Origin of the sequence: Streptomyces sp. NPDC052114, from assembly GCF_040680155.1 — a bacterium.
GTDB lineage: Bacteria > Actinomycetota > Actinomycetes > Streptomycetales > Streptomycetaceae > Streptomyces.
Genome location: NZ_JBFAWC010000005.1, coordinates 1 through 57,671, shown reverse-complemented (window position 1 = coordinate 57,671; position 57,671 = coordinate 1). Strand labels below are relative to the sequence as shown.

The following is a 57,671-nucleotide window of genomic DNA, read 5'->3' as shown; positions in this document are numbered from 1 at the left end:
CGGGCGGCCCCGACGGGCCGGGTGACCTCTGGGAACCCGCCGTCGGCCCGTTCCTCGGGCTCGCCCTCGCCGTCGCGCCCGCCGTCTGGTGCGCCCGCCTCTTCGCCGTACGGGCGAGGGGACGGCTCGGCGCCAGCCGTGGCCTCGATGAATTCGCCTCCTCCGTAAGGCCGTTGCTGTTCGGTGTGTTCGCGCTGTTCCTCGGTGCGCTCGCGGCGCTGCTCGTCGTGTCGGACGCCCTGATCGGCCGCGTGGGCGGCGGTCCTGCCGCCCACGGCGGCCCGTCGGCGCTCGTCGGGGCGGGCGCGCTCGGCGCCCTGCTGCTGCTCGCGCGCCTGCTCGGCGCCTACGGCTTCACCCGGTCCCCGGCCCTGCTCCTCGGAGCCGCCGGAGCGGCCGAACTGGCCGCGCTCGCCCTGGTGTTCGCGGGCCGCCTGCCGGGGTGCGACGCACTGGTCGCACCCGTCACGGCCGCCGTCGACGCCTGGGGCCCCGGCGCCGTGCCCGCCGTCGCGTGCGGTGCCGCCGCGCTCGCCCTCCTGGTCCACGCGGCCAGGACGCTGACCCTGGCCTCGGCCCACGCGGTCCCCGGCGAGGCGCCGTGAGCCGCCCGTCCGCGGACCGACGAGACCACTCTCCCGCGGGGCCGACACCGCGGGCCTTACCCCGTGCCCCACGCAACACCCTGAAGGAGAACGACAGATGACCACCCGCCCCCGCCGTCGAGAGGCCACCCCGGGAGGCGCCCGATGAGGGTGCTGCTGATCGGAGCCAACGGATATCTCGGCCGGTTCGTCGCCGACCGGCTGCTCGCCGACCCGGCCGTCCAGCTCACCGCGCTCGGCCGCGGCGACGACTCGGACGTGCGGTTCGACCTCGCCAACGGCAGTCCCGGCGCGCTCACCCGCTTCCTGGACGCCGTGCACCCGGGCGTCGTCATCAACTGCGCGGGCGCCACGCGGGGCGGTGCCCGCGAGCTGACCCGGCACAACACCGTCGCCGTCGCCACCGTCTGCGAGGCCCTGCGCCGCAGCGGCTGCGGCGCCCGGCTCGTACAACTGGGCTGCGGCGCCGAGTACGGACCGAGCCAGCCCGGCTCGTCCACCGCCGAGGACGCCGTGCCGCGGCCCGGCGGGCCCTACGGCGTCAGCAAGCTGGCCGCCACGGAACTGGTGCTCGGCTCCGGGCTCGACGCCGTCGTGCTGCGCGTCTTCTCGCCCGCGGGGCCCGGTACGCCCGCCGGATCGCCGCTCGGCCGGCTCGCGGAGGCCATGCGGCGCGCGATGCAGGCGGGCGACGGTGAGCTGAAGCTCGGCGGGCTCGGCGTGCAGCGCGACTTCGTCGACGTGCGCGACGTGGCGCGCGCCGTGCACGCCGCCTCGCTCTCCGCGGCCCAGGGCATCGTGAACATCGGCTCGGGCCGTGCCGTGCGCCTGCGGGACGCGGCCGCCGTCCTGGCCCGCGTCGCCGGGTTCGGCGGCGCCCTGCACGAACTGGACCAGGTGCCCGTACGGCCATCCATCGGGCACCCCCGCGGCGAATCAGAGCACGGGGCCCCGGCCGCGTACCCGTACCCGGACGGCTGTGGCAGCTGGCAGCAGGCGGACGTGCGCACCGCGCGCGACCGGCTCGGCTGGCGGCCCCGGATCAACCTCGAAGAGTCACTAGCCGACATCTGGATGGAGGCCGCATGCCGCATCTGACCAGGACCACGAGGGGTGCCGCCGGCACCGACGTACGCATGGGATTCGGCATCCCGGGCTTCGCGCACCCGCTCGTCGCCCCCGCCGAGTGGGCCGAACTCACCCGCCCCGGTGCCCCTTTGAACTGGGTTGTCCTCAATGTCGCGAACGGGCCCGGTGAACGGCCCGATCCGCACTGCCTGGAAGCCGCGGGCCGCCTGCGGAACGCGGGCATCCGGGTGCTCGGGCACCTCGACACGATGTACGGCGCCCGCCCCTTCGGCGAGCTGATCTCCGAGGCGCACCGCTACCTCGACTGGTACCAGGTCGACGGCTTCTCCCTGGACCGCTGTCCCACGGAGCGGGCCGCGCTCCCCGAGGTGCGCAGGACCGTCACGACCCTGCGCGCCATGATCGACGACGCGCACGTCGTGCTCGGCCACGGCACCCACCCGTACCCCGGATACGCCGAGACCGGCGACCAGTTGGTGACCTTCACGGGGCCGTGGAGCGACTACCGCTGGTCGCAGGTGGCCGAGTGGACCGCCGACTACCCGCCCGACCGCTTCTGCCACTTCGTGCACGGCATGCCGCTCGGGCACCTGGAGGAGGCGCTGCGCATCGCGCGCTGGCAGGGGGCTTCGACGATCTTCTTCACCGACCGCGTCGAGCGGGGCGGCCACGGGGACCCCTGGGAGGCCATGCCCGGGTACTGGGACGAAATCGTCTCGCGTATCGGAACAGGTGTCTCGGAATGAAGAAGGGCGTGGCAGTGTTACGGAAAGAACAACCGTACGTAGGAACCGACCAACGGAGTCCCCGTGTCGCTGCCACCCCTGGTCGAGCCCGCATCTGAGCTCACCGTCGACGAGGTCCGCAGGTACTCCCGCCACCTGATCATCCCGGATGTCGGGATGGACGGGCAGAAGCGGCTGAAGAACGCCAAGGTGCTCTGTGTGGGCGCCGGCGGTCTCGGGTCGCCGGCGCTGATGTACCTGGCCGCCGCCGGTGTCGGCACCCTCGGCATCGTCGAGTTCGACGAGGTCGACGAGTCCAATCTGCAGCGCCAGATCATCCACAGCCAGTCGGACATCGGCCGCTCCAAGGCGGAGTCCGCGAAGGACTCGGTCCTCGGCATCAACCCGTACGTGAACGTGGTCCTGCACGAAGAGCGGCTCGAGGCCGACAACGTGATGGACATCTTCGCCCAGTACGACCTGATCGTGGACGGCACGGACAACTTCGCGACCCGTTACCTGGTCAACGACGCGTGCGTGCTCCTGAACAAGCCCTACGTCTGGGGCTCGATCTACCGCTTCGACGGCCAGGCGTCCGTCTTCTGGAGCGAGCACGGCCCGTGCTACCGCTGCCTCTACCCGGAGCCCCCGCCGCCGGGCATGGTCCCCTCCTGCGCCGAGGGCGGCGTCCTCGGCGTGCTGTGCGCGTCGATCGGCTCCATCCAGGTCAACGAGGCCATCAAGCTCCTCGCGGGCATCGGCGAGCCGCTGGTCGGCCGCCTGATGATCTACGACGCCCTGGAGATGCAGTACCGCCAGGTCAAGGTCCGCAAGGACCCGGACTGCGCGGTCTGCGGCGAGAACCCCACCGTCACCGAGCTCATCGACTACGAGGCCTTCTGCGGCGTCGTGTCCGAGGAGGCCCAGGAGGCGGCGGCCGGTTCGACGATCACTCCCAAGCAGCTCAAGGAGTGGATCGACGACGGCGAGAACATCGAGATCATCGACGTCCGCGAGGTCAACGAGTACGAGATCGTCTCGATCCCCGGCGCCAAGCTGATCCCGAAGAACGAGTTCCTCATGGGCAACGCCCTCCAGGACCTCCCGCAGGACAAGAAGATCGTCCTGCACTGCAAGACGGGTGTCCGCAGTGCGGAAGTCCTCGCGGTGCTGAAGTCCGCGGGCTTCGCGGACGCGGTCCACGTGGGCGGCGGCGTGATCGGCTGGGTCCACCAGATCGAGCCCGACAAGCCGGTCTACTAGGCACAGCGCCCGAACGGATGTGGGGCCCGCACCCTCCGCGGAGGGTGCGGGCCCCGTCGTCGTTCCGTACCGGAGGGCGGGCCGCCTCAGGACGCGCAGACCTTGCCGTCCTTTGGGACCTTCCCGTCCAGCAGGTAGTCGTTGATCGTGCCGTCGACGCAGGAGCTGCCGTTGCCGTACGCGCCGTGGCCCTCGCCCTTCCACGTCAGGTGGACGCCGACGTCCTTGCCGAGCTCGTCCGCCATCTTGCGGGCGCCCTCGTAGGGGGTCGCGGGGTCGCCGGTGTTGCCGACGACCAGGATCGGGGCGGCGCCCGGCGCGCTCACCTCGGGGGAGTCGTGCAGCCCGGCCACCGGCCAGTCGTGGCACCAGCCCGCCGTGTCCCAGCCCAGGAACTCGCCGAAGACCGGCGATATCTTCCGGAAGCGGTCCATGTTCTTCTTCGCCGTCTCCGGAGTGGGCCGCCCCTTGGCGTCCAGGCAGGAGATCGCCCGCTGCGCGTGGCTCTGCGTGCTGTAGTGCCCCGAGGGGTCGCGTTCGTTGTAGGCGTCGGCGAGCTGGAGCAGCGAGGAGCCGTCGCCCCGCTCGGCCTCGTCCAGGGCGCGGGCGAGCGTGGGCCAGGACTGCTTGCTGTAGAGCGTGACCAGGATGCCGGTGCTCGCCAGGGACTCGGTCAGCTTCCGGTCGCCCGAGGTCCGCATCGGCTCGGCGTCCAGCTTCTTCAGCAGCTTCGCGACCTTCGCGGTGCCCTCATCGGGGGCCACGCCGCGGGAGGTGAAGTAGTTGTCGAGGGCGCGCTGGAAGCCCCGCGCCTGGTTCTCCGCGTGGCCGACCGAGTCGGCGGTCGGGTCGACGACCGCGTCGAACGTGAGGCGGCCGACGCGCTCGGGGAACAAGTGGGCGTACGTCCCGCCCAGTTCGGTGCCGTACGAGACGCCGAAGTAGTGCAGCTTCTCGTCGCCGAGGACCTGGCGCAGGAGGTCCATGTCACGGGCGGCCTCGGCCGTCGAGATGTGCCCGATGAGCTTCTTCGCGCCCTTCGCGCAGCCCGCGCCGAAGTCCGCGGCGTCCTCGAAGTACGCCTTCTCCTCGGCCGGGGTGTCCGGGGTGAGGTCGACGCGCTGCTCGGCGGCCTGCGTCGCCTTGTCGTCGCGGCAGCGCACGCCCTGGCTGCCCGCGACCCCGCGCGGGTCGAAGCTCACCAGGTCGTACCGCTCGCGCAGCTTGGCGTACGAGTCGCCGAAGGCGGGGAGTCCGGAGACGCCCGAGCCGCCGGGCCCGCCGAAGTTGAAGACGAGGGAGCCGATGCGGTCGCCCTTGCCGGTGCTCTTGGCGCGTATCAGGGAGATCCCGATCGTCTCGCCGTCCGGCTTCGCGTGGTCCAGCGGCACCCTGAGCGTCGAGCACTGCCACTGGCCGCCCGGCGCGGTGCCGCCCTCGGGGGCCTTGCAGCGGGCCCAGTCCAGCTTCTGGGCGGCGAGGCCCTTGCCGCCCTTGCCGGCGCCCCGCCCGTCCCCGCCGCCGGAGCCGCCCTTGTCGTCGCCCCCGTCGTCGGACGAGCCGCCGCAGCCGACGGCCAGGCCCGCCACCAGGACTCCTGCGGCGGCCAGGGCCGCGGACCGTACGAAACGCTGCATGAAGACGCTTCCCCCCTCGGAAGACAGTCAGGCCATAGTAGGCGGGGGCACCGACAGCGGAGTGATCAGCCGCAGACCGTCCCGGCCTTCGGGACCGTGCCCTTGAGCAGGTAGTCGTCCACGTTCTGCCGCACGCACCGGTTCTTGCTGTCGTACGCCCCGTGCCCCTGGCCCTTGTACGTCAGCTCGACGCCGACGCCCTTGCCGAGCGCCTGTGCCATCTTGCGGGCGCCCTCGTAGGGGGTCGCCGGGTCGCCGGTGTTGCCGATGACGACGATGGGCGGGGCGCCCTCGGCGGCGACGTCGGGGTGGTCCGCCTGGCCCTCGACCGCCCAGTCGGTGCAGCCGACCATGCCCCACGCCAGATAGTCGCCGAACAGCGGCGAGGCCTCGCGGAAACCGGGGAGCTTCTCCTCGACATAGTCGGTGGTGTAACGCGCCTTGTCGTCGGCGCAGTTGATGGAGATGTTGGCGGCCTGCATGTTGCTGTACTCGCCGTTCTCGCCGCGCCCGTTCATCGAGTCGGAGAGCAGCATCAGGATCTTGCCGTCGCCCTCGTACGCCTCTTCGAGCCCCTGGGTGAGGTAGGGCCAGAAGTCCTGGGAGTACAGGGACTGCGCGATGCCGTTGGTGGCGGCGGTCTGGGTGAGCTTCCGGGGCGGCAGGCCGGTGATCGGCTTGGCGTCCAGGTCCTCCAGGAACTTCGCGATCCGGTCCTTGACGTCCTGCTCCGTGTCGCCGACGGGGCACTCCTCCGTCTTGGACGCGCAGTCCTTGGCGAAGTTGTCGAGCGCGAGCTGGAAGCCCTTGGCCTGGCCGAGGGAGCCCTCCTCGGCGGTCTGGGTGGGGTCGACGACCGCGTCGAAGACGGCTCGGCCCACCTTCTTGGGGAACAAGTGTGCGTATACGCCACCGAGTTCCGTGCCGTACGAGATGCCGAAGTAGTGCAGCTTGTCGTCGCCGAGCACCTGGCGCATCAGGTCCATGTCGCGGGCCGCGTCGGTGGTCCGCACGTGCGGCAGGGTCGTGCCGGAGTTCTTCTCGCAGGCACCGTTGAACGCCTTCACGTTCTCGACGAGCTTCTCCTTCTCGGCGTCGTCGTCGGGCGTGGAGTCCTGCTGGAAGTACGTGTCCAGCTCTTCGTCGTCCTCGCACTCGATGCCCGCGCTGCGGCCGACGCCCCGCGGGTCGAAGCTCACCAGGTCGTAGCGGGTGCGCAGCTTCGCGTAGTCCTCCCCGAAGGCGGGCAGCGTGGTGACGCCCGAGCCGCCGGGGCCGCCGAAGTTGAAGATCAGCGAGCCGATGCGGTCGTCCTCGTCGCCGCTCGCCGCGGCCTTGATCAGCGCGACGTCGATCGTGTCGCCCTTCGGCTTCGTCCAGTCGAGGGGCGCCTTCATCGTGGCGCACTGCCACTCGGCGCCGCCGGGCAGCGGGGAGGGGGCGCCGCCGCCTCCCTCGGCGGCCGACGGCGCCGGGCACTCCTCCCAGGAGAGCTTCTGGGCCGTCAGGTCCGCGTCCTTGCCGGACTTGGTGTCGTTGTCGCCGCACGCTGCGAGGGCGGCGGCGAGCAGGACGGCGGTGGCGGCCGCGACAGTGGTGCGCGACGGGGACTTTTTGGGCATGTCCCCATCCTGCGCGGGGTCCTGACGGAGCGCTCGGGGCGCGGTCCGTGCGGGTGAGAGCACGGCCGCGCGGGCCGGTGCCCCGGCCCGGGTCAGCCCTCGCCGACCTGCCGGGCTGCGGCCGTCCCCGTCGCCACGCACGCGGCGACGCCCACGCCCTCGTACGCCGCCCCGCACAGCGCGAGCCCCGGCAGCTTGCCGACGGCCTCGCGGACGCGGGCCACCCGGTCGACGTGCCCCACGCCGTACTGCGGAAGGCCCCGCTCCCAGCGGGTGACCCGCGCGGCGACGGGCTCGCCGATCGAGCCCACGGCCCGGTGCAGCTCGTCGACCGAGGACCGGATCAGATGGCGGTCGGGGACGGCGAGCAGCTGCTCCTCGGCGACCCGGCCGATCGAGGTGCGCAGCAGGAAGAGGCCGGGTGCGGACTCGCTCTGCCAGTGCCACTTGTTGGTGAGGAAGGTGGCGGCCTTGATGGTGCGCCCTTCGACGGCCGGCACCAGGAAGCCGTTGCCCTCGGGGAGTGCCCGCACGCGTGCGTGCCCGTGCGGTGCCGCCTGGGCGGGTGCCTTCGTCCGCGGGAACGCCATCGTCACCACGGCGGTGCTCGCGTGCTGGATCGCCCCGAGGTCGGCGTCGGCGAGCGGCGCGTGCGGGCGCAGCAGCTCCGCCGCCTCGTACGCGGGCACGGCGAGGATCACCGCGTCGGCCTCCAGGAGCAGCGGGCCGTCGCCGGTCACCGCGAGCACCCGCCACCGTCCGGAGACGGTGCGCTGCAGCTCCCGCGCGCGTGTGCCGGTGAGCACGCGCGCGCCGGCGGCCTCGGCGACGGCGAGCGGGAGCCGCCCGGCGCCGCCGCGCAGGCCCTGGACGGGGACGACGCGCGGGGCACCCGCGCGCGGGGCGGCGCCCGGGGACGTACGCATCCGGCGCAGCGCTTCGAGCAGCGGCTCGCCGCGTTCGGCGACGGCCGCCACGCGCGGCAGCGCGGCCCGCAGCGAGAGCCGGTCGGGGCGGCCCGCGTAGACCCCGCCGAGCAGTGGTTCCACGAGCCGGTCCACGGCCTCCTGGCCGAGCCGCCCGGCGAGGTACTCGGCCACGGACACGTCGTCGGCCTGCGCCTCGACGGGCAGCGCCTCCTCGTGGCGCAGCCGGGCCACGCCCTCCTCGGAGAGCAGTCCGGTGCCGGTCAGCGCGTCGGGGTCGGTCGGGATGCCCATGACGTGGCCCGGCGGCAGCGGGCGCAGCGCGCCGTTCGACCACAGGGTGGTCGGCGCCGGGGCCGGGTCGCACAGGTCGTCCCCGAGCCCCACCTCCTCGGCCAGGCGCACGGCCTCGGGGCGCAGCGCCATCAGCGACTCGGCGCCCTCGTCGACGGGGACGCCCGCCAGGGTGCCGGTGCGCAGCTTGCCGCCGATCCGCGGGGCGCCTTCGAGGACGGTCACCTCCGCGTCGCCGCGCAGCCGCCAGGCGGCCGTCAGACCGCTGATGCCGCCGCCGACGACGATCACTGAACGCGTCATGCCGTGCTTCCTTCTGTGCGGGTCGTTTCTGTGGGGACCGCTTCCGGGTGGGGGGCCGTGCGGGGCGTCGTCTCCGCGAGCAGTTCCCGCAACTCGTCCTGGTACGGGAAGCTCCCGGGCTCGTACGCGCACCAGGGGTCGGCGGCGAGCACCCGCCCCGTCGCCCCGTACGCGCGCGAACGGGAGCCGCCGCACACGGTGTTGAACTCGCAGCGCCCGCACGCGCCGCCGAGCAGTGCGGGCTCGCGCAGCGTGGTGAACAGCGCGGAGCCGCGGTAGATGTCGACGAGCGGATGGTGCTTCACGTTGCCCGCCGACAGCGGCAGGAAGCCGCTGGGGTGGACCTCGCCGGTGTGCGACACGAAGACGAAGCCGCGCCCGGAGCCGACGTCCATGGGTGGCCTGCGCACCGCGCGCCGCTCCCCGTCGTGGAGACCGAGCGCACGCGCGCGTGCCGTCAGACGCCCGTACAGGGGGCCGAGGTCGGGCCGCTCGCCGTGCCGCTCCAGGAGGGTCCGCTGGAGCGCGACACGGCGGAAGTGGTGGCCCTCCGTGGTCTTGGTGGCGAGCACCGCGCCGGTGTCGTACAGGAAGTGCAGGACGTCCTCGACCTCGTCGGCGGTGAGCGCGGAGAGCTGTTCGCCGCGGCCCGTCGGCACCAGCACGAAGCCGCTCCACAGCATCGCGCCCTCGCGTCGCACCAGCGCCGCGATGTCCGCGAGGTCCTCCAGGCTGTCGCGGGTGACGGTGGTGTTGACCTGCACCTTCAGGCCGAGCTCACGGGCCGTGCGCCAGCCGTCGAGGGTCCACTCGAAGACCCCGGGCACGCCCCGGAACGCGTCGTGCCGCTCGGCCGTGGAGCCGTCGAGGCTCAGCGAGAGGGCGACGGCGCCCGCGTCGCGCACCGCCGTCAGGTTCGCCCGGTCCAGCGTCGGCGTGCCGGAGGGGGAGACCGCGACCCGCAGCCCGAGCCCGGTTCCGTAGGCGATGAGGTCGGTGAGGTCGGGGCGCTGGAAGGGGTCGCCGCCCGTGATGACGAAGAGCGGGCTCGGCCTCCCGAAGGCCGCGATCTGGTCCATCAGCCGGCGGGCGTCCGCGCCGTCCAGCTCGTGGGGGTCCCGCACGGGCTGCGCCTCGGCCCGGCAGTGCAGACAGGCCAGCGGGCACGCGCGCGTGGTCTCCCAGATGACGATGAAGGGGCGCTCGGCGACGTCGTGCCGGGGGCGCCGCACGACCCGGCTCACGACACCCGCTCCCAGCCGCGCTTCGGGTCCCTGTTCGCGAGCTGCTTCGGGTCCCGGCGCCGGTAGACCACGTACGGCCTGAAGAGGTACGCGAAGGGGGCGCTGAAGATGTGCGCGAGCCGCGAGAAGGGGATCAGCGCGAACAGCGCGAAACCGAAGACGACGTGCAGCTTGAAGGCGAGCGGTGCCGCGCCCATCAGGTGGTAGTCGGGCCGGAGGGTGAACAGGCTCCGGAACCAGACGGAGATGCCCTCGCGGTAGTTGTAGTCGACCGCTCCGGAGGAGTTGAGCACGGTCGCGACCAGGCCGAGCAGCATCGCGCCGAGCAGCACCGTGTACATCAGGTGGTCGCTGCGGAGGGTGGCCTTGCGGACGGCGGGGACGGTGAGGCGCCGGTAGACGAGGATGCCGATGCCGACGGCCGCGGCTACTCCCGCGACGGCGCCCGTGGAGACGGCCATCAGGTGGTACGTGTGGTCGCTGACGCCCACCGCGTCGGTCCAGCTGTCCGGGATCAGGAGTCCCACGACATGGCCGAGCACCACGAACGCCATGCCGAAGTGGAAGAGCGGCGAGCCGATGCGCAGCAGACGCGACTCCCGCAGCTGCGAGGAGTGCGTGGTCCAGCCGAACCGGTCGTAGCGGGCCCGCCAGCACAGGCCGGCGATCAGGAGGGTGACGGCGACGTAGGGCATGACGCCCCACAGGAGGAGGTCCATTACGCCGGGGTCCTTTCCGGGGCGGCGGGGACGGTGGGCCAGGGGAGGTCCACTCCGGGGCCGAAGGGTTCGAGTCCGACGCTCTCGCGGGGCGGCCCGTTGCGGGCGAGCGCCTTCGCCTCGGCGCGCGTCTTCGGAGAGGGACCCGGGAGCGTCCCGCAGACCGCTTCGAGCACGCGCGCGTAGGGGCTGCCCAGATCGGTGACGGCGAGCCGCAGCAGTTCGAGTCCGGCCCGGTGCTCCTCCAGGAGGGCGGTGCCCGCGGCCTCCTCACGGGCGGCGAACTCCAGGAGCACCGGCAGGAAGTCGGGCAGTTCCTCGGAGTCGAACTCCAGGCCGTGCTCGCGGTACACCTGCTTGACGCGCACCAGGGAGAGGCCGCGGTTGCGGGTGTCGCCGTCCGACCACCAGGTGAGGTAGAGGCAGCGGCGGTTGCGGGTGTCGAAGACGTCCGTGTAGTGCGCGGCGAGATCCAGGGGGCGGTGCACGCGCGCGTGGGCGACGAATTCGCGCAGCCGCGGATGGCCGGCCGCCTCGTCGAGGCGGTCGAGGTCCGCGTACAGCCGCTCGTCGGGGTACTGCAGGAGCCGCCCGGCGACCAGGCGTACGACAGCTTCGGGGGTCATGCGCTCTTCCTCCGGCCGATGTTGAGGAGCGGCTTGGAGTCGTACGTCTCGTATCCGACGGGACAGCCGGACTGCCGGGGGTCGTCCAGCGGGTGACTCCCGGAGAGGGCGTCCGCGTCCGCGCGCGCGGCCGTGGGGATCACGTACCGGTCCTCGTACTTGGCGACGGCGAGGAGGCGGAACATGTCCTGGAGCTCCTGCCCGGTCAGCCCGACCGCCCGCGCGATCGACTCGTCGGGCTCCTGGCCGAGGTTGATGCCCCGCATGTAGGAGCGCATCGCGGCCATCCGGCGCAGCACCGCGTCGACCGCGAACACGTCCCCCGCGGTGAGCAGTTCGGCGAGGTACTCGACGGGGATGCGCAGCGCGTCGATGGCTCCGAAGAGGTTGCCCGCGTCCTCCCCGTCACGGCCCGCCGCGGCGACCGCCTCGACCACCGGGGACAGCGGCGGCACGTACCAGACCATCGGCATCGTGCGGTACTCCGGATGGAGCGGCAGGGCCACCTGGTAGGTGCGGATCAGGTCGAAGACGGGGGAGCGGCGGGCCGCGTCGAGCCACTCCTCGGTGATGCCGCAGGCGCGCGCGGCGGCCGCGACGGCCGGGTCGCGCGGATCGAGGAAGGCCTCCAACTGCGCAGGGTAGAGATCGTGTTCGTCCTCCACGGAGGCCGCATCGGTGACCTTGTCGGCGTCGTAGAGCATCACGCCGAGATAGCGCATGCGTCCCACGCAGGTCTCCGAGCAGATCGTCGGCATCCCCGCCTCCACGCGCGGGAAGCAGAAGGTGCACTTCTCCGCCTTGCCGGTGCCGTGGTTGAAGTAGACCTTCTTGTAGGGGCAGCCGGTCACGCACATCCGCCAGCCGCGGCACTGGTCCTGGTCGACGAGGACGATGCCGTCCTCCTCGCGCTTGTACATCGCTCCGGAGGGACACGACGAGACGCACGCGGGGTTGAGGCAGTGCTCGCAGATCCGCGGCAGATAGAACATGAAGCTCTGCTCGAACTCGAAGCGGATCTTCTCGCCGACCTCGTCGCGGACCTTCTCCACCAGGGGGTCCCTGGGGCCGTGCTCCGGGGCGCCGCCGAGGTTGTCGTCCCAGTTCGGGCCCCACTCGATCGTGCCGATGGGCTCGCCCGTGATCTGCGAGACGGGCTTGGCGACCGGCATGTCGTCCCCGGCCGGGGCGTCGGTGAGGTTGCGGTACTCGTACGTCCAGGGCTGGTAGTAGTCCGAGAGCTCCGGCAGCTCGGGGTTGGCGAAGATCTGCCCGAGCCGCTTGAGGCGCCCTCCGGCCCGCAGCCGGAGCCGGCCGGACCTGGTGCGCTCCCAGCCGCCCTTCCACCGCTCCTGGTCCTCCCAGCGGCGCGGATAGCCCTGTCCGGGAAGCGTCTCGACGTTGTTGAACCAGACGTACTCGGTGCCCTTGCGGTTCGTCCACGCCTGCTTGCAGGTGACCGAACAGGTGTGGCAGCCGATGCACTTGTCGAGGTTCATGACCATGGCTACTTGGGCCATCACGCGCATGGGATCAGTACTCCACGGTCTGCGAGCGGCGACGGATGACCGTCACCTCGTCGCGCTGGTTGCCGGTCGGGCCGAGATAGTTGAACGCCCACGTCAACTGGGCGTAGCCGCCCACGAGATGGGTGGGCTTGAGCATGATCCGGGTCAGGGAGTTGTGGATGCCGCCGCGCCGCCCCGTCTTCTCGGTCTTCGGGACGCCGACGGTCCGCTCCTGGGCGTGGTTCATGTAGACCGTCCCCGGGGGCATCTTGTGGGACACGATCGCGCGGGCCGTGATCACGCCGTTGCGGTTGACGGCCTCGATCCACTCGTTGTCCGCGACCCCGATGGCCTCGGCGTCCTGCGGGGACATCCACACGGTCTGTCCGCCGCGGCCGAGCGTCATCATGTAGAGGTTGTCCTGGTACTGGGAGTGGATCGCCCACTTGTTGTGCGGGGTCAGGAACCGCACGGCCACTTCCTTGGCACCCGTCGTGCCGCCCTCGGTCCGGGAACCCAACTCGGGCTCTCCGTAGAGGCGGTGCATGTTCAGCGGCGGCTTGTAGACGGGCAGTGCCTCGCCGACCTCGTGGATCCAGTCGTGGTCGATGAAGAAGTGCTGGCGCCCGGTGAGCGTGTGCCAGGGCTTGAGGTGCTCGGTGTTGACGGTGAACGCGGTGTAGCGGCGCCCGCCGGACTCGCTGCCCGACCACTCCGGAGACGTGATGACCGGCACCGGACGGGCCTGGGTGTCCGCGAACGTGATCCGCTTGCCCTCGGCCTCCGCCGCCAGATGCGCCAGCTCCGTGCCGACGCGCTTCTCCAGCATCTCGAAGCCCTGCGTGGCCAGACGGCCGTTGGAGGTCCCGGAGAGCGACAGGATCGCCTCACAGGCCCGCTGGGCGGTGTCCAGGCGGGGCCTGCCGTCGGCGACGCCGCCGCGCACCCTGCCGTTCTTCTCCTTCAGGTACGCGACCTCCTCGGCGACGTCGAAGGTGACCGCCTTCGTGGTGACGCCGAGCGTGTCGACCAGCGGGCCGAGCGCCGCGAACTTCTCGCCGACCGCTCCGTAGTCGCGCTCCACGACCGCGAGGTTGTACATGGTGCGTCCCGGGACGGGCTCGCACTCGCCCTTCGACCAGTCGAGCGCGACACCGCCGGGCTGCGCCATCTCGCCGCCGGGGGTGTCGTGCTGCAGCGCGGTGGCGACGAGATCGCGGCGCACCCCCAGGTGCTCGCCCGCCAGCTCGCTGAAGCGCCGGGCCACGGCGAGGAACGCGTCGTAGTCGGTGCGCGCCTGCCACGGCGGGTCCACGGCGGGCGTGAAGGCGTGCAGGAAGGGATGCATGTCGGTGGACGACAGGTCGTGCTTCTCGTACCAGGTCGCGGCCGGCAGGACGACGTCGGAGAGCAGCGTCGTGGACGTCATCCGGAAGTCCAGGCACAGCAGCAGGTCGAGCTTGCCCTCGACGTCCTCGGGGTGCCACTTCACGTCGCGCGGCGCACAACGCGGCCCGTCATCGGGCAGGTTGGAGTGCGTGCCGAGCAGATGCTTGAGGAAGTACTCGTTGCCCTTGGAGGACGAGCCGAGCAGGTTCGCGCGCCATACGTTGAGCACGCGCGGCCAGTTGCCGGGCGCGTCCGGGTCCTCGCCCGCGAAGCCCAGTGTGCCGTCCTTGAGCTCCGCGACGGCGCGCGCGACGGGGTCCTCGCCCTCGCCGAGCTCCAGGGGGTTGCGGTCGAACGTCGGGTAGGACGGCATCCAGCCCATGCGCGCGGACGCGGCCAGGCAGTCGGCGCCCGTCATCCCCTCGAACCGCCCGTCGCCCAGGGGCGAGGCGAGCGACTCGGCGGGCAGCGTGTCGTAACGCCACTGGTCGGTGTGCAGATAGAACCAGCCCGCGCCGATCATGTGCCGGGGCGGGCGCCCCCAGTCGGACGCGCTCGCGAGCGTCGCCCAGCCGGTCACCGGACGGCACTTCTCCTGCCCTACGTAGTGCCCCCATCCGCCTCCGTTGCGCCCCTGGCAGCCCGTGAGGGTGAGCAGCGCGAGGAACGCGCGGTAGATGGTCTCCGAGTGGAACCAGTGGTTGGTGCCGGCGCCCATGAGGATCATGCAGCGGCCCTGTGAGGCCTCCGCCGTCTCGGCGAACTCCCGTGCCACGCGCGTGGCCTGCGCCGCCGGCACGGAGGTGAGCGTCTCCTGCCAGGCGGGGGTGCCGGGCTGGGAGGCGTCTTCGTAGGAGGTGGGCCACTCGCCGGGCAGCCCCGCGCGCGGGACGCCGTACTGGGCGAGCATCAGATCGTGGACGGTGGTGACGAGCCGGTCGCCGATGCGGCGGACCGGGACGCCACGGCGTACGACACCGTTGTCGCCGTCGGCGTTCGAGGCGTCCTCGAAGCGGGGCAGGACGATCTCCGCGGTGTCCTCTCCGTAGAGGGTCAGCCGGGGCACGGTGTCGCCGAGGTCGAGGTTCCAGTCGGGCTGTTCCGAAGAGCCCCAGCGGTGGCCGAGCGTGCCGTTCGGGACCGTCGGCTCGCCCGTCGTGTCGTCGATCAGAACGGTCTTCCACTGGGCGTTCTCGGTCCCCGCGTACGCGTCCCCGAGATCGGCCGCGGTGAGGAACTTGTGCGGTACCAGGCCCTTTTCGGTCTCATGGAGCGTGACCAGGAACGGCAGATCCGTATAACGGCGCACGTAATCCCGGAAGAACGGCGTCTGCCGTTCGACGAAGAACTCCTTGAGGATCACATGGCCCATCGCGAGGGCGAGTGCGCCGTCCGTTCCGGGGTGCGGATGCATCCACTCGTCGGCGAACTTCGTGTTGTCCGCGAAGTCCGGCGAAACGGTGACGACTTTCTGCCCCCGATAACGCGCCTCCGTCATCCAGTGCGCGTCCGGAGTCCGCGTCACCGGAACATTGGAACCCCACATCATCAAATAGGCGGCGTCCCACCAGTCGCCCGATTCCGGTACGTCGGTCTGGTCGCCGAACACCTGCGGAGAGGCGACCGGAAGATCCGCGTACCAGTCGTAGAAGGACAGCATCGGGGCGCCGATGAGGGAATGGAAACGGGCGCCCGCGGCGTGCGACGCCATCGACATCGCGGGAATGGGGGAGAAGCCGGCGACCCGGTCCGGGCCGTGCTCCTTGATCGTGTGGACGTGCGCGGCCGCCACGATCTCCACGGCCTCGTCCCAACTCGCCCGCACCAGGCCGCCCTTGCCGCGCGCCCGCTGGTAGCGCCGACGGCGCTCGGGGTCGCCCTGGATGTCGGCCCAGGCGAGCACCGGGTCCTTCAGCCGGGCCTTCGCCTCCCGGTACATCTCCAGAAGGGCGCCGCGCACATGCGGATGGCGGACGCGGGTGGGCGAATACGTGTACCAGGAGAAAGAGGCGCCGCGCGGGCAGCCGCGGGGTTCGTACTCGGGGCGGTCGGGGCCCACCGACGGATAGTCCGTGGCCTGCGTCTCCCACGTGATGATGCCGTCCTTGACGTACACCTTCCAGCGGCACGAGCCGGTGCAATTCACGCCGTGCGTGGAATGCACGACCTTGTCGTGGCTCCAGCGGTCGCGGTAGAACGCCTCGCCGTCCCGGCCCCCGATGTGCTGCACGCGGTGCAGATCCTCGGATGTCTCGGCGGCACGGAAGAAACTCCCGGCCTTCACGAGCGTCTCAGCGATGTCTTTCCTCTGCTGCAACGTCACATCTCCCGGCCGTCACGAAGAAATGGAGCACGGCACGTGCTGCCTGCAACGACCCTAAGCCTGGCGGTGGTTGGGACCCCGGGGACTTAGGTCCCGTGAGGGGGTGACCTCTTTCCGGAATATTCCGGGCCCTGTGCTGAGATGCTGAACGCATGGGCAGGAAGAAGAAGGGCGCGCCGCGCTCGTGGCTGCCGAACCAGCACGGCGCGTGGGCGATGCTCGCGGTGCCCTTCACGGCGGGCGTGTTCCTCGCCGACGGGCCGGGCGCGGGTCCCCGCTGGGCCCATCTGCCGCTGCTCGTCGCATGGCTGGCCGGGTACGTCGCCGCCTTCCACGGCCAGCAGTGGCTCCGCCTGCGCCGCCTCTCGCGCAACCCCAGGGCCCCGCGCCGCCATGTGCGGCCCGCCCTGGTGTCGGCGGCGGTGTGCGCGGTCTGCGGGGTGCCGCTGCTGTTCGCGTACCCCTGGCTGCTGCTCGCGGCCTGCTGCGCCGCGCCCTTCGTCGCCGTGAACACGTACTACGCCCGGCGGAACAGGGAGCGGGCCCTCGTGAACGGCCTGGCCGCGGTGGTCCCCGCCTGCGGCATGCTCCTGGTCACGCTCTCCGTAGGGGGCGGCGCCCTCGCCGACGGCGTGCGGCCCGCCCTCGCCTGCCTGCTGTTCTTCGCGGGCACGGTGCCGTACGTGAAGACGATGATCCGCGAGCGCGACTCATGGTCCCACTACTGGGCGTCGGTGGCGTACCACGCGCTCGCCGTCCCGGTGGCGTACGCGCTCAGCCCCTGGCTCGCGGTCCTCTTCGCGGCCTATCTGGCCCGCGCGGCGCTGCTGCCGGGCAAGGGCGTCAAGGTGCCGGTGGTCGGCGCCGTGGAGGTCGTCGGAGCGGTGCTGCTTCTGGTGGCGCTCCTGGCGCTGTTCTGAGCGCGCGGCCGACTCCGGGCCCGCCCCGGGGCCTGCGGCCCCCTCCCCGCGACCGAAGGCGTCCTCTCCGGAACCGAAGGCATCCTCTCCGGAGAGGACGCCCTCAGAGCCAGCCCTTCCTGGTGAGGTGGTTGAAGAACAGCCACCCCGGAAGCACCGGAAGCCACAGCGTCAGGAGCCGGTAGAGCAGCACCGCCGGCGCCGCCACGTCCTTGGGCACGCCCACCGCGATCAGGCCGAAGGTCAGCGTCGCCTCGACCGCGCCCACACCGCCCGGTGTCGGCGCCGCCGACCCCAGCGCGTTGCCCGCGAGGAAGACCACCGCGACGCTCGCCAGGCTCAGCGACGACAGCTGGCCGTTGCCGAAGGCCCGTACCGACGCGTCCAGGCAGAGCACGAACATCAGGGTGAGCAGCAGCATGCCGCCGATGCCGGTGAGCAGCTTCTGCGGCCGTTGCAGCACGTCCAGCATGCGCGGCACGACACCCGCGAAGAGCGAGCGCACGCGCGTGACGACGAACTTCCGCAGGAACGGGATCGCGGTCACCACCAGGACGAGCACCGCGACCGACAGCAGCCCCGCGATGACCGTGCGGGACGGCGTGAAGGACGGCGTCTTCTCCGTGCCCGTCAGATAGCCGAAGACGAGCAGCAGCATGATGTGCGAGCCGAGGCCGAAGAGCTGCGAGGCGCCGACGCTCGCCACCGCGAGCCCCGAACGCACTCCCGAGCGCTGCAGGAACCGCGTGTTCAGCGCGACACCGCCGACCGCCGCGGGCGCCACGATCTTCACGAACGACCCGGCGACCTGCGCCGCCACCGCCCGCAGGAACGGCACCCGCTCCGGCACGAAGCCGAGCAGGCTCATCGCGGCGGCGAAGTAGCTCAGCGCGGAGAATCCCACCGCGGCGGCCACCCACCCCCACTGGGCCTCCTGGAAGAGCGTGCCGAACTCGACGTGCGTGAGCTGCGACAGCAGGAAGTACGCGCCGATCGCGCCGGCGATGAAGCTGATCAGCGTGCGCGGCCTGATCCGCTCCAGCTGCGCCGGCTCGACCGGCGCCGTCGGGCGGATGAGCAGTACCTGGTGGCGGATCTGGGTGAGCAGGTCCTCCTCGCGGGCCTGCTCCAGGGCGTCGTCTATGGCCTGCTTCTCGGCCTGCCGCTCCTGCTTGGCCGCCTGCTTCTCCTGCTTCTGGGCCTGCTTGCCCGCGCGCGCGTCCGTGGCGGTGTCGACGTGCGCCTGGACGCCCTCTCCCTCGACGGAGGCGGCGACGGCGTCCGCTGCCTCCGCTTCCTCTGCGCGGGCCTGCTTGGCCCTGCGGGAGGCCTCCAGGACCGCCTCGCGCTCGCGCTGCGAGCGCTCGCGGGCCAGCTTGCGCAGCGTGGCGCGGGTGGAGCGGGTGAGGGCGATCGGCTGGAGCAGCGGCAGACAGTCGGCCACCGCGTCCGGGCCGAGGATCTCGACGGCCGACGCGACCGCGCGCTCGGCGCCCACACGAAGGCCGAGCGCCGTGAGGAGCTGCGCGATGTCCATGCGCAGGACCAGGTCGCCCGCGGCGATCTCGCCGCCGCGCAGATCCGTGAGGATCACGGTGCCGGAACGATCCACCAGAATCGCGTCACCCGCGAGCCTGCGGTGCGCGATCCGGCGGGACTGCAGGGCCTTGACCTGCCGCCAGGTCTCGCACATCAGCTCGTCGGTGACGGCGTCGTCCGGGAGCGAGTCCAGGGAACGGCCGCCCATGTGCTCGTAGACGAGCATCACGGCGTCGGGGCCGAGCTCGGAGGTGGCGATCAGCTTGGGCGCGTTCGCCCCGGCCGCGATGGCCGCGTACGCGAGAAGGGCCTCCTGCTCCAGCGCCTGCCGCAGGGACTGGAGGCTGCGCCGCTGGGTGATGCCGCGCAGCGTGAGCCTGCGCCAGGCGCGGTAGAAGAAGCCCTGTGCCTGCTGCTCACGGTCGATGACCGTGACGTCCAGGGGCGGACCGTCCTCCAGCGTGACGAAGTACCTGCGTCCGCGGTCGCCGTGCTCGCTGTCGGGGGAGTCCTCGCGGGCGGCGCTCACGGGGTGGAAGCCGACGTGCCGCAGGCCCGCGAGCAGCGTCTGCCCGGTGGGCCGCACGTTCGGCGAGCCGACCGCGTAGAGCGTCCCGTACGCCACGGCCCAGCCGATCAGCACGGTCAGGATGATCGAGAACGGCGTCGTGTAGCCGGTGACGAGCATCGTGAACGCGTCGAGCAGCAGCACCACGAACAGCACCAGGCGCCAGCGTGGTCTGCGCGACATGCCGACGGCCGTCATGTACGCGATCACGGGCGCGAGATAGCCGTGCACCGGATCGGTGAACGCGTGGACGTCGGCGGGGGACGGCTTGGTGAGCGCGTCCTGGATGGAACCGGGGGCGGCCTTGGCGACCCAGAGGTCGGTGGCCAGCGTCACGCCGTGCGCGAGGACGGCGGCCAGGACGCCGTCGGCGATGCGCAGCCCGTCCCGTTTGATCAGCCGTTCGATGGCGAACGCGACGGGGACGAGCAGCACGCCGATGCTGGCGACCAGCCCTGCCACCTTGATCAGCAGGTCGGGCGCCTGGTCCGTGCCCTTGTCGATGTCCTGTTCGAGCCCGGACGTGGTGCCGTGCGCGAACGCGGCGATCGCCAGGAGCACGGCGATGGCGAGGATGCCGACGAGCAGGCGCATGAGGTCGGACGGGCGGTGCACGCGCGCGGAGAGGAGCGGTTCGTCGCGCTCCACGCGGTCCGTGTGCGCGTCGTCGCCCTCGGCGCAGCCGTCGTGCGCGGCGGTCCCCTCGTGCTCGGCGTCGTGCTCGGCGGTCCCGTCGTGTGCGGCAGGGCCGTCCGCCCGCTCGGCAGGGCCGTCCGCCCGCTCCGACTGCTCGGTCTTCTCGGTCTTCAGGGCGCGCTCACCGGTGTCCAGGTGCGACTCGGACGCAGAGGTGCCCGCCTTGTCATCGGGATGCACGCCCTGCCGCTCCGTCGTCTCTTCTTGATCTCGTATCACCAGTCACCGCCCGCACGATGGTGGCACGTCCCGCCCTCAGAGGGGGGCATCAGGGGGCAACGCAAGGCTGCGAAGTGGTCACGAAACGACACTTTGCGCCCCCTCGTCCGCCCTTCCGCCCGCCCCGGGGCACGCTCCGTGCCGGGCCGGACACGGTGTCGGTGGCGTGCGGCAGGATGGACCGGATGAGCGAGGCGAGCCGACAGGAGAGCCGGATGGGACAGGTGCCGCCCGACCCCGCGGAGCAGGCGCTGCCGGAGTACGCGGAACGGGTCCTCGACGTCGCGGAACTGATCCCGCCTGGGCGGGTCATGACGTACGGAGACGTCGCCGAATGGCTGGAGGAGGGCGGCCCCCGACAGGTCGGACGCGTGATGGCCCTCTACGGAGGAGGCGTTCCGTGGTGGCGTGTCGTGCGCTCGGACGGCGTGCTGCTGCCGGGCCACGAACTGCGTGCCCTGGAGCAGTACCGCGCGGAGGGCACCCCGCTGCGGGAGGCCTCGCGCGCCGCCCAGGGGCATCTGCCGAAGCTCGACATGCGGCGGGCGCGCTGGGACGGCGGCGCGCTGGGCGACGCCGCGGACGGGGCTCGACCGCAGGCTCCGGAGGCTCACAACTGACAGCTTCCGGCATCCGGCGGCCCGATGGGGGACCGGTGGCCCGTACGGGGGAAGCCACGCGTCCTCCACGCCCACTGGCGTAGCGTCGACAGCACGCATCTCCCTCACCCCGCGGCCACCGCGCAGCCGCTCTTCGACCAGCACAACCACCAGGACCGGCGACCCACGTGAGTTCCCCTTCTTCCGCCCGGCACCTCCGGAACCCGTCGAACCACCAGGTACGGCAGGCGACCTCGGGTGCCTACCGGCTGGTGCGTACGCCGCGGGACCCGTCGGATCCCCCTCGCTTGGACGCAGGTCAGCGCGCGGTGGTTGACCACAAGGGGGGACCGCTGCTGGTCCTCGCCGGGCCCGGCACGGGAAAGACCACCACCTTGGTGGAGGCCGTCGCCGCGCGGGTCGCGCAGGGCGGCGACCCCGCGCGGATCCTGGTGCTCACCTTCAGCCGCAAGGCCGCGGTGGAGCTGCGCGACCGCATGGCGCTGCGCATCGGGGCGGCGCGCGCCCCGCAGGCCACCACGTTCCACTCCTTCTGCTACGCCCTCGTCCGCGCCCACCAGGACGCCGACCTGTTCGTGGAGCCCCTGCGGCTCCTGTCGGGACCCGAGCAGGACGTGGCGGTGCGCGAGCTGCTCGCGGGCCATCTCGACCTCGCCCGGGAGGGCCGCGGCCACATCCGCTGGCCGGACGAGCTGCGGGCCTGCCTCACCACCCGCGGCTTCGCCGACGAGGTGCGCGCGGTGCTCGCCCGCAGCCGTGAGCTCGGCCTCGGCCCCGAAGCCCTGGACGCCTTCGCCCACCGCATCGGCCGGCCCGACTGGGGCGCCGCGGCGGCCTTCCTCGCCGAGTACCTGGACGTGCTCGACCTCCAGGGCGTGCTCGACTACGCGGAGCTGGTTCACCGCGCCGTGCTGCTCGCGCGCCGCCCCGAGGTGGCGCGGGCGCTCGGCGCGCAGTACGACGCGGTCTTCGTCGACGAGTACCAGGACACCGACCCGGCGCAGGTGCGGCTGCTGGACGCGCTCGCGGGCGGCGGCAGGACGCTGGTCGCCTTCGGCGACCCCGACCAGTCGATCTACACCTTCCGGGGTGCCGACGTGAACGGCATCCTGGAGTTCCCGTACGCCTTCCCGCGCGCGGACGGCACCCCGGCGCGGGTCGAGGTCCTGACGACGTCCCGCAGGTCGGGCGCGGGGCTCCTCGCCGCCACCCGGCTGCTCACCGGCCGCATGCCGCTGACCAGGCTGCCCGCGGAGAAGGTGCGGGCCCACCGGGACCTGACGCCGGTCAGGGACGGCGGCCGGGTCGAGGTGTACACGTACCCGACGGCCGGCACGGAGCTCGACAACATCGCGGACATCCTGCGCCGCGCGCACCTGGAGGACGGCGTTCCCTGGGGCGACATGGCGGTCCTGGTCCGTGCGGGCGCCCGCACGATCCCCGCGGTCCGCCGCAGCCTCAGCGCGGCGGGCGTCCCCCTGGAGATCGACGGCGACGACATCGCCCTGCGCCACGAGCCCGCGGTGACGCCGCTGCTGACGGCGCTGCGGGTGGTGGCGATGGCGGTGGACGCGGAGGCGGGTGCTTCGGAGACGGCTGCTTCGGAGACGGGGCCTTCTGAGGCGGGCGTTTCCGAGGGGGGTACCTCCGGGGGGAACGCCTCTGTAGGCGATGTCTCGGAAGCCGCTGCCTCCAAAGACGACGGTGTCGACATCGAGGGAGTCGACGTCGAGGGCGCCGCTCCGGAGGGAGCTGTTGCCTCTGGCAGGGACGTGCCCGTGGTCGACGGCCGTGAAGAAGCCACCTCCGAGAAGGGGGCCGTCCTCGAAGAGGAACCTGCGCCTGGGGGTGAGGCTGCGCCCGAGGGTGAGGTCGTGCCCGGGAGCGGGGCCGTGACCGGGAGCGGGGCCGTGCCCGAGGAAGAGGCCACTGCTGAGGAAGAGCCCACTTCCGAGTCGGAGGCCACCTCCGAGGCGGAGCCCACCTCCGAGGCGGAGCCCACCTCCGAGGCGGAGCCCACTTCCGAGTCGGAGGCCACCTCCGAAGGGGAACCCACCCCCGAGCCGGAGCCCACCCCCTCCACCACCACCGCCCCCTCCTGGCTCGACACCGAGACCGCGCTCACCCTCCTCACCTCACCCTTGGCCGGGATGGACGCCGCCGACCTGCGGCGGCTCGGGCGTGCCCTGCGCGAGGAGGAACGCGCGGCGGGCAACCACCTGCCGCCGCCCTCCGACGTACTGCTGGCCCGCGCCCTCGCCGAGCCGGAGCGGCTCGTCGCCCACGACCCCACGTACGCCCGTGGCGCCCAGCGGCTCGGCGCGCTGCTGCGCAAGGCCCGTGAGCGCCTCGCGGGCGGCGGCACCGCCGAAGAGGCGCTGTGGGACCTGTGGGACGGCACGCCCTGGCCCAAGCGCCTGGAGCGCACCGCGCGGCGCGGCGGCGCGGCCGGCCGCAACGCCGACCGCGACCTCGACGCGGTGTGCGCGCTGTTCGCCGCGGCGGCCCGCGCGGAGGAGCGCACGGGCGGTCGCGGCGCCCTGAACTTCCTGGAGGAGACCGAGGCGCAGGACATCGCCGCGGACACGCTCACGCGCAGAGCGGTGCGCCCCGACGCCGTCCGCCTGATGACGGCGCACCGTTCCAAGGGCCTGGAGTGGCGCCTCGTCGTGGTCGCGGGCGTCCAGGAAGGGCTCTGGCCCGACCTGCGCCGCCGCGGCTCCCTCCTGGAGGCCGACCGCATCGGCCGCGACGGGCTCGCCGAGCCGCTCACACCCGGAGCGCTCCTCTCCGAAGAGCGCCGGTTGTTCTACGTCGCCGCCACGCGCGCGCGCGAACGCCTCGTCGTCACCGCGGTGAAGGCGCCCGCGGACGACGGCGACCAGCCCTCCCGCTTCCTCACCGAACTCGGCGTCGAGCCCAAGGACATAACGGGCCGCCCGCGCCGCCCCCTGTCCGTCGCCGCGCTCGTCGCCGAGCTGCGCGCCACCACCGTCGACCCGCGCGCCTCCGCCACCCTGCGCGAGGCCGCGGCCTCGCGCCTGGCCCGCCTCGCCGCGCTCAGTGACTCCGACGGCCGCCCCCTCGTGCCGTCCGCGCACCCGTACCGCTGGTGGGGCATGTACGAACCGACGGCGAGCGAGATCCCCCTGCGGGACCGCGACAAGCCCGTCGTGCTCTCCGGGAGCGCCCTGGACCAGCTCGCCAACACCTGCGCCCTCCAGTGGTTCCTGGGCCGCGAGGTGAAGGCCGACGCCCCGGCGACGGCCGCCCAGGGCTTCGGCAACGTGGTGCACGTGCTGGCCGACGAGGTCGCCTCCGGACGCACCCCCGCCGACCTCGCCGTCCTCATGGAGCGCCTCGACTCGGTGTGGGACGCCCTCGCCTTCGACGCCCCCTGGAAGTCGGCCCAGGAGAAGGAGCACGCGCGCGTGGCGCTCGAACGCTTCCTCCAGTGGCACGTGATGGACCGCGCGAGCCGCACCCCTCTCGCCAGCGAGCACGGCTTCGACGTCACGCTGGAGGCGGGACCCTACGAAGTACGCGTCCGGGGCTCCATGGACCGCGTCGAACAGGATGCGGAAAACCGTGCCTACGTAGTCGACTTCAAGACCGGCAAGCAGGCGCCGACCGCGGCCGAGGTGGCCCGCCACCCGCAGCTCGCCGTCTATCAGCTGGCGGTCCGCGAGGGCGCGGCCGACGAGCTCTTCGGAGGCGTACGTCCCGAACCGGGCGGCGCCGAGCTGGTGCAGCTGCGCCAGGGTGCCGCCAAGAAGAACGGCGGCGACGCCTTCCCCAAGGTGCAGGCCCAGGAGCCCCTCTCCGGAGAGTGGGTCGGCGACCTGTTGGCGACGGCCGCGGGCAAGGTCCTCGACGAACGCTTCACGCCCACCGCGGGCCAGCACTGCACGCACTGCGCCTTCCGCGCCTCCTGCAGCGCACGCCCCGAGGGCCGCCACGTCGTGGAGTGACCCGGCACCCCCACCCGTGGGGATTGTCACGTCCTGTCGCTCGGGGGCATAGCACCCCCTGGAGCAATCTAAAGTCTCCGTAAAGACATGCTGTGCACCGGCTGGTGGTGCACCTTTTTGAGGAGATGCGCGTATATGGCAGCCAACCGGAAGCTCCTGGCAGTGGCCGTCGTCTGTGCCGCCGCCGTCATCGGCGTCACCGGCTGCAGCAGCGACGGGGACAAGGACCCCTTCGACGGCATGAGCGCCGACAAGATCGCCGACAAGGCCTCCAAGGCCTCCAAGGACGCCGGTTCCTTCGCGATGAAGGGCCAGATGAAGCAGAGCGGCGAGACGAGCAACATCGAGTTCGCCGTCGCCGAGTCCGGCGACTGCAAGGGCACGATGGGCTCGCAGAAGTCGGGCACCGCCCAGTTCCTCTCCATCGGCAAGTCCTCGTACGTCAAGGCCGACGACAAGTTCTGGGAGGGCCAGGGCGGCGGCTCCACCGCCGAGCTCCTCAAGGGCCGCTGGGTGAAGTCGTCCGAGAAGGAGAGCAGCGTCTGCAACCGGGACGACATGTTCAAGTCCGACAAGCTCAAGAACCTGAAGCGTGAGGACGACGCCGAGGTCGACGGCAAGAAGGCCGCCGTCCTCACCCAGAAGAAGGGCAAGGAGACCACCACCTTCTACGTCGCCATGGAGGGCAAGCCCTACTTCCTGAAGGTCGAGAACAAGAACAGCAACGAGCCGGGCTCGGTGACCTTCAGCGACTACGGCAAGCCCGTCGACGTGAAGGCGCCGCCGGCCAGCGAGGTCGTCGACCCTGAGAAGCTCGCCTCCGGTTCCTGATCCCGGACGCTCCACGAAGCGGCGGTGGCCGCCGCCGTCCGGGTCCGCCCCGGTTGTCGGTGGCCACCGCTAGCCTCTCTGACGTGCCACCTCGCATCACCGACCCCGAGCAGCTCAAGGAGCTCCTCGGCATCCCGTTCACCCCGGAGCAGACGGCCTGCATCATCGCGCCGCCCGCCCCGCAGGTGATCGTGGCCGGAGCGGGGTCGGGCAAGACGACGGTGATGGCGGCCCGTGTGGTGTGGCTCGTCGGCACCGGCCAGGTCGCCCCCGAGCAGGTCCTCGGCCTCACCTTCACGAACAAGGCGGCCGGCGAGCTCGCCGAGCGCGTGCGCCAGGCGCTGATCAAGGCCGGCGTCACCGACCCCGAGCCCCTCGCCCCGGCAGGCCCCTCGCCCGACCACCACCCCTCGACGACGACGCCGCGCGCGGACCCGGACTACTCTCCGGGCGAGCCGGTCATCTCCACGTACCACGCCTTCGCGGGCCGCCTCCTGACCGACCACGGCCTGCGCATCGGACTGGAGCCGACCTCCCGCCTCCTGGCGGACGCCACCCGCTTCCAGCTCGCCGCACGCGTGCTGCGCGAGGCGCCGGGACCCTACCCCGCGCTGACCCGCTCCTTCCCCGACCTCGTCAGCGACCTGCTCGCCCTCGACAGCGAGCTCGCCGAGCACCTGGTGCGGCCCGACAGGCTCCGGGCGTACGACACCGAACTGCTCGGTGCCCTGGAGGGTGCCAAGCTGAGCAACGCCGACCTGCGCAAGGTCCCCGAGACGGCGGCGGCCCGCCTCGAACTGGCCGACCTCGTGGCGCACTACCGCGCGGCCAAGCGCTCGCGCGACCTCCTCGACTTCGGCGACCAGATCGCCCTCTCCGCCACGCTCGCCCGCACCCGCGCGGAGGTCGGCGAGATCCTGCGCGAGGAGTTCCGCGTCGTGCTCCTGGACGAGTACCAGGACACCTCGGTGGCCCAGCGCATCCTCCTGTCCGGCCTCTTCGGCGGCGGCACGGGCCACCCGGTGACCGCGGTCGGCGACCCCTGCCAGGCGATCTACGGCTGGCGCGGCGCGTCCGTGGCCAACCTCGACGACTTCCCCGAGCACTTCGCGCACGCCGACGGCCGCCCCGCGGCCCGCCACGCGCTCAGCGAGAACCGCCGCAGCGGCGGCCGCCTCCTGGACCTCGCCAACGGCCTGGCGGAGCCCCTGCGGGCCATGCACGCGGGCGTGGAGGCCCTGCGGCCCGCCCCCGGCGCCGAGCGCGACGGCGTGGTGCGCTGCGCCCTGCTGCGCACGCACGCCGAGGAGATCGACTGGCTCGGCGACTCGATCGCCCACCTCGTGCGCACGGGCAAGGAACCCGGCGAGATCGCCGTCCTGTGCCGCACGGCCACGGACTTCGCCGAGATCCAGGCCGCGCTCGTCGCCCGCGACATCCCCGTGGAGGTCGTCGGCCTCTCCGGACTCCTCCACCTGCCGGAGGTCGCCGACCTCGTCGCCGTCTGCGAGGTCCTCCAGGACCCGGGCGCGAACGCCTCCCTGGTGCGCCTGCTGACCGGCCCGCGCTGGCGCGTCGGCGCCCGCGACCTGGCCCTTCTGGGCCGCCGCGCCCGCCTTCTCGTACGCCCCGGGCACACGGCGCCCGACGACCCGGACCGGCGTCTGGCCGAGGCCGTCGAGGGGGTCGACCCGGCCGAGGTGATATCGCTCGCGGACGCCCTGGACACGTTCCTGGAGTCGCCCCTCGACCCGGACGACGCCTCCGGAGGCGACGACGGGCTGCCCTTCTCCGCGGACGCCAGGGTCCGCTTCGCCCGGCTCGCCGCCGAACTGCGCGAGCTGCGCCGGTCGCTGTCCGACCCGCTGATGGACGTGCTGCACCGCGTGCTCGCGGTGACCGGCCTTGAGGTGGAGCTGTCCGCGTCCCCGGGCGCCCTCGCGGCCCGCCGCCGCGAGACCCTCTCCAACTTCCTGGACGTCGCCGCCTCCTTCGCCGCGAACGACAACGGCGCGACCCTGCTGGCCTTCCTCGGCTTCCTGCGCACCGCGGCCCAGTACGAGAAGGGCCTCGACAACGCCCTGCCCGGCGGCGAGAACACCGTCAAGGTGCTCACCGCCCACAAGTCCAAGGGCCTGGAGTGGGACGTCGTCGCCGTGCCCGGTCTGGTCAGCGGCACCTTCCCGAGCGCGCAGGGCCGCGAGAAGTGGACGGCCCAGGCCAAGGTCGTCCCGCACGAACTGCGCGGCGACGCGGCCACGCTGCCCGACGTCGACGCGTGGGACGCCAAGGGCATGAAGGCCTTCCACGAGGCCATGAAGGACCACCAGCGCACCGAGGAACTGCGCCTCGGGTACGTGACGTTCACCCGTCCCCGCTCGCTGCTCCTGGGGTCGGGCCACTGGTGGGGCCCCTCCCAGAAGAAGCCCCGCGGCCCCTCGGACTTCCTCCTGGCCCTGCACGACCACTGCGCGGCGGGCCACGGCGAGATCGAGGCCTGGGCGGACGAGCCGGCCGAGGACGAGGAGAACCCCGCGCTGCACGAGGCGCGGGCCGACCAGGCCTGGCCGCTCCCGCTGGACGACGACTCCCTGGCCCGCCGCCGCGCCGCCGCGGCGACGGTCCTCGCCCACCTGGACCGGCTCACGGGACAGGGCACACCGGAGACCGGCCGCACCCACGAGGAGGCCCACCCCTCGGCGCACGACGACGTGCCCCCGGCCGACGACCCGGAGTGGCCACCCCCGCCGGACGAAGAGGACGGCCTCTACGGAGACATCGACTTCCCCGGGACCGACCCGGCCGACTGGGACTCCCTGCCGACGGAGCGCCCGACGGAGCGCCCGACGGTCCCGCACCCCGCGGACGCCCCGGCCGCCGAATCCGCCCACCCCGGAGCACCCGCCGAGGGCGGCCACGCGCGCGTGCCGCTGCCCGCACCCGCCCCCGACGCCCGCCCGCACCCCGCCGAGCCCGCCCCGGACACCCACCCGGACGAGCCGCCCGCGCACTCCCCGGACGAGCCGCCCGCCCGTCTCACGCCGGAGGAGGCCCGCACCCTCGCCTCCTGGGACCGCGACCTGGATGCCCTCACCGGCGAGCTCCTGCGCGCCCGCGAAGCCGTCAGGGACGTCCCCGTGCCGCCGTCGCTCACCGCGTCCGAGCTGCTGCGCCTGGCCGCCGACCCGGACGGCTTCGCCCAGGACCTGGCCCGGCCCATGCCCCGCCCGCCGCAGCCCGCCGCGCGCCGCGGCACCCGCTTCCACGCCTGGGTCGAGTCCCGGTTCGAGGAGCTTCCGCTGCCGATGCTCGGCCCGGAGGACCTGCCGGGCGGCGGGCTCGACGAGGCCGAGATCGCCGACGAGCGCGACCTCGACGCCCTCAAGGAGGCCTTCGAGCGCACCGAGTACGCCCGCCGCACGCCCCACCGCGTGGAGGTCCCCTTCCAGTTCGTCCTCGCGGGCCGCGTCGTGCGCGGACGCATCGACGCCGTCTACAAGGAGGGCGACGGCGCCGACGCCACGTACGAGATCGTCGACTGGAAGACCAGCCGCACCCGCACCGCCGACCCCCTGCAGCTCGCGGTCTACCGCCTCGCCTGGGCCGAGCTGCAGGGCGTCCCCCTGGAATCGGTGCAGGCCGCCTTCCTCTACGTACGCAGCGGGGAGACCGCCCGCCCCAGGAACCTCCCGGGCCGGGCCGAGCTCGAACGCCTCCTGCTCGAAGAGCCGGCCGGTGCGCCGCCGGGCGGTCCGCCGGACGAGCCCGCCCCGGATGGCGGATAGGCTCGTGACCATGAGCGAGACACCGGACAGCGCCGTCCGCACGTACATCGAGAACCACCGCGCCGCCTTCCTCGACGACCTCGCCGAGTGGCTTCGCATCCCGTCCGTGTCGGCCCAGCCCGACCACGCCGGGGACGTGCGCCGCAGCGCGGAGTGGCTCGCCGCCCGGCTCAAGGAGACCGGCTTCCCGGTCACGGAGATCTGGGAGACCCCCGGGGCGCCCGCCGTCTTCGCCGAGTGGCCCTCCGACGACCCCCAGGCGCCCACGGTCCTCGTCTACGGCCACCACGACGTGCAGCCCGCCGCCCGCGAGGACGGCTGGGACACCGACCCCTTCGAGCCCGTCGTCCTGGGGAACCGCCTCCACGCGCGCGGGGCGGCCGACGACAAGGGCCAGGTGTTCTTCCACACCCTCGGCGTCCGTGCCCACCTCGCCGCCACCGGCCGCACCGCTCCCGGGGTGCACCTGAAGCTGCTCGTCGAGGGCGAGGAGGAGTCCGGTTCCCCGCACTTCCGCGCGCTCGTCGAGGCCCACAAGGACCGCCTCGCCGCCGACGCGGTGATCGTCTCGGACACCGGCATGTGGTCCGAGGACACCCCGACCGTCTGCACGGGCATGCGCGGCCTCGCGGAGTGCGAGATCGAACTGCACGGCCCCGACCAGGACATCCACTCCGGTTCCTTCGGCGGCGCCGTGCCGAACCCCGCCACCGAGGTCGCCCGCCTCGTCGCCGCCCTGCACGACGAGCACGCGCGCGTGGCGATCCCGGGCTTCTACGAAGGCATCACGGAACTCACCGACCGCGAGCGCGAACTCTTCGCCGAGCTGCCCTTCGACGAGGAGAGCTGGCAGCGTACGGCCAAGTCGCACGGCCTGCGCGGCGAGGCCGGGTACTCCACCCTGGAGCGCATCTGGGCCCGCCCCACCGCCGAGGTCAACGGCATCGGCGGCGGCTACCAGGGCGCGGGCAGCAAGACGATCATCCCGTCGTCCGCCCTGGTCAAGCTCTCCTTCCGGCTCGTCGCGGGCCAGGACCCGGACCGCGTCGAGGAGGCCGTGCGCGCCTGGGCCGCCGACCGCGTCCCGGCCGGCATCCGCCACACGGTCACCTTCGGCGCCGCCACGCGCCCGTGCCTGACCCCGCTCGACCACCCGGCGCTGCAGTCCGTCGTGCGCGCGATGGGCCGCGCCTTCGGGCAGAAGATCCGCTTCACGCGCGAGGGCGGCTCGGGACCGGCCGCCGACCTCCAGGACGTCCTCGCCGCGCCCGTGCTCTTCCTGGGCATCTCCGTGCCCTCGGACGGCTGGCACGCGCCGAACGAGAAGGTCGAGATCGACCTGCTGCTCAAGGGCGTCGAGACGGCCGCCCACCTGTGGGGCGACCTCGCGGAGAACTGGCGCGATGCACACTGAGAGCCCCCGGAGCACCGAGCACGTCCTGCCGCACGCCCTGCTGAACCACCCATTCCATCGGGGGAGTTGGAAGCACCTGTGACCACCTGGACCGACCGCACCGCAGACCGGCCCGTCTCGCTGACCGCGCCGAGCGGCATCGACCGCGCGGCCCACCACCGCATGGACGAGGCGTGGCTCGCCGCCGCCTGGAGCCACCCGACGACCCGGGTCTTCGTGGTATCCGGCGGTCAGGTGCTCATCGACGAGACGTCCGACGGCCGCACCGAACTGGTGATGACGCCGTCCTTCGAAGCGCCCCTCACCGATCAGCACCGCTACTTCCTCGGCACGGACGACGACGGCGTCAGCTACTTCGCGCTCCAGAAGGACGCCCTGCCGGGCCGCATGGACCAGTCGGCGCGCCCCGCGGGGCTGCGCGAGGCGGGACTGCTGCTCTCGCCCCGGGACGCGGGCCTGATGGTGCACGCCGTCGCCCTGGAGAACTGGCAGCGCCTGCACCGCTTCTGCTCGCGCTGCGGCGAGCGCACCGTCATCGCGGCGGCGGGCCACATCCGCCGCTGCCAGGCCTGCGGCGCCGAGCACTACCCGCGCACCGACCCGGCCGTGATCATGGCGGTCAGGGACAGCGAGGACCGCATCCTGCTCGGCCGCCAGGTGCACTGGCCCGAGGGCCGCTTCTCCACGCTCGCGGGCTTCGTGGAGCCCGGGGAGTCCATCGAGCAGTCGGTGCGGCGCGAGGTCTTCGAGGAGGCCGGGGTCACGGTCGGCGACGTCGAGTACGTCGCGAGCCAGCCCTGGCCCTTCCCCTCCAGCCTGATGCTGGGCTTCATGGCCGACGCCACCTCTTCGGAGATCAACGTCGACGGCGAGGAGATCCACGAGGCGCGCTGGTTCTCCCGCGAAGAGCTGCGGGCCGCATTCGAGTCCGGGGAGGTCATGCCTCCCTACGGCATCTCGATTGCGGCCCGGCTGATCGAGCTCTGGTACGGAAAGCCCCTGCCGAAGCCGGGGACCGTGGGCTGAGCCCCGCCCGGGACCGGTCATCTGCGGACCGGTCCCACGGCTTCGCTCAGGCGGCCAGCTTCTGCTTGACCTGCGCCAGCGAGGGGTTCGTGAGGGTCGAGCCGTCCGGGAAGAGGACGGTGGGAACGGTCTGGTTTCCGCCGTTCGCCGTCTCGACGAAGGTCGCCGACTCCGGGTCCTGCTCGATGTTGATCTCCTTGTACGCGATGCCCTCGCGGTCCATCTGGCCCTTGAGGCGGCGGCAGTAGCCGCACCACGTGGTGCTGTACATCGTCACAGTGCCCGGCATGTCTCGTGTGCTCCTTCGTTGCTCGGGGTGCGTCTTCGCAATCAATCGAACGTACGCGACCCGGCCACCATTCCCGCATTAGTACGACCGGCGCCCGCCGCCTGTGGACAACCGGCTCACCCGCCCCCGGCGACCTGGCAGCATGGCGGGGTGACATCAGCAACGCACTCCACCCTCTTCCCGCAGGTCCCGGACTCGGCCGACGCGGTGCTCGACGGGCTCGACCCGGAGCAGCGCGAGGTGGCCACCGCCCTGCACGGGCCGGTGTGTGTCCTCGCGGGAGCCGGCACGGGCAAGACACGGGCGATCACGCACCGGATCGCCTATGGGGTGCGCGCCGGGATCCTCCAGCCCGCCAGCGTCCTCGCCGTCACGTTCACCAACCGCGCCGCGGGCGAGATGCGCGGCCGACTGCGCCAGCTCGGCGCCTCCGGCGTCCAGGCCCGCACCTTCCACTCGGCGGCCCTGCGCCAGCTCCAGTTCTTCTGGCCGAAGGCGGTCGGCGGGCAGCTGCCCCGGATCGTCGACCGCAAGATCAAGCTCGTCGCGGACGCGGCCGCCGCCTGCCGCATCCGCCTGGACCGCAATGAGCTGCGCGACCTCACCGGCGAGATCGAGTGGTCGAAGGTCACCCAGACGGTCCCCGCGGACTATGCGGCCGCCGCCGCCAAGTCCGGCCGCGACGTCCCGCGCGACCCCGCCGAGATCGCCCAGCTCTACGCGGCCTACGAGGACCTCAAGCGCGACCGCGCCGTCATCGACTTCGAGGACGTCCTGCTGCTCGCCGTCGGCATCCTCCAGGACCGGCACGACATCGCCGACCAGGTCCGCGCCCAGTACCAGCACTTCGTGGTGGACGAGTACCAGGACGTGAGCCCCCTGCAGCAGCGCCTCCTGGAGCTGTGGCTGGGGGACCGCGACAGCCTCTGTGTCGTCGGCGACGCGAGCCAGACGATCTACTCGTTCACCGGCGCGACCCCCGACCACCTCCTGAACTTCCGCACCCGCCACCCGGGGGCCACGGTCGTCAAGCTGGTCCGCGACTACCGCTCCACCCCCCAGGTCGTCCACCTCGCCAACGGCCTGCTCTCCCAGGCCCGCGGCCGCGCCGCCGACCACCGCCTGGAGCTGATCTCCCAGCGCGAGCCCGGCACCGACCCGGTCTACACCGAGTACGCGGACGAGCCGGCCGAGGCGGAGGGCGCCGCCCGCCGCATCCGCACCCTCATGGCCGACGGCGTCCCCGCCAGCGAGATCGCGGTCCTCTTCCGGACGAACTCCCAGTCGGAGATCTACGAACAGGCCCTCGCCGACGCGGGCGTGCCCTACCAGCTCCGGGGTGCCGAGCGGTTCTTCGAGCGCACCGAGGTGCGGGAGGCGGGCGCGGCCCTGCGCGGCGCGGCGCGCTTCGGGGGGAACGACGCCCTCCTGGACGACGTGGTCGACCTGCCCTCCCAGGTCCGTGCCGTGCTCTCCACCAAGGGCTGGACGACCGAGCCGCCCGCAGGCTCCGGGGCGGTCCGCGAGCGCTGGGAGTCCCTGGCCGCGCTCGTGCGGCTCGCCGAGGACTTCGCGCGGGCCAAGCCGGACGCCACCCTGGCCGACCTCGTGGCCGAGCTCGACGAGCGGGCGAACGCCCAGCACGCGCCCACCGTCGAGGGCGTCACGCTCGCCTCGCTGCACGCGGCCAAGGGCCTGGAGTGGGACGCCGTGTTCCTCGTCGGCCTCGCCGAGGGCATGATGCCGATCACGTACGCCAAGACCGACGAGCAGATCGAGGAGGAGCGCCGGCTCCTCTACGTGGGAGTGACCCGCGCCCGCGTCCACCTCTCCCTGTCCTGGGCCCTGTCCCGCTCGCCGGGAGGCCGCCCGGGGCGCCGCCCCAGCCGCTTCCTGGACGGCCTGCGTCCGGGCTCCGGAGCAGGTGGCGCGGCCCGTGCCGCGGGCGGGGGTCCCGGCGGCGTCGAGCGCGGCAGCGGCGGTGCGGGCGAGGGGCTCGGCGCGGTGGCGGAGCGCCGTCGGCGCAAGGACCGCACCCCGGCCCGCTGCCGGGTCTGCGGCAGGACGCTGACCGAGGCGGGCGAGATGAAGCTCATGCGGTGCGAGGACTGCCCGTCCGACATGGACGAAGGTCTCTATGAGCGGTTGCGGGAGTGGCGCGCGGGTCAGGCGAAGCAGCTGGGACAGCCCGCGTACTGCGTCTTCACGGACAAAACCTTGATCGCCATCGCGGAGGCCGTGCCCGACGACGAGGGCGAGCTGGCGCGCATCCCGGGAGTCGGTGTCCGCAAGTTTCGCCGCTTCGGAGCCGAGGTTCTCGCGATTTGTGCAGGTCAGGAGCATGTAAGGGGCGCCGACGACGAATGATTCAAACTCGTCGAAAAAATAGTTTGCGCAGGCGCCAGCAATCCCCATAGGTTCTTAAGCACAGGAACGGCGGCTTCTCCGAAGCCCTGGTCCTGTGCTGTACTTGTCAGTCCGCAGGATCGGTTCCGGCCGCTCCCCTAGACGCCGAGAGGAGGCGAATTCCAGTGATCAGCATCAACGAGAGCTTCATCAGCACCGCGAAAATGACCGATCGCTCGGTCGTCGCCTCTTGCCTGCTCGGCTTCTCGAACCAGGGCACCGGTCTGTCCGGCGGTATTGCCGCCAGCCGTCCGCTGTCCGCCTCCCTGCCTCTCGCCGGTCTTCCCGTCAGCGAGGCCAATGGGGGCAATGAGCGACCGACCAAGGCACCGGAGGCAGCAGTAGCGGAGGCCCAGGCGCACGCCTATGCCTTCGCGGCAGCCGGTGCCGGATTCCGGAAGCAGACGACGCAGCACCACACGATGTGGGCCTTCCGTGGGCTCGAACCCTGGAGTGATCCAGTCTGATCCTCGATCAGACCGGCGCCTTCAGGGCCGCGGAACCCCACCCGGGATCCGCGGCCCTTCTGTTTTCCCCAGAACAGGGAGAACAGCGCGAAGGGGCCGACAGCAAGACCCGGTACCAGCCGCCAACCGGCCGAACCAGGCCGGCACGACCAGACGAGGAAAACACCACCGTGCAACTCGAAGCGCACGCCCCGTCCGTACCGCCTTCACAGACGCTCCCGCCGCCCGCACCCACGGAGGACCCGACCTTGACCCCCCTGACTGCGCTCACCGCGCTCGACGACGCCATCGAGAACCTCGGCGTACCCGTCCCCTGCCGTGCTTACGACCCCGAGGTCTTCTTCGCCGAGTCCCCGGCCGACGTCGAGTACGCCAAGTCCCTCTGCCGGACCTGCCCGCTGATGGAGGCCTGCCTCGCCGGCGCCAAGGAGCGGCGTGAGCCGTGGGGCGTCTGGGGCGGCGAGCTGTTCGTCCAGGGTGTCGTCGTTGCCCGCAAGCGGCCCCGTGGTCGCCCGCGCAAGAACCCGGTCGTCGCATGAGCACCGCCGGCACGATCGATCGCCCTCTGACGCACGACCCCCAGAAGCAGGCCCCGATGAAGGCAGCCACCAGCGAGCCCGCAGGCTCCGCTACCCCAGACTTCACCACCACCGGCGCGCACGTCTCGCGCCAGAACAGGAACCGTGAGATGCAACTCATCCCAGAAGCCATGGCTCGTGCGCATATGCACGAACGCCTGCGTGAGGCCGAGGCCCACCGCCCGGCCGAGCGCCTCGTGGCGGCCCGGCGCATGCAGCGCCGCGCGGAGCGCGCTTCGCTGCGTGCCCGGCGCGCGCTCGCCATCGCCGTCATGCAGTAATCAGGCGGCAGCAACGCCTGGCGAGAGCCATTGATCCCGGCGGGGGCCGGTCCGAACGGACCGGCCCCCGCGGTGCGTTGTGCCCACCGATCTTCCCGGTGCGGCGATATGGTCGCCGGGTGGACCAGCAGAATTCCCGGCCCGCGGAGCCCGAGAATCTCGTGTGCTCCCGCTGTGGCACGGTCGCCGAGGGCACGCCGCCGACCTGGACCTGCTCCGTGGAGAACGGCACCCGCCACTACTTCTGTGACGCCTGCGCGCGGGACAACATCAGGGCCATCGAAGGGCGCCTCGACTCCCCGTGGTGGTGAGCCACCGGCCGGCCCGGCCGACCGCCTCCACCGCGGCCTAGGCCTCTTCCGCCTCCACCGCCACGTCCGTGTCCTCTGCCTCCTCCGGCTCCTCTGCCTCCACGACGAAGCCGGGCAGCCAGGCCTCCAGCTCGTCCCGCATCCGCACCGTCGCACCCATCTGACAGAGCACCCCGATCGTGCTCAGCGTCACGCGGTGGATCAGTAGATACGACGGGGGCAGGTTCAGACGCTTGCCCAACTGGTAGGCGGGGGAGCGGGGATCGGCGACCCGGGCCGCCTGGCTGCGCATCCAGTCGCGCGTGAACGTGAACTCGTCCACCAGCATCGGCTCGATGATCGGCAGCAGATAGTCGAGCACCGCGTCCGGGTCCAGCTCGACGGACTCCTTGACGAAGCCCTCCTCGCACAACATGTCGTAGACCGCCTCGGCCTCGCCCTCCAGCGTCATCCGCAGGGACGTCCCGATGGTCGAGGGCAGCCCGCCGGGCAGCCGGTCGACCGTGCCGAAGTCCAGGACGCCGAGGCGGCATCCGCCCTTCTCGTCCGGGAGCAGGCGGAAGTTCCCGGGGTGCGGGTCGGCGTGCAGCAGGCCCGTGCGCGCCGGGCCCGAGAAGAGGAAGCGGGCCAGCAGCTGGCCCGCCCGGTCGCGCTGCTCCCGCGTGCCCTGCGCGATCACCTCCGACAGCGGGGTCCCGTCGATCCACTCGGTGACCAGGACCTGCTCGCCCTGGTGCACCACCTCGGGCACCACCACGTCGGGGTCGTCCGCGAACTCCTCCGCGTGCGCCTGCTGGGCCTGGGCCTCCAGGGCGTAGTCCAGCTCCTCCGAGACGCGGTCGCGCAGCTCCGAGATGAGCGGCTTGATGTCCATCCCCGGGATCAGCGGCCCCAGGAGACGCGCGAACCGGCTGAGTTGGTTGAGGTCGGACAGCAGCGCCTCGCCCGCTCCCGGGTACTGGACCTTGACCGCGACCTCACGGCCGTCCGCCCACACGGCCCGGTGCACCTGACCGATCGACGCGGCGGCCGCCGGCTTGTCGTCGAACTCCTGGAACAGGTCGCGCCAGTCCTCACCGAGGCGCTCCGCGAGGACCGCGTGCACCGTGCGGGTCGGCATCGGCGGCGCCGCTTCCTGCAGCTTCGTCAGCGCCGCGCGATAGGGCCCCGCGACCTCCTCCGGCAGCGCCGACTCGAAGACGGACAGGGCCTGCCCGAACTTCATGGCACCGCCCTTCAGCTCTCCGAGGACCTTGAACAGCTGCTCCGCCGTGCGCTGCTGCAGTTCCCGGCCGACGAGCTCCGCCGACTTGCCCCCGATCCGCTTGCCGAGCCCCCAGGTCGCGCGTCCCGCGAAGCCGAGCGGCAGCGCGGCCAGTTTGGCGGTACGGGTGACCGCCTTCCGGGGAAGATCAGACATGCGCCCCTCCAAGTCCCAGACAGCCGCGCCGTGTCAGGCGGTTACCCGGCCATTGTTGCGTGTGGCTCCGTGCCCGCGTTGGCCTGATCCCCCTTAACGCTCGCACCCGCTCCGCACGGGCACTCGGGATGCGGCCAAACCGGGCGCGAGCGCCAGTCGAACCCCGGCACGGAAGCCTCCCAGCGGACCCCCGCACACGCCGGGCTCGCCCCGTCCAGGAAGCCGAGCGCGTGCCCCGCGGCCAGCCCGGCGACCGAGGTCGACAGGGCCAGGTCACAGGCCGGCGCCTGCCGCGCGGGGCCGGAGCGCCACTGGGCCAGCATCCGCGGCCAGGTCGGATCGCGATCCGCGCGGTGCCGGAAGAGGCAGCCCGCGCAGGCGGTCGTCCCGGGCAGGACCAAGGGGCCCACCACACCCGTCCCCTCGATCACTCCCGCGTACAGATGAGGGGTGCCCGACGCGAGCAGTTCCTCGGCGGCGGCCGGGGCGGGAGCATAGGCATCCAGGCCGTCCCGCGGGGCGACGATCACCAGGGACAGCCCCGCGTCCGCCGGGGGCTCGGTGGACGCGCGGGGCGCGCGGCCGGGGGCCGACCGGCGCACGAGCCGACGCGCGGTCGTGTCCCTGCGCTCCCCGATGGACTCGGCGGGCGCCCCGCCCGGCGCGACGTCCCAGGGCTCCACATGCCCGCCGTCCATCACCTCGACCCGGCCCACCCCCGCGCCCGCGAGCACCGAGGCCAGCACGGCGCCCACCCGCCCGGCCCCCTGGACCCGCACCCGCACGGCGCGCCGCGCCACCGCCTTCGTGATCGCCCCGGCCGGTTCGGGGGAGAGGAGCGAGAGCGAGGCCAGATCGGCCCGCAGCCGGTCCATGACCCCGGCGCGCCCACGCAGGGAATCGGCCGCCGCGCCGCCTCCCGTCGCGTCGTCGAGCAGACCTGCCCGCGAGAGCTCGCCCATCAGCTTGTCCACATGGCCGTCGGGCAGGCCCATCCGCCGGGCCTCCTCGCGCAGCAGCGGCAGCCCGCGGGTGCCGTCCAGCAGGCCGAGGAAACTGCTCGTCGCCGTGTCCATCGGCCCCAGCACCAGGGCATGCGCGGGCGCCACCCCGAACTGCACGGTGCTCAGGTCCCGCCAGCCGCGCCGCAGCGCGGGCTTCACGATCGGATGCATGGTCGTCCCCCGTCGGCCGGTCGGCGCGGCCCCGTCCGCCACGCCGATCGAGTGCCAGAATGCCCGCCTCGCCAGCCTCCCGCTCCGCGCTGTCCACAGGCGGTGTGCATTCGTCGTACTAATCAAACGTGTGGGGGCGCGGAACACCGCCGAACCGCCCCGGAGGCGGGACTTCCCCCATGCCCAGCGGGTAACGTCGGGGCGTGCCCGCCGACCCGTCCCCTCGCGTCGCTGGGGAGACCTCGGCGCGTCGCGCCGGAACTCCGCAGCGCAGCACGACCAGTCCGCCGTCCTCCGGCGCGGGGCCCAGCGCGGTCGAGGTCAGACGGAGCGCCCGCCGGCGCAGGACGGTCTCGGCGTACCGGGAGGGCGACCGCACCGTCGTCCTCATCCCCGCCCGCATGTCCGAGGCGGAGGAGCAGCGCTGGGTCACGGTGATGCTCGACAAGCTCGCGGCACAGGAGAGCAAGCGCCTCCTCGGCGACGCGGAGCTCGCGGAGCGGGCCGGGCAGCTGTCCGAGCAGTACTTCCAGGGCCGGGCCAGGCCCGCCTCCGTTCGCTGGGTCACGAACCAGAACACCCGCTGGGGTTCCTGCACCCCGGCCGAGGGCAGCATCCGCCTCTCGCACCGTCTCCAGGGCATGCCCGAGTACGTCGTGGACTACGTCCTCGTGCACGAGCTCGCCCATCTGCTCGTCCCCGGCCACGGCCCCAACTTCTGGCGCCTCCTGGAGGCCTACCCCCGTACGGAGCGGGCCAGGGGATACCTCGAAGGGGTGGTCGCGGCGGATCGGCTGCCGCACCTTCCCGCCGCTCGCGAGGAGTGAACGTCCACCGGATCCGACGGTTGTGTAGCGGGTCTGTACCGGCTTGGTCCGCTGTCGGAGTTAGCGGTTAGCCTGGCGCGACGCATTCACATTCGGGATGGGGGACGGTCGTTACGTATGGCCAGGGATTTCCAACGCGGCCACAAGGCCAAGATCAGTGACCTCACCGCGGGGACCGATCTGTACGTAGGTGTACAGATTTCGGCCCCCGGGCTGACCTTCGACATCAGCTGCTTCGGCCTGGACGCGAGCGAGCGGCTCTCGGACGACCGTTACTTCGTCTTCTTCAACCAGCCCAAGTCGCCCGAGGAGTCGATCCAGCTCCTGGGCGCGCAGGCGGGCGACACCGAGTCCTTCCGCGTCACGCTCGACCGCATTCCGCAGCAGATCCAGCGGCTGTCGTTCACGGCGACGATCGACGGCGCCGGCCAGATGTCGCAGGTCGCGTCCGGGTACATCCGCATCGTCGCGGGCGGCGAGGAAGTGGCGCGCTACGCCTTCACCGGCGCGGAGTTCTCCACGGAGCGCGCGGTCATGCTGGGCGACTTCTACCTGAAGGACGTCTGGCGGTTCGCCGCGATCGGGCAGGGCTTCGACGGCGGGCTCGACGCCCTGCTGCGGAACTTCGGCGGCGAGGTCGCCGAGGAGGAGCCCGCCGCCCCGCAGCCGCAGGCCACGCCTGGTTTCGCGCCGCCCGCGCAGGCCTCCGCGCCACCCGCGTTCGGCGCCCCGGCGGCCGCCGCGCCCGCCCCGGTACCCGCCCCGGCCCCTGCTCCCGCACCGGCCCCCGCGCAGAACTTCGCCCCGCCCCAGGGCGCGACCCCGCCCCCGGCGCCCGCCCCCGCGGACCCCTCGGTGCACGCCGCGCAGACCGTCGTGGCCCCGCTGAACCAGCCGCCCGGCACCGTGCCGCCCCCGCCCGCCCCCGCGCCCTACGGCCAGCCCGGCCAGCAGCCCCCGCAGCAGCCGCAGTTCGGCCAGGTCCCCGGCCAGCAGCAGGCTCCGGGGCAGAGCGCACCCCTGCCGCCCGGCTACGGCCAGCAGCCCCAGGCCCCGATGCCTCCGGGCTACGGGCAGCAGCCCGCCGCGCCGATGCCTCCCGGGTACGGCCAGCAGCCCCCGGGCGGACAGTTCCCCGGCCAGCCCCCGGCCCCGCAGGGCGCACCACAGGGCGCCGCTCCCCAAGGCGCCGGTGTGGCCGCGGCCCTCCAGAAGTACCGCGAGGCCCCCACGGGACAGCGCTGGACGCAGCAGAACGAGAAGCTGGTCCGCGTCGACCTGGGCGTCGCCGACCAGCCGATCCTCGCCCGTCAGGGCAGCATGGTGCTCTACCAGGGCAAGGTCGAGTTCAGCTACAAGGGCGCGGGCTTCGCGGGCCGCATCGTGGGCAACGCCACCGGCCAGGAGATGCAGCTGATGCGCTGTTCCGGCCGCGGCCAGGTCTTCCTCGCCGAGGAGGGCACCCACCTGCACCCCATCGAGCTCCAGGGCGACGCGATCTGCATCTCCGCGGAGAACGTCCTCGCCTTCGACGAGACGCTCCAGCACGAGGTCCGCAGGATCGAGGGCCACGGCATCCCCGGTGGCGCGCTGTTCGTGATGCAGTTCCAGGGCACCGGCACGGTCATCGTGAAGACCCACGGCGTCCCCGTCGTGCTGCCGGTCACGCCGACGACGTTCGCCGACTGCCACGCCGTGGTCGCCTGGTCGGCCGCCGCCCAGGCGATCGTTTCCAGCCAGGTCCGGCTGCGCAGCAACGCGTACGCGGGCTCCACGGGGGAGAGCGTGAACCTCCAGTTCCGCGGCGCGCCCGGCAATTTCATCGTCGTCCAGCCGTACGAGGTCTGAGGGAGCCCGTCATGAATCAGCAGCTCGCGGGCTTTGCTCCCGCACCCGTCGCCGCCCGCATGGAGAACCACGGGCACCACATGGTCAAGGTGGCCATGCAGACCGGAAACGACCTCCTCGCGCGCGTGGGCTCGATGGTCGCCTACGAAGGGTTCGTGCAGTACGAGCCGAATCCGCCCGCCGTCCGTCAGGTCGCGCGCGAGTGGATGACCGGCGAGGGCGCGCCCCTGATGAAGTGCTCCGGAGACGGCCTGCTCTACCTGGCCGACTACGGAGCGGATGTCGTCGTCATCAACCTCGCCGGCGACTCCCTCTCGGTGAACGGCACCAACCTGCTCGCCTTCGACGCGTCCCTCCAGTGGGGCGTCGAGCGGGTCAAGGGCATGGCCAAGTTCGCCGGACAGGGCCTGTGGAACATCAAGATCTCCGGCCAGGGCTGGGTCGCGCTGACCTCCCGAGGCACCCCGATCGTCGTCGACTGCGGCCGCGGCGAGGACGAGACGTACGTCGACCCGGACGCCCTGATCGCCTGGTCCCCGAACCTCAAGGTGAAGGGCAAGCGCAGCTTCAAGGCCGGTTCCCTCATCGGGCGCGGCAGCGGCGAGGCCTACCAGATGGGCTTCTCCGGAGAGGGCATCGTCGTCGTACAGCCCAGCGAGGACAGCACCGACCGACTCCGAGCACGGGGCTGAGGGGGAGCGACACACCATGCAGAGCCCACTTTTCGCGCATGCCGAGCAGCAGACGCAGGAGCGCTACTCCGTCCAGAACCCGCAGCTGCTGCGGGTCGCCCTGGAGGGGCACGACGACGTCCTCGCCCGCAAGGGCGCCATGGTCGCCTACCAGGGGCTGATCGAGTTCGACGCCGAGTACCAGAGCCGGGGCAACCAGCGCGCCCGCGCGCACACCGGTGAGGGCCTGGACCTGATGCGCTGCCACGGCCAGGGCACGGTCTACTTCGCGAACCTCGCCCAGTACATCCACGTGGTGGACGTGGACCAGGACGGCCTGACCGTGGACAGCAGCTACGTCCTCGCCATGGACTCGTCGCTGACCCACCAGGTCATCGCCGTGGACAGCCAGTACGGCATCTCCGGCTCCGGCAAGTACCAGCTCAACATCACCGGGCGCGGCAAGGTCGCCCTGATGACGTCGGGCCAGCCGCTGATGCTGCAGGTCACCCCGGACCGGTACGTGAACGCGGACGCCGACGCGATCGTCGCGTGGTCCAACGGCCTGCGGGTCCAGATGCAGGCCCAGACCCACTCCTCGGGCGTCTGGCGGCGCCGCGGCAACACCGGCGAGGGCTGGGAGCTCAGCTTCATGGGCCAGGGCTACGCCCTCGTCCAGCCCAGCGAGATGCTGCCGCCGCAGAACGCGGTTGTCGGGCGGGGCGCCCAGGCGCAGTTCGGGATGGGCCAGCAGGGTGCCCGCGGACAGAACCAGGGCAACGTCTGGAGCTGAGCCCTCCACCCGGAGGACGGGAAACAGGTCGCGGGGAACTGCGGGCCGGCTGTGGCTGGTCGCGCAGTTCCCCGCGCCCCTTCCAGGGGCGCCCCCGCTACAGGCGTGCCCTTGTCGCCTCGACCAGGCGTACGACCGACTCGTCGGCGACATCCGCCACCTCGTCGTACGCGAACCAGCGCAGGTCCAGGGACTCGTCGCTGATCGTCTCCACCGCTTCGGCGGGGGCGAGCGCCGCGTACTGGACGTCGAGGTGCTGGGTGCACGGGCCCGGGATCGGGTGCCGGTCCAGGCGGACGGGGCCGCCCGCGAGCAGCGTCAGACCCGGTACGCCGGACTCCTCGGTGGCCTCGCGCAGCGCCGCCGCGGCCAGCGACGCGTCGCCCGGCTCGCAGTGGCCGCCCATCTGGAGCCACATCCGCAGCTTCTTGTGCAGGGTCAGCAGCACGCGCCCGCGCGAGGGGTCGACCACCAGGGCGCTCGCCGTCACATGGCCCGCGGTGCAGGGCTTCCACAGGCCGGCCTCACCGTGCTCGGACAGGTGGTCCAGATAGGCCTGGCGCAGCTCGGGCTGGTCCTCGTACCCCTTGAGCACGAGGACCGCGTCGTCGTGGAGACTCACTTGCCGTCTTCGCCCTTGTCCTCGTCGCCCTCGTCCTTGGTGAGGTCCGGCTTCGCGGCGGAGCCGCCGCCCGCCGCCTCGCCGAGCATCTTGTCCAGCTCGGAGAAGTCCAGCTGCTCGCGGTGGACGAAGCCGTCCGGGTCGTCCAGGTCGGACGCCGTCGGCAGCATGTCCGGGTGCTCCCACAGGCCGTCACGGCCGTCGACACCGCGCGCGTCCGTGAGCGAGGCCCACAGGCGCGAGGCGTCCCGCAGCCGGCGCGGGCGCAGTTCGAGGCCGATCAGCGTGGCGAACGTCTGCTCCGCGGGGCCGCCCGTCGCGCGGCGGCGGCGCAGCGTCTCCCGCAGGGCGTCGGCCGACGACAGCCGCGGCTTCGCGGCGGCGTGCACCACGGCGTCCACCCAGCCCTCGACGAGGGCCAGAGCGGTCTCCAGGCGGGCCAGGGCGGCCTTCTGGGCCGGGGTGTCCTGCGGCTGGAACATGCCCTGCTGGAGCGCCTCCTGCAGCTGCTCCGGGTTCTGCGGGTCGAGCTGGCCGACGACGTCCTCCAGCTTGGAGGTGTCGACCTTGATCCCGCGGGCGTATCCCTCGACGGCGCCGAACAGGTGCGAGCGCAGCCACGGGACGTGGGCGAAGAGGCGCTGGTGGGCGGCCTCGCGCAGCGCCAGGTACAGCCGCACCTCGTTCTTGTCGACGCCCAGGTCCTTGCCGAAGGTCTCGATGTTCACCGGGAGCAGCGCGGCCTTGCCGGCCGGGCCGAGCGGCAGGCCGACGTCGGTGGAACCGACGACCTCGCCCGCCAGCACGCCCACGGCCTGGCCGATCTGCTGGCCGAACATGGCGCCGCCCATGGAGCGCATCATGCCGATCAGCGGGCCCGCCATGGCCTGCATCTCCTCGGGCAGCACATCGCCCATGGCCAGGCCCACGCGCTCGGCGACCGGGTCGACGAGCTCCTTCCACACCGGCAGGGTCGCCTCGACCCACTCGGCGCGGCTCCAGGCCACGGCCGTGCCGGACCCGGAGGGCAGCGACGTCGCGTCGTCCAGCCACAGGTCGGCCAGGCGCACGGCCTCCTCGACGGCGGAGCGCTCGGCGGGGCCGACGCTGGCGTCCTTGACGCCGTCCGCCGTGCCCTGCGAGACGGTCTGGCGGGCGATGTCCTTGGCCATGTCCCAGTTCACCGGGCCGCCCTCGTACGAGAGCATCTGGCCGAGCTGCTGGAAGGCGGCACCCAGGTCGTTCGGGTTCATCGAACCGAACATCGCGGCGAACGGATTGTCGCCGCCGGGGGCGCCGGCTCCGGGGAACCCGAAACCGAACGGGTTCGCGGGGCCACCGGCCCCCTGTCCCCCGCCCTGGGCCCCTCCAGGGGATTCCTTCTTCTTGCCCTCGTCGCCGTCTTCCGGCTCCTCCGGCGGAAGGCCGAATCCGAATGGGGTGTCACTCACGGGATTCCTCGGCTCGTCAGGCCGCCGGTATCGTTCCGGCGGCGGCGCTACAACACCACCCAGCGTAGACACCGTGACGGGATCGGGCCTCGGTGCTTCGCCGACTCATGGCCTGCGGCAGGATGGATGCCACCTGGTACGTACGCGTCATGCGCTTACGTACTGAAGACAACCGCTGGAGACGCCCGGTGAGTTCCCCAGATCCACAGGTTCGCGCAGCGCGAAACCCCTCAACCCCGGCGCCCGTCCGTGGGCCCGTAGTCGCCGTCACCGGCGCCGCCACTGGCGTGGGCGCGCTGCTGACCGAGCGCCTCGCCGCGTCGGAGGCGATCAAGCAGGTCATCGCCATCGACGAGCGCCGAGGCGAGTGCTCGCAGGCCCAGTGGCACATCCTGGACGTGCGGGACCCCGCCATCGCCGAGAAGCTGCGCGGCGCGGACGTCGTGGTGCACCTGGCACTCGATCTCGACCTGGAGACCGACGGCGCCGCCCGCACCGCGTACAACGTGCGCGGCACCCAGACCGTCCTGACCGCTGCCGCCGCCGCGGGCGTCCACCGCGTCGTGCTCTGCACCTCGGCGATGGTCTACGGAGCGCTGTCCGACAACGAACTGCCCCTCTCCGAAGACGCCGAACTGCGCGCGACCGCCGAGGCGACCGGCGTCGGTGACCTCCTGGAGGTCGAGCGGCTCGCCCGCCGGGCGCCCCGCGCGCACCCCGGCCTCAACGTCACCGTCGTGCGGCCCGCGACCCTGGTGGGCGGCACGGACACGGCCCTGACCCGGTACTTCGAGTCGCCGCGCCTGCTGGTCGTGGCCGGGTCGCGGCCGGCCTGGCAGTTCTGCCACGTCGAGGACCTGTGCAGCGCCCTGGAGTACGCCGTCCTGGAGAAGGTCGACGGCGAGCTGGCCGTCGGCTGCGACGGCTGGCTGGAGCAGGAGGAGGTCGAGGAGCTCAGCGGGATCCGGCGCATGGAGCTGCCCTCGACGGTGGCCCTCGGCGCCGCCGCCCGGCTGCACCGCATCGGTCTCACTCCGTCCCCGGCCGGTGACCTCGCGTACACGATGTACCCCTGGGTGGTCAGCGTGAGCAGGCTGCACGACGCCGGGTGGCGGCCGCAGTGGACCAACGAGGAAGTGCTCGCGGAGCTGCTGGAGGAGGTGTCCGGGCGGCGGACCGTGGCCGGACGCCGGCTCGGCCGCAAGGACGCGACGGCCGCGGGCGCCGCGGGTGCGACGGTGGCGCTGCTGGGCGCGGCGGCCGTGGTGCGCAGGGCGCGCAAGGCGCGGCGGCGGATCTGAGGCGCGCGGGGCGGCGTCCCACGCGGCGGCCGGGATCCTGCGGGTCCTGCGGGGTTCCGCGGGGCCCGGTGGGCCTCCTGTAGGGAACTCCAAGGGGGCACGCGCGCGTGCCGGGCGAAAGGTCTATTCCGAGATGTCCGTGCCGTGCGGCACCATGGCCGCATGGCACGCACCACGATGGACCACCCCGGCGAGCAGGCCGCCCAGGACCCGATCCGCCTCCTCGCGATCCGTGACACCCCGCTCTCCCTGGACGAGGTCTTCCGGGCCGTCGGCGACGACGCGGCGGGCGGCACGGCCCTCTTCGTGGGGACCGTGCGCAACCACGACGGCGGCGCGGACGTCGACGAGCTCGGCTACTCGACGCACCCCACCGCCGAGGCCGAGATGCGCCGGGTGGCCGAGAAGGTCGTCGCCGAGTATCCGGTGCGCGCCCTGGCCGCCGTGCACCGCGTCGGGGACCTCGCCGTCGGCGATCTCGCGGTGGTCGTGGCGGTCTCCTGCCCGCACCGCGCCGAGGCCTTCGCCGCCTGCCGCAAGCTGATCGACGACCTCAAGCACGAGGTGCCGATCTGGAAGCACCAGCGCTTCTCCGACGGCAAGGAGGAGTGGGTGGGTGCCTGTTGAGCACCCCCGCCGTGCCGGACGGGACAAGATGAGGCCCCTGAGGGCCGATTGACCCGTGTGGCTCCGGTTGCGTAACCCGACCCCTGCGGTGAGCGTTGACCAAGCAGATGGTTAATCTGCTGATCAGTCAGTTGCGATGGCTCATGGGGTCGGGAGGTCGACATGGCATCACTTGCCTGGTTGCTGGTTCCGGTTCTCACAGCCGTCGGAGCCGGTCTGTGGGGCAGCTGGGCGGCGCGCAACCGCAAGTCCGGCAAGACCGGTGACGTCACGGAGCTGAACGGCTACGCCGCCTTCCGCGAGGCGATGGAGAAGTCGCACTCCGCGCCGGTCGAGCGGCCCCGCCCGGTGGCGATGGAGAAGTCCCCCTCCGGTACGTGAGTTCCCCGGACGGACCGGCCCCACAGGTGGGCCCACAGGTCTGTCCCGTACTGTCGTTCCATGCCACGCCGCACCGGGACGATGCTCGCCTCCACCTTGATGCTGATCGCGCTGCTCTGTGCCGGAGTGCTCATCAAAGTGCCCTACTCGGAGATGTCCCCCGGCCCCACGGTGAACACCCTCGGCGACCACGACGGTGAACCGGTGCTGCAGATCTCGGGGCACAAGACGTATCCCACGACCGGCAACCTCAACATGACGACGGTCAGGGTCACCAGCGCCGACTACAACATGAACCTCGCGGAGGCCGTCTACGGCTGGCTGGCCCACGACAACATCGTGGTGCCGCACGACACGCTCTACCCGGACGGCAAGACCGAGCAGCAGTCCTCCCAGGAGAACGCCGAGGAGTTCAGCCAGTCCCAGGAGAGCGCCAAGGTGGCCGCGCTCCGGCAGCTGGACCTCCCGGTGAAGACCCAGGTCATCGTCGCCACCGTCGGCAAGGGCGACCCGGCCGAGGGCAAGCTGCACGCGGGCGACGTCATCAAGGCCGTCGACGGCACGCCGGTCAAGGAGATGACGGACGTCGCCGGGCTCGTCACCAAGCACGAGCCCGGGGAGTCCGTCACCTTCACGGTCGTCCCGGTCAAGGAGGCCGCCGCCGCCGAGAAGGCGGGCAAGGAGCCGACCGTGACCGAGGACATCAAGATCACGACGAAGCTGGCGAAGGCGGAGAAGAAGGGGGAGAAGGACCGTGCGATCGTGGGGATCCAGGCGGGCACCGACCACACCTTCCCCTTCACGATCGACATCAAGCTGGCCGACGTGGGCGGGCCGAGCGCCGGCCTCATGTTCGCCCTCGGCATCGTCGACAAGCTGACGCCGCAGGACCTCACCGGCGGCAGGTTCGTGGCCGGCACCGGCACCATCACCGACGACGGCAAGGTCGGCCCGATCGGCGGCATCGAGATGAAGACCGTCGGCGCGCGCGCCAAGGGCGCGGAGTACTTCCTCACGCCGAAGGACAACTGCGCGTCCGCCGCGAGCGACGTCCCGAGCGGGCTCACCCTCGTCAAGGTGAACACCATCGGCGACGCCGTGAAGTCCCTGGAGAAGATCCGCAAGGGCGACACCGACGACCTGCCGCAGTGCACCACGGGCTGACGGCCGACCACGCGGACGGGCGTACGCGGGCGGGGCGGACCCCACCCGCGTACGGAATCGAAAGGCGGACCCCTGTGCCGCTAGGCGAACGTCGCCGCCAGCGCCTCGGCCAGGCCGGGCACCAGGTCGGAGCCCGTGAGGACCTCGGTCGGCGAGTCCTTCTCGCGCAGCCGCAGCGCCGACTCGCGGGCGCCGTCACGGAGCACCGCGACCGTCATGCGGACCTCCTGGCGGTCCGGGTGCTTGGCCACCCACTTCGCGAGCTGCGCGTCGTCGAGGCCCTCGGGCACGGACGTCTCGGCGGACGGCGGCAGCATCAGACGCTCGACCGTGAGGGCGCAGCCGGCCACCGCGTCCGGCCAGGCGATGGTGCCGAGGAACTCGTCCAGCGGCTTGCCTGCGGGGATCTCCTCCTGCTCGATGGGGGTGAAGCCGGTGTGTTCCACACCGTCGTCGAGGCCGAGCTGGGAGGCGAGGCCGGGTTCCTGGGTACGCAGTCGCGCCGTGTCGACGAGCGCGAAGAGGCGGGCGGGCCGGTCCCAGCCGAGGCCGGAGACGTACTCGTCGATCTCGAGCACGGCCCGGGTGAGGGGGCTCGCTGCCATGGGAGTGTTGGACATGGTCACAATCCTGCCTCGTTCGTCCCGAGAAACGGGAACCGAGTAAAGCGTAGGTAAGTTGCATAGGTGTGGGTCCGCGATCTCGGGGGCCTGACGGACCAACAGAGAATCAACAGCGAACTTCGAGGTGCGCACCTTGGCTTTCCAGATGCCGGACCGCGGCGGAGGCCCGACGGGGCCACGGATCAGAGTGGGCCGACCCTCCCGGCGTGTCCGGACCCTGCTCATGACACTGGGGGTGCTGGCCGTCCTGGCCATGGCCTTCGTCATGTTCTCCGGGTTCTGGACGGACTGGCTGTGGTACCGCTCGGTCAATTACTCCTCCGTCTTCACGACGACCCTGTGGACCAAGATCGGTCTGTTCTTCGTCTTCGGCCTCCTGATGGCGGCCGCGGTCGGGGTGAACATCTGGCTGGCGCACCGGCTGCGCCCGCCGCTGAGTGCCATGTCGATGGAGCAGCAGAGCCTCGACCGGTACCGCATGGGCATCGCCCCGTACAAGAAGTGGCTGCTGATCGGGATCACCGCCCTGGTGGGCCTGATCGCGGGCGCGTCCGCCGCGGGGCAGTGGCGCACCTGGCTGATGTGGATCAACGGCGTGTCCTTCGGCCAGAAGGACCCCCAGTTCCACATGGACGTGTCCTTCTTCGCGTTCGACCTGCCGTGGTACCGCTTCCTGCTCGGCTTCGGCTTCGCGGCCACGGTGCTCTCCCTGGTCGCCGCCGCGCTGACGCACTACCTGTACGGCGGGCTGCGGATCACCAGCCCCGGCGCGCGCGCGACGGCGGCGGCCACCGGCCACCTCTCGGTGCTGCTCGGTGTCTTCGTCTCGCTCAAGGCCATCGCGTACTGGCTGGACCGGTACGGCCTCGCGGTGAAGTCCAGTGACTTCAAGGCGACGGACAACTGGACCGGCCTGAAGTACGTCGACGCGAACGCGTACCTGCCGGCGAAGACGATCCTGTTCTGCATCGCCGTCATCTGCGCCGTGCTCTTCTTCGCGACGCTGTGGCGGCGCACCTGGCAGCTGCCGGTCATCGGCTTCGGTCTCATGGTGCTCTCGGCGATCCTCATCGGCGGGCTCTACCCCGCGATCGTCCAGAAGTTCCAGGTCCAGCCGAACGAGCAGGCCAAGGAAGCGCCGTACATCGAGAAGAACATCGAGGCCACCCGCGACGCCTACGGCATCAGCGGCGTGAAGGCCGAGGACTACAAGGGCGCCGGCAAGGTCGACGAGAACTCGAAGCAGAAGCGCGAGAACGCGGACACGGCGGCCAACTACCGGCTGAACGACCCGAACATCGTCTCGCCCACGTTCCAGCAGCTGGAGCAGGAGCGCAGCTACTACCAGTTCCCGAAGACGCTGGACGTCGACCGCTACAACGGCCAGGACACCATCGTCGGCCTGCGCGAGATCGACGTGAACAAGCTCGACAAGCGCAACTGGATCAACGACCACTTCGCCTATACGCACGGCTACGGCATGGTCGCCGCCAAGGGCACGGAGACGAAGAAGGGCTCCAAGGGCGCCCCGGCGTTCACCGAGTCCGGCCTGCCGACCACCGGCAACCTCGGTGAGTACGAGCAGCGGATCTACTACGGCGAGAAGACCACCCAGTACTCGATCGTGGGCGGGCCCCAGAAGGAGCTCGACTACGAAGAGGACGGCGGCGGTCAGAAGACCTACAGCTACAAGGGCGACAGCGGGGTCAACCTCTCCAACCCGATCAACCGCGCCGCGTACGCGGTCTCCTTCGGAGAGCCGCAGATCCTCTACTCGGGCGCGATCGGCGAGGGCTCGCGGATTCTCTACAACCGCACCCCCAAGGAGCGCGTCGAGGCGGTGGCGCCCTGGCTGACCATCGACGGCGACGTCTATCCGACGGTGGTCGACGGCCGCATCCAGTGGGTCGTGGACGCCTACACGACCAGCAACGGCTATCCGTACGCCTCGCGGACCACGCTCGGCGACACCACCGCCGACTCCCTGTCGCAGGCCGACAGCCAGCGCACGGTGATCGCCCAGCAGAACCAGGTCAACTACATCCGCAACTCGGTGAAGGCGACCGTCGACGCGTACACCGGTGAGGTCAAGCTCTACACCTGGGACGACAAGGACCCGGTCCTGAAGACCTGGAAGAAGGCGTTCCCGGGCACGGTCAAGGACAAGAGCGAGATCCCGCCGCGGCTGATGGACCACCTGCGCTACCCGCAGGACATGTTCAAGGTCCAGCGCGAGCTGCTGACGAAGTACCACGTCACGGACGCCGGCCAGTTCTACAACGCGAGTGACGCCTGGCAGGTCCCCAACGACCCGACGAAGAAGGACGACAGTGCGGTCCCGCCGTACTACCTGTCCATGAAGGCGCCGGGCCAGTCGCAGCAGCAGTTCTCCCTGACGACGACGTTCACTCCGAGTGAGCGGCCCAATCTGAGGGCCTTCATGTCGGTCGACGCCGATGCCAGGAGCGAGAACTACGGCAAGATGCAGCTGCTCAGAGTCAGGGGCGACGTCGACGGACCCGAACAGGTCCAGAACAAGCTGAACTCCATGACGGAGGTCGGCAACTTCGTCCGCGACATGAAGGGTGCCGACTCCGACATCCTCTACGGCAATCTGCTGACGGTGCCGCTGGACGACGGCTTCCTTTACGTCGAGCCCGTCTACGTACAGGGACGCAAGTCGGCGTATCCGCTGCTGAAGAAGGTGGCCGTGTCGTACGGCACGGAGACCGCCTTCGCGGACTCGCTCAGCGACGGCCTCAACCAGGTCTTCGGGGCCGAGGGCAGTACCAAGCCGCCGGGCGAGGACCAGGGAGGCGACGAGCCGACCAAGCCGCCGAAGACGAACGACCCGACGGTCCAGGCCGCGCTCGACGACGCCCAGAAGGCGTTCGACGACGGCGAGAGGGCCATGAAGGACGGCGACTGGAAGTCCTACGGCGAGGCGCAGGAGCGCCTCCAGAAGGCGCTGGAGCGGGCCGAGGAGGCCTCGAACAAGGCCGCCGAGAAGAGCTCCGACAAGGGTTCCGACAAGAGCGGTGACCAGGACAAGGACCAGGGCAGCTGACCGAGTGGTCAAAGCCCCGCCCCGCGCCGTGGTACGGTTTGATCACAACGGCGCGGGGTGGAGCAGCTCGGTAGCTCGCTGGGCTCATAACCCAGAGGTCGCAGGTTCAAATCCTGTCCCCGCTACTGCAAGGTGAAGGCCCGGATCCTTACGGATCCGGGCCTTCGTCGTGCGTGATGGGTCCTGTCGTGTGCGGGTGTCCTATGCCAACAGTGGTGAACGGCGCGCGCCCGGAGGCGAGTTGAGAGATCTGTGTTTGACTTATCTCTCTGTGGGCATGTCGACAAAACGCTGAAGTGACCTCACTGGCTGCGGTATACCAGATGTACCCAGGTTGCAGGTGGTGCGACGATGGACGTTATGGGGGACAAGGCAACTCTGTTGGAGACAGGGCGGTTTGTGCAGCCGGCCGACCGGGAGGATCCCGGGGCGGCCGCCGAGGAGATGCGCCACCGGCTGGCCGCCGAAGCCGGCGACGTGGCGTCGATGAGCGTTCTCGGGAGCCTTCTGCTGCGCCGCGGTGACCTCGACGGAGCCGAGGCCCTGCTGCGCGCGGCGACCGCCGAGGGCGACCGCGCCGCGGCCAACAACCTGGGCGTCCTCCTCCACCAGCGCGGGTACGTCGACGAGGCCGCGGGGTGGTGGCGGATCGCCGCCGTCGCCGGTTCCGCGGCCGCCGCGCACGCCCTCGGCCGCCACCACAGGGAGCGCGGCGACGAGCCCGCCGCCGAGTACTGGCTGCGGCAGTCCGCCGAGCAGGACCACACCCTGGGGGCGTACGCGCTCGCCGACCTCCTGGAGCACCGCGGGGACGTCGGGGCCGAGCGCTGGATGCGGGTCGCCGCCGAGCGCGGTCACCGCGAGGCCGCGTACCGGCTCGCCCGCGCGCTCGACCGGCGGGCCACCGCCGAGCGCGGCGAGCGCCCGGTGCGCCCCGCGGACGCCGAGGGCGAGGGGACGCGTTCGCCCGCCGACGAGGCCGAGCAGTGGTACCGCCAGGCGGCCGCGCGCGGACACCGGCGCGCCGCGCTGCACCTCGGCGCGATCCTGGAGCGGCGCGGCGAACTGAAGGAGGCCGGCCGCTGGTACCTCAACTCCGCCAAGGACGGCGAGCCCCGCGCGGCCTGCGCGCTGGGCTTCCTGCTGCGGGACGCGGGCGACGAGGAGAGCGCCGCCGTGTGGTGGCTCAAGGCCGCCCAGGACGGCGACGGCAACGCCGCGAACGCGCTGGGCGCGCTGCACGCCGAGCGCGGCGAGACCCAGACCGCCGAGCGCTGGTACCGCGCCGCCATGGACGCGGGCGACGTGAACGGCGCGTACAACCTCGGGCTGCTCTGCGCCGAGCAGGGCCGCACCGCCCAGGCCGACCAGTGGTACCGCCGCGCGGCGTACGCCGGACACCGTGAGGCGGCCAACGCGCTCGCCGTGCTGCTGCTCCAGGGCGGCGACGCGGCCGGTGCCGAGCCGTGGTTCTCCAAGGCCGCGGAGGCCGGCAGCGTCGACGCCGCGTTCAACCTCGGGATCCTGTTCGCGAGCCGGGACGACGAGGCCGCCGCCCTGCGGTGGTACGAGCGCGCGGCCGCCGCCGGGCACACCGACGCGGCCCTCCAGGTCGGCACCGCCCGGCTGCGGGAGGGCGACGAGCAGGAGGCCGAGCGGCACCTGCGGTGCGCGGCGGGCGGCGGCAGCGCGGAGGCGGCGTACCGCCTCGGGACCGTGCTCGACGCGCGGCGCCCCTCGGCCGGGCCGCCCGTGCTCGGCGAGCCCGCCGCGGAGAAGACCGAGTGCGAGGAGTGGTACGAGCGGGCCGCCCAGCAGGGGCACCGGCGGGCCCAGGTCCGGGTCGGCATGCTGGCCGCGGGCCGGGGCGACGTCGTCGAGGCCGCGCGGTGGTACCGCCTGGCGGCGGAGGCGGGCAGCCGGAACGGCGCGTTCAACCTCGGGCTGCTGCTGGCGCGGGAGGGCAGCGAGCCGGAGGCCGCGCTGTGGTGGACGCGGGCCGCCGACGCGGGGCACGGCCGGGCGGCGCTGCGGCTCGCGCTGCTCTACGCACGGCACGGGCAGCTGGCACAGGGGCAGCGGTGGGCCGCGCGGGCCGTGGAGCTGGGGCCCGCCGAGGTCGCCGAGCGGGCGGCCCGGCTCCGGGAGGCGTTGCAGCAGGAGCTCTCCGCCTAGGCACGCCGGTGGTGAGCGGCCGGGACACCCACGCCGCGCCACCGGTGTGCGTGGGGTGAGAGAGAAGCGATTTGCGCTGGTCGAGGGCCTGACGTAGAGTTGTGTTCACCGACGCGGGGTGGAGCAGCTCGGTAGCTCGCTGGGCTCATAACCCAGAGGTCGCAGGTTCAAATCCTGTCCCCGCTACTGAAGGCCGAGGGCCGGGAAGCATCAGCTTCCCGGCCCTCGGTTGTTTTTTCGGCCCCAGGCGCCGCCGGTCAGGGCTTGTGGCCCACCGCCTCCTCGTAGAGCGTGCGGTCCACCGCCTTGTTCTCGGGCACCTCCTCGCCCTTCGAGACGCCCGCCGCGCGGTACGCATCCTGGAGGCGGTCCGTCGTGCCCCCGCGGATCTCCCAGTCCATGCGCAGCGACGGCGTGGAGAGCAGGACCTCCTCGTCCGTCTTGAGCAGTTTGGCGAGTTCCGTCGCGAAGGCCTTGTCGGCCTTGTAGTCGCCCGCGAAGTACGTGTTCACCGTCCTGATGTACGCGCGCAGCAGCGCGACCCCCGCGTCCGGGTCCTCGCGGAGCAGGTTCGGGCCGAAGAGGAGGCCGCCGAGCGGTTCGGCCCGGGGCTGGCCGCCGAGGAAGGCGTACCGCTTGTCGCCGTCGACCTTGCGCCAGACCGGGTCGAGCAGCCAGGCGGAGTCGGTGCCGCCGTTCTGGAGCGCGGTCAGGACGTCGGCCGAGCCCAGCTGCTGGAACTGGATCTTGTCGAGGCCGCCGCCGTGCTTCTTCAGCGCCTTGTTCATGGGGTACGCGATGACGGACCCCTTGCCGATCATCGTGCCGAGCCTGCGGCCGGCCATCGGGACGCGGGAGGCGCTCTCGTCCTTCTTCAGCCGCACCCACAGGCCGCTCTTGGACCTGGGGTCGGGGGAGAAGTTGCCGGCCGTCCACTTGATGTCGAAGCCGCTGGTGATGCCGTTCATCACGGCGGCCTCCGGCGCCGCCCACTGGGCGTCGATGTCGCCCTTGGCGAGGAGGGGGAGCGCGTCGGGCGTGGGCAGCACCTTCAGGCGGACGTCCAGGCCCTCCTTCTTGAACTCGCCCTTCGCCACGGCCATCTGGAGCGGCGCGACGTACTCGGCGGACAGGGTGCCGGTCGCGATCGTCAGGCTTCGTTCCTCGGGCAGCGGCTTGGGGGCGGGGGTGTCGGGGGCGCAGCGGGCCGGCGCGCGGTCGGGCGCCAGGTCGGCGGGATCGGTCCAACTGCCCTTGCCGCAGCCGGATACTGCGGTGACGGTGCGGGGTTTCGCGGGGTCGGACGGGGCCGCGTCGTCCTCCTTCGCGCAGCCCGACGCGACGAGCAGCGAGCCCGCCACGAGCAGGGTGAGTGCGGTGGTGCGCGTGCGCATGGTGCCTCCGAACACTGTTCTCCGTACGGGAGTTGTCGTCGTCGAGGTAGGGGATGCCGTGCGGCGCGCGGGAGTCGGGGTCATGACTGGCTGCGGCCCCGGTCGCGCGGCGCCCACGGCGTGAGCAACCGGCCCGCGAGCCGTACCAGTTCGGAGAAGACCACGCCGAGCACGGCGACGCAGACGATGCCGACGAACATCACGTCGTTCTGGAAGAGCGCGCGCGAGTCGAAGATGAGGTGTCCGAGGCCGTCGGCCGCCGCGATCTGTTCCGAGGCGACGATCACCAGGACCGCGACCCCGGCGGCGATCCGCGCGCCGACCAGGACGGCCGGGAGAGACGCGGGCAGCAGCACGTGACGGAACATCTGCCACGGCGAGGCGCCGAAGACCTGGCCGGCGTCGCGGTGTCCGGACGGGACGGCGAGCACCGCCGCCATCGTCGAGATCCAGACGAAGAAGAAGACGGTGGCGGCGACGAGCGCGATCTGCGGGCCCTCGCCGAGGCCGAACATGTTCAGGAAGACCGGCAGGAGGGCGAGTTTCGGTACGACGTACAGCGCGTCCAGGGTCGGTTCGAGCGCGGCGCGCACGACCGGGAGCGAGCCCATGAGCAGGCCGAGCGCGTATCCCGCGACCGTGCCGATCGCGTAGCCGGCGAGCACGCGCTTGAGCGTGGCCCACACGTCCGGCCACAGCTCGCCGTCCGCCGCGCGCTGCCAGCCGTCCTCGATGATGGTCTGCGGCGCGGGGTAGACGCGGTCGTCGATCCAGCCGCTCACGGCGGCGAGCTGCCACAGCAGCACCAGGGCCGCGGGCACGCCCACGGCGAGCGAGATCTCCAGGACGCGGCGCCTGCGGTGGGTGCGCACGGGGTGCAGTTCCTGCGGGCCCGGCTCTCTGACCAGGACGTCTTCCGGGGGCGTGGACTTGCTGGTGAGGGTGCTCATGCCGCCGCCTCCGTGCCGACCTCGCCCCGCAGCAGGTCCCACAGCTCGCTCTTCAGCGCGGTGAACTCGGGGGCGTCACGGACGTCGCCGGTGCGGGGGCGCGGGAACGGCGGGCGGCGCTCGGCGATGACGCGGCCCGGCCTGGCCGACATCACCAGGACGCGGTCGCCGAGGACGATCGCCTCTTCGAGGCTGTGCGTGATGAAGAGGGTCGTGGTGCGGGTCGTCTGGGTGAGGGCGAGGAGTTCGTCCTGGAGGATCGTGCGGAGCTGGGCGTCGAGGGCCGCGAAGGGCTCGTCCATCAGGAGGATCTCGGGCTCCACGGCCAGCGCGCGGGCGATCGCGACGCGTTGGCGCATGCCGCCGGAGAGGGTGGCGGGGTAGGCGTCGGCGAAGTCGGCGAGGCCCATGCGGGCGAGCCAGTCCCCGGCGCGGGCGTTGGCCTCCTTGCGGGGGACCTTCTGGATGTCCAGGCCGAACCGGACGTTGGCCAGGACGGTCTTCCAGTCGTAGATGCCGTAGTCCTGGAAGATCATCGCGGCGGGGCGCGGGGTGGTGGTGCGGATGCGGAGGTCGCCCGTGCTGGGGCGGAGGAGGCCTGCGGCGATGCGGAGCAGGGTCGACTTTCCGCAGCCTGAGGGGCCGACGATGCAGGTGAACTCGCCTCTGGCGATGGTCAGGTCCACCGGTCCCAGGGCGTGGACCGCCTTGTTCCCTCGGCCGAAGGTTCTGGTCACTGCGTGGGCTCGGAGTTTGGGGTGCGGATCTTCTTCCACGGGGTCTCCTTGCGGAGGGCAGGTGGATGTCTTGGGCGCCGCCGACGATATGACGCACCGTCAGATTCTGGAAGGGGTCGTACTTGGCCGGGATTCGCCGTCGGCTGCGGGCCGTGGTGACCGAGGTAGCGCTCCTTCCAGTGCGTGTCGTAGAGACGCAGGTCCGTCGGGGCGGCACCCGCCACCGCCGCGTGGAAGACGTCCGGACGGTG

44 protein-coding genes and 2 tRNA genes (1 of these 46 running past the window's edge) are annotated in these 57,671 nt (G+C 72.1%); 28 read left to right on the top strand and 18 right to left on the bottom strand.

The window, feature by feature from the left end:
- From AB0L89_RS12520 to moeZ, 4 genes are all read left to right on the top strand, one after another.
- Positions 1-605, top strand: partial view of a hypothetical protein gene (locus tag AB0L89_RS12520; RefSeq protein ID WP_365138715.1) — the final stretch only. 625 nt of this gene lie to the left of the window's left edge; 605 of the gene's 1,230 nt are visible here — the last part of the coding sequence; its start codon lies off the left edge, out of view; it ends in the stop codon at positions 603-605.
- Between the two features lie 144 nt (positions 606-749).
- Entirely contained in the window at positions 750-1,703 is a 954-nt protein-coding gene (locus AB0L89_RS12515) for an NAD-dependent epimerase/dehydratase family protein (protein ID WP_365138712.1), read from the top strand.
- Positions 1,691-2,440 (top strand): spherulation-specific family 4 protein, encoded by a 750-nt coding sequence (locus AB0L89_RS12510; RefSeq protein WP_365138709.1) that lies wholly within the window; start codon positions 1,691-1,693, stop codon positions 2,438-2,440. Before AB0L89_RS12515 ends, AB0L89_RS12510 begins: the two co-directional genes overlap by 13 nt.
- A gap of 63 nt (positions 2,441-2,503) precedes the next feature.
- Positions 2,504-3,682: an adenylyltransferase/sulfurtransferase MoeZ gene (gene moeZ, locus AB0L89_RS12505; RefSeq protein WP_365138706.1), complete on the top strand. Its 1,179-nt coding sequence runs from the start codon at positions 2,504-2,506 to the stop codon at positions 3,680-3,682.
- 86 nt (positions 3,683-3,768) lie between these two features.
- Here the strand turns inward: moeZ and AB0L89_RS12500 are convergent, their stop codons facing one another.
- From AB0L89_RS12500 to AB0L89_RS12465, 8 genes are all read right to left on the bottom strand, one after another.
- Positions 3,769-5,319 (bottom strand): alpha/beta hydrolase, encoded by a 1,551-nt coding sequence (locus AB0L89_RS12500; protein WP_365138703.1) that lies wholly within the window; start codon positions 5,317-5,319, stop codon positions 3,769-3,771.
- 65 nt (positions 5,320-5,384) lie between these two features.
- On the bottom strand, positions 5,385-6,941 hold the full coding sequence (locus AB0L89_RS12495; protein WP_365138700.1) for an alpha/beta hydrolase: 1,557 nt from the start codon (positions 6,939-6,941) through the stop codon (positions 5,385-5,387).
- 92 nt (positions 6,942-7,033) lie between these two features.
- Positions 7,034-8,464: a protoporphyrinogen oxidase gene (gene hemG / locus AB0L89_RS12490; protein ID WP_365138697.1), complete on the bottom strand. Its 1,431-nt coding sequence runs from the start codon at positions 8,462-8,464 to the stop codon at positions 7,034-7,036.
- A complete protein-coding gene (locus AB0L89_RS12485; RefSeq protein WP_365138694.1) occupies positions 8,461-9,708 on the bottom strand; it encodes a TIGR04053 family radical SAM/SPASM domain-containing protein in 1,248 nt (415 codons plus the stop codon). Before AB0L89_RS12485 ends, hemG begins: the two co-directional genes overlap by 4 nt.
- Positions 9,705-10,427 (bottom strand): respiratory nitrate reductase subunit gamma, encoded by a 723-nt coding sequence (narI, locus tag AB0L89_RS12480; protein ID WP_365138691.1) that lies wholly within the window; start codon positions 10,425-10,427, stop codon positions 9,705-9,707. The genes AB0L89_RS12485 and narI overlap by 4 nt, the downstream gene beginning before the upstream one ends.
- On the bottom strand, positions 10,427-11,053 hold the full coding sequence (gene narJ / locus AB0L89_RS12475) for a nitrate reductase molybdenum cofactor assembly chaperone (RefSeq protein ID WP_365138688.1): 627 nt from the start codon (positions 11,051-11,053) through the stop codon (positions 10,427-10,429). Before narJ ends, narI begins: the two co-directional genes overlap by 1 nt.
- On the bottom strand, positions 11,050-12,582 hold the full coding sequence (gene narH, locus AB0L89_RS12470) for a nitrate reductase subunit beta (protein WP_365138685.1): 1,533 nt from the start codon (positions 12,580-12,582) through the stop codon (positions 11,050-11,052). The genes narJ and narH overlap by 4 nt, the downstream gene beginning before the upstream one ends.
- Before the next feature lie 4 nt (positions 12,583-12,586).
- A complete protein-coding gene (locus tag AB0L89_RS12465) occupies positions 12,587-16,267 on the bottom strand; it encodes a nitrate reductase subunit alpha (protein WP_365138682.1) in 3,681 nt (1,226 codons plus the stop codon).
- Between the two features lie 158 nt (positions 16,268-16,425).
- Here AB0L89_RS12465 and AB0L89_RS12460 point away from each other — a divergent pair, with 158 nt between their 5' ends.
- Entirely contained in the window at positions 16,426-17,193 is a 768-nt protein-coding gene (locus AB0L89_RS12460) for a YwiC-like family protein (protein ID WP_365138679.1), read from the top strand.
- 103 nt (positions 17,194-17,296) lie between these two features.
- Here the strand turns inward: AB0L89_RS12460 and AB0L89_RS12455 are convergent, their stop codons facing one another.
- The gene (locus tag AB0L89_RS12455; RefSeq protein WP_365138676.1) at positions 17,297-20,215 is read right to left on the bottom strand and encodes a lysylphosphatidylglycerol synthase transmembrane domain-containing protein; all 2,919 of its coding nucleotides are present in this window, start codon (positions 20,213-20,215) and stop codon (positions 17,297-17,299) included.
- Between the two features lie 215 nt (positions 20,216-20,430).
- On the opposite strand from AB0L89_RS12455, the gene AB0L89_RS12450 reads away from it, so the two are divergent.
- From AB0L89_RS12450 to nudC, 6 genes are all read left to right on the top strand, one after another.
- Positions 20,431-20,835 (top strand): MGMT family protein, encoded by a 405-nt coding sequence (locus AB0L89_RS12450; RefSeq protein WP_365139772.1) that lies wholly within the window; start codon positions 20,431-20,433, stop codon positions 20,833-20,835.
- 308 nt (positions 20,836-21,143) lie between these two features.
- Positions 21,144-24,806, top strand: a complete 3,663-nt coding sequence (locus tag AB0L89_RS12445; RefSeq protein ID WP_365138673.1) for a UvrD-helicase domain-containing protein — start codon at positions 21,144-21,146, stop codon at positions 24,804-24,806.
- A gap of 135 nt (positions 24,807-24,941) precedes the next feature.
- Positions 24,942-25,637 carry a hypothetical protein gene (locus tag AB0L89_RS12440; protein ID WP_365138670.1) on the top strand — a complete coding sequence of 232 codons (696 nt, stop codon included), beginning with the start codon at positions 24,942-24,944 and terminating at the stop codon, positions 25,635-25,637.
- 83 nt (positions 25,638-25,720) lie between these two features.
- Positions 25,721-29,422: a UvrD-helicase domain-containing protein gene (locus tag AB0L89_RS12435; protein ID WP_365138667.1), complete on the top strand. Its 3,702-nt coding sequence runs from the start codon at positions 25,721-25,723 to the stop codon at positions 29,420-29,422.
- A 10-nt stretch (positions 29,423-29,432) separates the two neighbouring features.
- Positions 29,433-30,836, top strand: a complete 1,404-nt coding sequence (locus AB0L89_RS12430) for a dipeptidase (protein WP_365138664.1) — start codon at positions 29,433-29,435, stop codon at positions 30,834-30,836.
- Positions 30,837-30,914: 78 nt separating this feature from the next.
- Entirely contained in the window at positions 30,915-31,862 is a 948-nt protein-coding gene (nudC, locus tag AB0L89_RS12425) for an NAD(+) diphosphatase (RefSeq protein WP_365138661.1), read from the top strand.
- 46 nt (positions 31,863-31,908) lie between these two features.
- Here the strand turns inward: nudC and AB0L89_RS12420 are convergent, their stop codons facing one another.
- Entirely contained in the window at positions 31,909-32,151 is a 243-nt protein-coding gene (locus tag AB0L89_RS12420) for a mycoredoxin (protein WP_365138658.1), read from the bottom strand.
- A gap of 150 nt (positions 32,152-32,301) precedes the next feature.
- Here AB0L89_RS12420 and AB0L89_RS12415 point away from each other — a divergent pair, with 150 nt between their 5' ends.
- The 5 genes from AB0L89_RS12415 to AB0L89_RS12395 all read left to right on the top strand — a co-directional run bounded on the left by AB0L89_RS12415 (position 32,302) and on the right by AB0L89_RS12395 (position 36,194).
- Positions 32,302-34,518, top strand: a complete 2,217-nt coding sequence (locus AB0L89_RS12415; RefSeq protein ID WP_365138655.1) for an ATP-dependent DNA helicase UvrD2 — start codon at positions 32,302-32,304, stop codon at positions 34,516-34,518.
- 164 nt (positions 34,519-34,682) lie between these two features.
- Entirely contained in the window at positions 34,683-35,024 is a 342-nt protein-coding gene (locus AB0L89_RS12410) for a hypothetical protein (protein WP_365138652.1), read from the top strand.
- A 170-nt stretch (positions 35,025-35,194) separates the two neighbouring features.
- Entirely contained in the window at positions 35,195-35,563 is a 369-nt protein-coding gene (locus tag AB0L89_RS12405) for a WhiB family transcriptional regulator (protein ID WP_055565619.1), read from the top strand.
- Entirely contained in the window at positions 35,560-35,883 is a 324-nt protein-coding gene (locus tag AB0L89_RS12400) for a hypothetical protein (RefSeq protein ID WP_365138649.1), read from the top strand. Before AB0L89_RS12405 ends, AB0L89_RS12400 begins: the two co-directional genes overlap by 4 nt.
- Positions 35,884-36,002: 119 nt before the next feature.
- Positions 36,003-36,194, top strand: a complete 192-nt coding sequence (locus AB0L89_RS12395; RefSeq protein WP_365138646.1) for a hypothetical protein — start codon at positions 36,003-36,005, stop codon at positions 36,192-36,194.
- A 37-nt stretch (positions 36,195-36,231) separates the two neighbouring features.
- On the opposite strand, the gene AB0L89_RS12390 is transcribed toward AB0L89_RS12395, so the two are convergent.
- Together AB0L89_RS12390 and AB0L89_RS12385 are read right to left on the bottom strand one after the other, a co-directional pair.
- On the bottom strand, positions 36,232-37,614 hold the full coding sequence (locus AB0L89_RS12390) for an AarF/ABC1/UbiB kinase family protein (RefSeq protein WP_365138643.1): 1,383 nt from the start codon (positions 37,612-37,614) through the stop codon (positions 36,232-36,234).
- A 41-nt stretch (positions 37,615-37,655) separates the two neighbouring features.
- Positions 37,656-38,789 carry a TOMM precursor leader peptide-binding protein gene (locus tag AB0L89_RS12385; protein ID WP_365138641.1) on the bottom strand — a complete coding sequence of 378 codons (1,134 nt, stop codon included), beginning with the start codon at positions 38,787-38,789 and terminating at the stop codon, positions 37,656-37,658.
- A gap of 203 nt (positions 38,790-38,992) precedes the next feature.
- Here AB0L89_RS12385 and AB0L89_RS12380 point away from each other — a divergent pair, with 203 nt between their 5' ends.
- From AB0L89_RS12380 to AB0L89_RS12365, 4 genes are all read left to right on the top strand, one after another.
- Entirely contained in the window at positions 38,993-39,616 is a 624-nt protein-coding gene (locus tag AB0L89_RS12380; protein WP_365138638.1) for a M48 family metallopeptidase, read from the top strand.
- 117 nt (positions 39,617-39,733) lie between these two features.
- Complete coding sequence (locus AB0L89_RS12375; protein WP_365138635.1) at positions 39,734-41,464, top strand: TerD family protein; 1,731 nt, start codon at positions 39,734-39,736, stop codon at positions 41,462-41,464.
- An 11-nt stretch (positions 41,465-41,475) separates the two neighbouring features.
- On the top strand, positions 41,476-42,156 hold the full coding sequence (locus tag AB0L89_RS12370) for an AIM24 family protein (RefSeq protein ID WP_365138632.1): 681 nt from the start codon (positions 41,476-41,478) through the stop codon (positions 42,154-42,156).
- A 16-nt stretch (positions 42,157-42,172) separates the two neighbouring features.
- The gene (locus tag AB0L89_RS12365; RefSeq protein ID WP_365138629.1) at positions 42,173-42,928 is read left to right on the top strand and encodes an AIM24 family protein; all 756 of its coding nucleotides are present in this window, start codon (positions 42,173-42,175) and stop codon (positions 42,926-42,928) included.
- 97 nt (positions 42,929-43,025) lie between these two features.
- On the opposite strand, the gene AB0L89_RS12360 is transcribed toward AB0L89_RS12365, so the two are convergent.
- Positions 43,026-43,550: an NUDIX hydrolase gene (locus tag AB0L89_RS12360; RefSeq protein WP_365138626.1), complete on the bottom strand. Its 525-nt coding sequence runs from the start codon at positions 43,548-43,550 to the stop codon at positions 43,026-43,028.
- Positions 43,547-45,001: a zinc-dependent metalloprotease gene (locus tag AB0L89_RS12355; RefSeq protein WP_365138623.1), complete on the bottom strand. Its 1,455-nt coding sequence runs from the start codon at positions 44,999-45,001 to the stop codon at positions 43,547-43,549. The genes AB0L89_RS12360 and AB0L89_RS12355 overlap by 4 nt, the downstream gene beginning before the upstream one ends.
- A 188-nt stretch (positions 45,002-45,189) precedes the next feature.
- Between AB0L89_RS12355 and AB0L89_RS12350 the strand changes: the two genes are divergently transcribed.
- The 4 genes from AB0L89_RS12350 (at position 45,190) to AB0L89_RS12335 (ending at position 48,474) form a co-directional block, all read left to right on the top strand.
- Positions 45,190-46,302: an SDR family oxidoreductase gene (locus AB0L89_RS12350; protein WP_365138620.1), complete on the top strand. Its 1,113-nt coding sequence runs from the start codon at positions 45,190-45,192 to the stop codon at positions 46,300-46,302.
- Between the two features lie 162 nt (positions 46,303-46,464).
- The gene (locus tag AB0L89_RS12345; protein ID WP_365138617.1) at positions 46,465-46,929 is read left to right on the top strand and encodes a molybdenum cofactor biosynthesis protein MoaE; all 465 of its coding nucleotides are present in this window, start codon (positions 46,465-46,467) and stop codon (positions 46,927-46,929) included.
- A gap of 162 nt (positions 46,930-47,091) precedes the next feature.
- The gene (locus tag AB0L89_RS12340; protein ID WP_365138614.1) at positions 47,092-47,310 is read left to right on the top strand and encodes a hypothetical protein; all 219 of its coding nucleotides are present in this window, start codon (positions 47,092-47,094) and stop codon (positions 47,308-47,310) included.
- A gap of 60 nt (positions 47,311-47,370) precedes the next feature.
- Positions 47,371-48,474: a PDZ domain-containing protein gene (locus AB0L89_RS12335; RefSeq protein WP_365138611.1), complete on the top strand. Its 1,104-nt coding sequence runs from the start codon at positions 47,371-47,373 to the stop codon at positions 48,472-48,474.
- 80 nt (positions 48,475-48,554) lie between these two features.
- On the opposite strand, the gene AB0L89_RS12330 is transcribed toward AB0L89_RS12335, so the two are convergent.
- Positions 48,555-49,094, bottom strand: a complete 540-nt coding sequence (locus AB0L89_RS12330) for a PPA1309 family protein (RefSeq protein WP_365138608.1) — start codon at positions 49,092-49,094, stop codon at positions 48,555-48,557.
- Positions 49,095-49,242: 148 nt separating this feature from the next.
- On the opposite strand from AB0L89_RS12330, the gene AB0L89_RS12325 reads away from it, so the two are divergent.
- From AB0L89_RS12325 to AB0L89_RS12310, 4 genes are all read left to right on the top strand, one after another.
- Positions 49,243-52,164: a UPF0182 family protein gene (locus tag AB0L89_RS12325; protein WP_365139769.1), complete on the top strand. Its 2,922-nt coding sequence runs from the start codon at positions 49,243-49,245 to the stop codon at positions 52,162-52,164.
- A gap of 51 nt (positions 52,165-52,215) precedes the next feature.
- Positions 52,216-52,289 (top strand) — tRNA-Met (locus AB0L89_RS12320).
- A gap of 226 nt (positions 52,290-52,515) precedes the next feature.
- Complete coding sequence (locus AB0L89_RS12315; protein ID WP_365138605.1) at positions 52,516-54,339, top strand: tetratricopeptide repeat protein; 1,824 nt, start codon at positions 52,516-52,518, stop codon at positions 54,337-54,339.
- 112 nt (positions 54,340-54,451) lie between these two features.
- Positions 54,452-54,525 (top strand) — tRNA-Met (locus AB0L89_RS12310).
- 71 nt (positions 54,526-54,596) lie between these two features.
- Here the strand turns inward: AB0L89_RS12310 and AB0L89_RS12305 are convergent.
- From AB0L89_RS12305 to AB0L89_RS12295, 3 genes are all read right to left on the bottom strand, one after another.
- Positions 54,597-55,733 (bottom strand): ABC transporter substrate-binding protein, encoded by a 1,137-nt coding sequence (locus tag AB0L89_RS12305; RefSeq protein WP_365138602.1) that lies wholly within the window; start codon positions 55,731-55,733, stop codon positions 54,597-54,599.
- Positions 55,734-55,813: 80 nt separating this feature from the next.
- A complete protein-coding gene (locus AB0L89_RS12300; protein WP_365138599.1) occupies positions 55,814-56,683 on the bottom strand; it encodes an ABC transporter permease in 870 nt (289 codons plus the stop codon).
- Positions 56,680-57,459: an ABC transporter ATP-binding protein gene (locus tag AB0L89_RS12295; RefSeq protein WP_365138596.1), complete on the bottom strand. Its 780-nt coding sequence runs from the start codon at positions 57,457-57,459 to the stop codon at positions 56,680-56,682. Before AB0L89_RS12295 ends, AB0L89_RS12300 begins: the two co-directional genes overlap by 4 nt.
- Between the last annotated feature and the right edge of the window lie 212 nt (positions 57,460-57,671).

Bases quoted from the DNA above. Each gene is read 5' to 3' on its own strand.
- AB0L89_RS12515 (WP_365138712.1), top strand. From the start codon at position 750: ATGAGGGTGCTGCTGATCGGAGCCAACGGATATCTCGGCCGGTTCGTC.
- AB0L89_RS12510 (WP_365138709.1), top strand. From the start codon at position 1,691: ATGCCGCATCTGACCAGGACCACGAGGGGTGCCGCCGGCACCGACGTA.
- AB0L89_RS12500 (WP_365138703.1), bottom strand. From the start codon at position 5,319: ATGCAGCGTTTCGTACGGTCCGCGGCCCTGGCCGCCGCAGGAGTCCTG.
- AB0L89_RS12495 (WP_365138700.1), bottom strand. From the start codon at position 6,941: ATGCCCAAAAAGTCCCCGTCGCGCACCACTGTCGCGGCCGCCACCGCC.
- hemG (WP_365138697.1), bottom strand. From the start codon at position 8,464: ATGACGCGTTCAGTGATCGTCGTCGGCGGCGGCATCAGCGGTCTGACG.
- narI (WP_365138691.1), bottom strand. From the start codon at position 10,427: ATGGACCTCCTCCTGTGGGGCGTCATGCCCTACGTCGCCGTCACCCTC.
- narJ (WP_365138688.1), bottom strand. From the start codon at position 11,053: ATGACCCCCGAAGCTGTCGTACGCCTGGTCGCCGGGCGGCTCCTGCAG.
- narH (WP_365138685.1), bottom strand. From the start codon at position 12,582: ATGCGCGTGATGGCCCAAGTAGCCATGGTCATGAACCTCGACAAGTGC.
- AB0L89_RS12460 (WP_365138679.1), top strand. From the start codon at position 16,426: ATGGGCAGGAAGAAGAAGGGCGCGCCGCGCTCGTGGCTGCCGAACCAG.
- AB0L89_RS12450 (WP_365139772.1), top strand. From the start codon at position 20,431: ATGGGACAGGTGCCGCCCGACCCCGCGGAGCAGGCGCTGCCGGAGTAC.
- AB0L89_RS12440 (WP_365138670.1), top strand. From the start codon at position 24,942: ATGGCAGCCAACCGGAAGCTCCTGGCAGTGGCCGTCGTCTGTGCCGCC.
- AB0L89_RS12430 (WP_365138664.1), top strand. From the start codon at position 29,433: ATGAGCGAGACACCGGACAGCGCCGTCCGCACGTACATCGAGAACCAC.
- AB0L89_RS12420 (WP_365138658.1), bottom strand. From the start codon at position 32,151: ATGCCGGGCACTGTGACGATGTACAGCACCACGTGGTGCGGCTACTGC.
- AB0L89_RS12400 (WP_365138649.1), top strand. From the start codon at position 35,560: ATGAGCACCGCCGGCACGATCGATCGCCCTCTGACGCACGACCCCCAG.
- AB0L89_RS12390 (WP_365138643.1), bottom strand. From the start codon at position 37,614: ATGTCTGATCTTCCCCGGAAGGCGGTCACCCGTACCGCCAAACTGGCC.
- AB0L89_RS12385 (WP_365138641.1), bottom strand. From the start codon at position 38,789: ATGCATCCGATCGTGAAGCCCGCGCTGCGGCGCGGCTGGCGGGACCTG.
- AB0L89_RS12375 (WP_365138635.1), top strand. From the start codon at position 39,734: ATGGCCAGGGATTTCCAACGCGGCCACAAGGCCAAGATCAGTGACCTC.
- AB0L89_RS12370 (WP_365138632.1), top strand. From the start codon at position 41,476: ATGAATCAGCAGCTCGCGGGCTTTGCTCCCGCACCCGTCGCCGCCCGC.
- AB0L89_RS12365 (WP_365138629.1), top strand. From the start codon at position 42,173: ATGCAGAGCCCACTTTTCGCGCATGCCGAGCAGCAGACGCAGGAGCGC.
- AB0L89_RS12345 (WP_365138617.1), top strand. From the start codon at position 46,465: ATGGCACGCACCACGATGGACCACCCCGGCGAGCAGGCCGCCCAGGAC.
- AB0L89_RS12340 (WP_365138614.1), top strand. From the start codon at position 47,092: ATGGCATCACTTGCCTGGTTGCTGGTTCCGGTTCTCACAGCCGTCGGA.
- AB0L89_RS12335 (WP_365138611.1), top strand. From the start codon at position 47,371: ATGCCACGCCGCACCGGGACGATGCTCGCCTCCACCTTGATGCTGATC.
- AB0L89_RS12330 (WP_365138608.1), bottom strand. From the start codon at position 49,094: ATGTCCAACACTCCCATGGCAGCGAGCCCCCTCACCCGGGCCGTGCTC.
- AB0L89_RS12325 (WP_365139769.1), top strand. From the start codon at position 49,243: ATGCCGGACCGCGGCGGAGGCCCGACGGGGCCACGGATCAGAGTGGGC.
- AB0L89_RS12315 (WP_365138605.1), top strand. From the start codon at position 52,516: ATGGACGTTATGGGGGACAAGGCAACTCTGTTGGAGACAGGGCGGTTT.
- AB0L89_RS12305 (WP_365138602.1), bottom strand. From the start codon at position 55,733: ATGCGCACGCGCACCACCGCACTCACCCTGCTCGTGGCGGGCTCGCTG.
- AB0L89_RS12300 (WP_365138599.1), bottom strand. From the start codon at position 56,683: ATGAGCACCCTCACCAGCAAGTCCACGCCCCCGGAAGACGTCCTGGTC.